Origin of the sequence: Caulobacter sp. BP25 (assembly GCF_002737755.1) — a bacterium.
Taxonomy (GTDB): Bacteria; Pseudomonadota; Alphaproteobacteria; order Caulobacterales; family Caulobacteraceae; genus Caulobacter.
In genome coordinates, this window is sequence record NZ_PEGH01000018.1 from 389706 (window position 1) to 444556 (window position 54851).

Annotated in this window: 54 protein-coding genes and 3 pseudogenes; 33 read left to right on the forward strand and 24 right to left on the reverse strand. The window is 67.5% G+C overall.

The window, feature by feature from the left end:
- Positions 1 to 1170: 1170 nt before the first annotated feature.
- Positions 1171 to 2283: pseudogene (locus CSW59_RS21460) on the reverse strand (phosphatidylinositol-specific phospholipase C1-like protein); the annotation flags it as partial.
- Positions 2284 to 2392: 109 nt separating this feature from the next.
- On the opposite strand from CSW59_RS21460, the pseudogene CSW59_RS15675 reads away from it, so the two are divergent.
- Positions 2393 to 5240: pseudogene (locus tag CSW59_RS15675) on the forward strand (TonB-dependent receptor); the annotation flags it as partial.
- Between the two features lie 249 nt (positions 5241 to 5489).
- Here the strand turns inward: CSW59_RS15675 and ahpF are convergent.
- The 4 genes from ahpF to CSW59_RS15700 form a co-directional block, all read right to left on the reverse strand.
- A complete protein-coding gene (gene ahpF / locus CSW59_RS15685) occupies positions 5490 to 7073 on the reverse strand; it encodes an alkyl hydroperoxide reductase subunit F (RefSeq protein WP_099444918.1) in 1584 nt (527 codons plus the stop codon).
- Positions 7074 to 7265: 192 nt separating this feature from the next.
- Positions 7266 to 7829: an alkyl hydroperoxide reductase subunit C gene (gene ahpC, locus CSW59_RS15690; protein ID WP_099444919.1), complete on the reverse strand. Its 564-nt coding sequence runs from the start codon at positions 7827 to 7829 to the stop codon at positions 7266 to 7268.
- 408 nt (positions 7830 to 8237) lie between these two features.
- Positions 8238 to 8633, reverse strand: coding sequence for a hypothetical protein (locus tag CSW59_RS15695; protein WP_099444920.1), 396 nt, complete (start codon positions 8631 to 8633; stop codon positions 8238 to 8240).
- 2 nt (positions 8634 to 8635) lie between these two features.
- Positions 8636 to 9007: a DUF4870 domain-containing protein gene (locus CSW59_RS15700; RefSeq protein ID WP_099444921.1), complete on the reverse strand. Its 372-nt coding sequence runs from the start codon at positions 9005 to 9007 to the stop codon at positions 8636 to 8638.
- A 436-nt stretch (positions 9008 to 9443) separates the two neighbouring features.
- On the opposite strand from CSW59_RS15700, the gene CSW59_RS15705 reads away from it, so the two are divergent.
- Positions 9444 to 9992: a fasciclin domain-containing protein gene (locus tag CSW59_RS15705; protein ID WP_099444922.1), complete on the forward strand. Its 549-nt coding sequence runs from the start codon at positions 9444 to 9446 to the stop codon at positions 9990 to 9992.
- 74 nt (positions 9993 to 10066) lie between these two features.
- Here the strand turns inward: CSW59_RS15705 and CSW59_RS15710 are convergent, their stop codons facing one another.
- Genes CSW59_RS15710 through CSW59_RS15720 form a run of 3 tightly spaced genes read right to left on the reverse strand, consistent with a single transcriptional unit; the run spans position 10067 to position 11817 of the window.
- A complete protein-coding gene (locus CSW59_RS15710) occupies positions 10067 to 10615 on the reverse strand; it encodes a hypothetical protein (protein ID WP_099444923.1) in 549 nt (182 codons plus the stop codon).
- Positions 10616 to 10620: 5 nt separating this feature from the next.
- A complete protein-coding gene (gene folB / locus CSW59_RS15715; protein WP_201722819.1) occupies positions 10621 to 11031 on the reverse strand; it encodes a dihydroneopterin aldolase in 411 nt (136 codons plus the stop codon).
- Positions 11032 to 11046: 15 nt separating this feature from the next.
- Positions 11047 to 11817: an SDR family oxidoreductase gene (locus CSW59_RS15720; protein WP_099444924.1), complete on the reverse strand. Its 771-nt coding sequence runs from the start codon at positions 11815 to 11817 to the stop codon at positions 11047 to 11049.
- 180 nt (positions 11818 to 11997) lie between these two features.
- Here CSW59_RS15720 and CSW59_RS15725 point away from each other — a divergent pair, with 180 nt between their 5' ends.
- The gene (locus CSW59_RS15725; protein ID WP_099444925.1) at positions 11998 to 12468 is read left to right on the forward strand and encodes an NUDIX domain-containing protein; all 471 of its coding nucleotides are present in this window, start codon (positions 11998 to 12000) and stop codon (positions 12466 to 12468) included.
- A gap of 145 nt (positions 12469 to 12613) precedes the next feature.
- Positions 12614 to 14053, forward strand: a complete 1440-nt coding sequence (locus tag CSW59_RS15730) for an aldehyde dehydrogenase family protein (RefSeq protein ID WP_099444926.1) — start codon at positions 12614 to 12616, stop codon at positions 14051 to 14053.
- Positions 14054 to 14074: 21 nt separating this feature from the next.
- On the opposite strand, the gene CSW59_RS20640 is transcribed toward CSW59_RS15730, so the two are convergent.
- On the reverse strand, positions 14075 to 14674 hold the full coding sequence (locus CSW59_RS20640) for a hypothetical protein (RefSeq protein WP_143755005.1): 600 nt from the start codon (positions 14672 to 14674) through the stop codon (positions 14075 to 14077).
- A 409-nt stretch (positions 14675 to 15083) separates the two neighbouring features.
- Between CSW59_RS20640 and CSW59_RS15740 the strand changes: the two genes are divergently transcribed.
- From CSW59_RS15740 to CSW59_RS15770, 8 genes and pseudogenes are all read left to right on the forward strand, one after another.
- Entirely contained in the window at positions 15084 to 15428 is a 345-nt protein-coding gene (locus tag CSW59_RS15740) for an endonuclease domain-containing protein (protein ID WP_099444928.1), read from the forward strand.
- A 69-nt stretch (positions 15429 to 15497) separates the two neighbouring features.
- On the forward strand, positions 15498 to 15662 hold the full coding sequence (locus CSW59_RS20975) for a hypothetical protein (RefSeq protein WP_099444929.1): 165 nt from the start codon (positions 15498 to 15500) through the stop codon (positions 15660 to 15662).
- A complete protein-coding gene (locus CSW59_RS15750; protein WP_066730332.1) occupies positions 15662 to 15844 on the forward strand; it encodes a DUF3606 domain-containing protein in 183 nt (60 codons plus the stop codon). The genes CSW59_RS20975 and CSW59_RS15750 overlap by 1 nt, the downstream gene beginning before the upstream one ends.
- Positions 15845 to 15906: 62 nt before the next feature.
- Positions 15907 to 16080: a DUF3606 domain-containing protein gene (locus tag CSW59_RS15755; protein ID WP_099444930.1), complete on the forward strand. Its 174-nt coding sequence runs from the start codon at positions 15907 to 15909 to the stop codon at positions 16078 to 16080.
- 455 nt (positions 16081 to 16535) lie between these two features.
- A pseudogene (locus CSW59_RS21915) lies at positions 16536 to 16650 on the forward strand (hypothetical protein); the annotation flags it as partial.
- 85 nt (positions 16651 to 16735) lie between these two features.
- A complete protein-coding gene (locus tag CSW59_RS15760; protein ID WP_099444931.1) occupies positions 16736 to 18271 on the forward strand; it encodes a class I SAM-dependent methyltransferase in 1536 nt (511 codons plus the stop codon).
- A gap of 99 nt (positions 18272 to 18370) precedes the next feature.
- Positions 18371 to 18586 carry a hypothetical protein gene (locus CSW59_RS15765; protein ID WP_099444932.1) on the forward strand — a complete coding sequence of 72 codons (216 nt, stop codon included), beginning with the start codon at positions 18371 to 18373 and terminating at the stop codon, positions 18584 to 18586.
- Positions 18587 to 18684: 98 nt separating this feature from the next.
- Positions 18685 to 20553: an AMP-binding protein gene (locus CSW59_RS15770; protein WP_099444933.1), complete on the forward strand. Its 1869-nt coding sequence runs from the start codon at positions 18685 to 18687 to the stop codon at positions 20551 to 20553.
- 4 nt (positions 20554 to 20557) lie between these two features.
- Here CSW59_RS15770 and CSW59_RS15775 read toward each other — a convergent pair whose 3' ends face one another.
- The gene (locus CSW59_RS15775; protein WP_099444934.1) at positions 20558 to 22975 is read right to left on the reverse strand and encodes a M20/M25/M40 family metallo-hydrolase; all 2418 of its coding nucleotides are present in this window, start codon (positions 22973 to 22975) and stop codon (positions 20558 to 20560) included.
- 185 nt (positions 22976 to 23160) lie between these two features.
- Positions 23161 to 25677 carry a TonB-dependent receptor gene (locus tag CSW59_RS15780; protein ID WP_099444935.1) on the reverse strand — a complete coding sequence of 839 codons (2517 nt, stop codon included), beginning with the start codon at positions 25675 to 25677 and terminating at the stop codon, positions 23161 to 23163.
- A 247-nt stretch (positions 25678 to 25924) separates the two neighbouring features.
- On the opposite strand from CSW59_RS15780, the gene CSW59_RS15785 reads away from it, so the two are divergent.
- Both CSW59_RS15785 and CSW59_RS15790 read left to right on the forward strand, forming a co-directional pair.
- Entirely contained in the window at positions 25925 to 27439 is a 1515-nt protein-coding gene (locus CSW59_RS15785) for a protein adenylyltransferase SelO family protein (RefSeq protein ID WP_369825784.1), read from the forward strand.
- A 23-nt stretch (positions 27440 to 27462) separates the two neighbouring features.
- Positions 27463 to 27588, forward strand: coding sequence for a hypothetical protein (locus CSW59_RS15790; RefSeq protein WP_099444936.1), 126 nt, complete (start codon positions 27463 to 27465; stop codon positions 27586 to 27588).
- An 18-nt stretch (positions 27589 to 27606) separates the two neighbouring features.
- Here the strand turns inward: CSW59_RS15790 and CSW59_RS15795 are convergent, their stop codons facing one another.
- The 6 genes from CSW59_RS15795 to CSW59_RS15815 form a co-directional block, all read right to left on the reverse strand.
- Positions 27607 to 28383 (reverse strand): polysaccharide deacetylase family protein, encoded by a 777-nt coding sequence (locus CSW59_RS15795; protein ID WP_099444937.1) that lies wholly within the window; start codon positions 28381 to 28383, stop codon positions 27607 to 27609.
- Positions 28384 to 28390: 7 nt separating this feature from the next.
- Positions 28391 to 29224: a glycosyltransferase family 2 protein gene (locus CSW59_RS15800; RefSeq protein ID WP_099444938.1), complete on the reverse strand. Its 834-nt coding sequence runs from the start codon at positions 29222 to 29224 to the stop codon at positions 28391 to 28393.
- A 121-nt stretch (positions 29225 to 29345) separates the two neighbouring features.
- Entirely contained in the window at positions 29346 to 30647 is a 1302-nt protein-coding gene (locus CSW59_RS21465) for a TonB-dependent receptor (RefSeq protein WP_236632242.1), read from the reverse strand.
- A gap of 119 nt (positions 30648 to 30766) precedes the next feature.
- A complete protein-coding gene (locus CSW59_RS21470; RefSeq protein WP_236632243.1) occupies positions 30767 to 31600 on the reverse strand; it encodes a TonB-dependent receptor plug domain-containing protein in 834 nt (277 codons plus the stop codon).
- Between the two features lie 165 nt (positions 31601 to 31765).
- Entirely contained in the window at positions 31766 to 32743 is a 978-nt protein-coding gene (locus tag CSW59_RS15810) for a FecR domain-containing protein (protein WP_099444939.1), read from the reverse strand.
- A gap of 85 nt (positions 32744 to 32828) precedes the next feature.
- Positions 32829 to 33329 carry an RNA polymerase sigma factor gene (locus CSW59_RS15815; protein WP_099444940.1) on the reverse strand — a complete coding sequence of 167 codons (501 nt, stop codon included), beginning with the start codon at positions 33327 to 33329 and terminating at the stop codon, positions 32829 to 32831.
- Between the two features lie 393 nt (positions 33330 to 33722).
- Here CSW59_RS15815 and CSW59_RS15820 point away from each other — a divergent pair, with 393 nt between their 5' ends.
- Positions 33723 to 34568: an aldose 1-epimerase gene (locus tag CSW59_RS15820; RefSeq protein WP_099444941.1), complete on the forward strand. Its 846-nt coding sequence runs from the start codon at positions 33723 to 33725 to the stop codon at positions 34566 to 34568.
- On the opposite strand, the gene CSW59_RS15825 is transcribed toward CSW59_RS15820, so the two are convergent.
- On the reverse strand, positions 34558 to 35859 hold the full coding sequence (locus CSW59_RS15825) for a lytic murein transglycosylase (RefSeq protein WP_099444942.1): 1302 nt from the start codon (positions 35857 to 35859) through the stop codon (positions 34558 to 34560). The two genes, CSW59_RS15820 and CSW59_RS15825, sit on opposite strands and share 11 nt — an antisense overlap.
- 202 nt (positions 35860 to 36061) lie before the next feature.
- Between CSW59_RS15825 and ykgO the strand changes: the two genes are divergently transcribed.
- The 6 genes from ykgO (at position 36062) to CSW59_RS15860 (ending at position 39392) form a co-directional block, all read left to right on the forward strand.
- On the forward strand, positions 36062 to 36187 hold the full coding sequence (ykgO, locus tag CSW59_RS15830; RefSeq protein ID WP_004616427.1) for a type B 50S ribosomal protein L36: 126 nt from the start codon (positions 36062 to 36064) through the stop codon (positions 36185 to 36187).
- Positions 36187 to 36807, forward strand: coding sequence for an HAD family phosphatase (locus tag CSW59_RS15835; RefSeq protein ID WP_099444943.1), 621 nt, complete (start codon positions 36187 to 36189; stop codon positions 36805 to 36807). Before ykgO ends, CSW59_RS15835 begins: the two co-directional genes overlap by 1 nt.
- A gap of 70 nt (positions 36808 to 36877) precedes the next feature.
- Complete coding sequence (locus CSW59_RS15840) at positions 36878 to 37753, forward strand: NAD(P)-dependent oxidoreductase (RefSeq protein WP_099444944.1); 876 nt, start codon at positions 36878 to 36880, stop codon at positions 37751 to 37753.
- 88 nt (positions 37754 to 37841) lie between these two features.
- Entirely contained in the window at positions 37842 to 38111 is a 270-nt protein-coding gene (locus CSW59_RS15845) for a DUF2312 domain-containing protein (protein WP_099444945.1), read from the forward strand.
- Between the two features lie 158 nt (positions 38112 to 38269).
- Positions 38270 to 38626 carry a hypothetical protein gene (locus tag CSW59_RS15855; protein WP_099444946.1) on the forward strand — a complete coding sequence of 119 codons (357 nt, stop codon included), beginning with the start codon at positions 38270 to 38272 and terminating at the stop codon, positions 38624 to 38626.
- A 286-nt stretch (positions 38627 to 38912) separates the two neighbouring features.
- Positions 38913 to 39392: a hypothetical protein gene (locus CSW59_RS15860; RefSeq protein WP_099444947.1), complete on the forward strand. Its 480-nt coding sequence runs from the start codon at positions 38913 to 38915 to the stop codon at positions 39390 to 39392.
- 181 nt (positions 39393 to 39573) lie between these two features.
- Here the strand turns inward: CSW59_RS15860 and CSW59_RS21920 are convergent, their stop codons facing one another.
- Complete coding sequence (locus CSW59_RS21920; RefSeq protein ID WP_369825789.1) at positions 39574 to 39660, reverse strand: hypothetical protein; 87 nt, start codon at positions 39658 to 39660, stop codon at positions 39574 to 39576.
- 57 nt (positions 39661 to 39717) lie between these two features.
- Positions 39718 to 41184: a sigma-54 dependent transcriptional regulator gene (locus CSW59_RS15865; RefSeq protein ID WP_099444948.1), complete on the reverse strand. Its 1467-nt coding sequence runs from the start codon at positions 41182 to 41184 to the stop codon at positions 39718 to 39720.
- 220 nt (positions 41185 to 41404) lie between these two features.
- Between CSW59_RS15865 and CSW59_RS15870 the strand changes: the two genes are divergently transcribed.
- Both CSW59_RS15870 and CSW59_RS15875 read left to right on the forward strand, forming a co-directional pair.
- Positions 41405 to 43198, forward strand: a complete 1794-nt coding sequence (locus CSW59_RS15870) for a M3 family oligoendopeptidase (RefSeq protein ID WP_099444949.1) — start codon at positions 41405 to 41407, stop codon at positions 43196 to 43198.
- Positions 43198 to 44553 (forward strand): AarF/ABC1/UbiB kinase family protein, encoded by a 1356-nt coding sequence (locus CSW59_RS15875; RefSeq protein ID WP_099444950.1) that lies wholly within the window; start codon positions 43198 to 43200, stop codon positions 44551 to 44553. The genes CSW59_RS15870 and CSW59_RS15875 overlap by 1 nt, the downstream gene beginning before the upstream one ends.
- A gap of 1 nt (position 44554) precedes the next feature.
- On the opposite strand, the gene CSW59_RS15880 is transcribed toward CSW59_RS15875, so the two are convergent.
- Positions 44555 to 45166 (reverse strand): hypothetical protein, encoded by a 612-nt coding sequence (locus CSW59_RS15880; RefSeq protein WP_099444951.1) that lies wholly within the window; start codon positions 45164 to 45166, stop codon positions 44555 to 44557.
- Positions 45156 to 45671 (reverse strand): RNA polymerase sigma factor, encoded by a 516-nt coding sequence (locus CSW59_RS15885; protein WP_099444952.1) that lies wholly within the window; start codon positions 45669 to 45671, stop codon positions 45156 to 45158. Before CSW59_RS15885 ends, CSW59_RS15880 begins: the two co-directional genes overlap by 11 nt.
- Positions 45672 to 45764: 93 nt before the next feature.
- On the opposite strand from CSW59_RS15885, the gene CSW59_RS15890 reads away from it, so the two are divergent.
- From CSW59_RS15890 to CSW59_RS15925, 8 genes are all read left to right on the forward strand, one after another.
- Positions 45765 to 46238: a PaaI family thioesterase gene (locus tag CSW59_RS15890; protein ID WP_099444953.1), complete on the forward strand. Its 474-nt coding sequence runs from the start codon at positions 45765 to 45767 to the stop codon at positions 46236 to 46238.
- A 3-nt stretch (positions 46239 to 46241) separates the two neighbouring features.
- On the forward strand, positions 46242 to 47165 hold the full coding sequence (locus CSW59_RS15895) for an alpha/beta fold hydrolase (protein ID WP_099444954.1): 924 nt from the start codon (positions 46242 to 46244) through the stop codon (positions 47163 to 47165).
- Positions 47166 to 47170: 5 nt separating this feature from the next.
- On the forward strand, positions 47171 to 48151 hold the full coding sequence (locus tag CSW59_RS15900; protein ID WP_099444955.1) for a glycosyltransferase family 9 protein: 981 nt from the start codon (positions 47171 to 47173) through the stop codon (positions 48149 to 48151).
- Between the two features lie 81 nt (positions 48152 to 48232).
- Entirely contained in the window at positions 48233 to 48463 is a 231-nt protein-coding gene (locus CSW59_RS15905) for an aa3-type cytochrome c oxidase subunit IV (RefSeq protein ID WP_099444956.1), read from the forward strand.
- A 118-nt stretch (positions 48464 to 48581) separates the two neighbouring features.
- Complete coding sequence (locus CSW59_RS15910) at positions 48582 to 49724, forward strand: Re/Si-specific NAD(P)(+) transhydrogenase subunit alpha (RefSeq protein ID WP_201722821.1); 1143 nt, start codon at positions 48582 to 48584, stop codon at positions 49722 to 49724.
- Between the two features lie 25 nt (positions 49725 to 49749).
- Positions 49750 to 50076 (forward strand): proton-translocating transhydrogenase family protein, encoded by a 327-nt coding sequence (locus tag CSW59_RS15915; RefSeq protein WP_099444957.1) that lies wholly within the window; start codon positions 49750 to 49752, stop codon positions 50074 to 50076.
- Positions 50073 to 50369 carry a hypothetical protein gene (locus CSW59_RS15920; RefSeq protein WP_099444958.1) on the forward strand — a complete coding sequence of 99 codons (297 nt, stop codon included), beginning with the start codon at positions 50073 to 50075 and terminating at the stop codon, positions 50367 to 50369. Before CSW59_RS15915 ends, CSW59_RS15920 begins: the two co-directional genes overlap by 4 nt.
- Entirely contained in the window at positions 50366 to 51784 is a 1419-nt protein-coding gene (locus tag CSW59_RS15925; RefSeq protein WP_099444959.1) for an NAD(P)(+) transhydrogenase (Re/Si-specific) subunit beta, read from the forward strand. The genes CSW59_RS15920 and CSW59_RS15925 overlap by 4 nt, the downstream gene beginning before the upstream one ends.
- 124 nt (positions 51785 to 51908) lie before the next feature.
- Here the strand turns inward: CSW59_RS15925 and CSW59_RS15930 are convergent, their stop codons facing one another.
- Complete coding sequence (locus tag CSW59_RS15930; RefSeq protein ID WP_099444960.1) at positions 51909 to 52256, reverse strand: UrcA family protein; 348 nt, start codon at positions 52254 to 52256, stop codon at positions 51909 to 51911.
- Positions 52257 to 52673: 417 nt separating this feature from the next.
- Between CSW59_RS15930 and CSW59_RS15935 the strand changes: the two genes are divergently transcribed.
- Both CSW59_RS15935 and CSW59_RS15940 read left to right on the forward strand, forming a co-directional pair.
- The gene (locus CSW59_RS15935) at positions 52674 to 53429 is read left to right on the forward strand and encodes a M23 family metallopeptidase (RefSeq protein ID WP_236632244.1); all 756 of its coding nucleotides are present in this window, start codon (positions 52674 to 52676) and stop codon (positions 53427 to 53429) included.
- 60 nt (positions 53430 to 53489) lie between these two features.
- Positions 53490 to 54446, forward strand: a complete 957-nt coding sequence (locus tag CSW59_RS15940; protein ID WP_099445274.1) for an alpha/beta fold hydrolase — start codon at positions 53490 to 53492, stop codon at positions 54444 to 54446.
- A 76-nt stretch (positions 54447 to 54522) separates the two neighbouring features.
- Here the strand turns inward: CSW59_RS15940 and rpsU are convergent, their stop codons facing one another.
- Positions 54523 to 54759 (reverse strand): 30S ribosomal protein S21, encoded by a 237-nt coding sequence (gene rpsU, locus CSW59_RS15945; RefSeq protein ID WP_082769410.1) that lies wholly within the window; start codon positions 54757 to 54759, stop codon positions 54523 to 54525.
- Between the last annotated feature and the right edge of the window lie 92 nt (positions 54760 to 54851).

A 54851-nucleotide genomic window follows, 5' to 3' on the forward strand; every position in this document is an offset into this window, starting at 1 on the left:
ATTGCGCGCTGGCGCTCAGCCTCCTGGCGGAATTCAGCTTCACGGTCTGGGCCGGCGTGGGGCGCGGGTGTTAGAGATTTGACCGTGTCCACGCCTTTGCGGAATGCGTCTAGTGGATCGGTGCGTGTTTCGGTCGCTGTCCGGCAAGTCCAGCGACCATATTCCCATCCACATACCGTCTTTGTCTGAGGCGGCGAGGCTGCCTGCCCAGCCGCTAGGCTAATAGCCAGCACAGCAAAAAGACCCACCGCAAGCCCTCCGTATGGGCCCGAATATGCCACGACGATGGGGAAAGGCGAGGGCTAGCCATTCCTCGCCTTTTCCCATTTTCCGTCATTCCCGCCCTTGTGGCGGGAACCCCTTTATCGGCCGCAAGGGCAGAAGGGACGGACTGCTCAGCAGTCCGCTTGCACCTCACGTGTCAGCTGAACCAGAGGTTCCCGCCACAAGGGCGGGAATGACGGGTGTTGAGAGGGTTGCCTATTTGGCTTGAGCCGCCATCACCGCCGCGACCTCAGCCCGGGCCATGGCGATGTCGCGCAGGAAGGTCTCGGAGCGGTGCTGGGCGGCGTAGATCACCTCGCCCGACTGCAGCCCCGCTTCCGTGGCGCTAAGCGTGTGGCTGCCGCAGATCCAGCGGCTGTCGGCGTAGTCGCGGCCGCGCGTGTAGAGCGCGTCGGCGCGCGAAGGGACGACCTCGGCCAGGATCATCGCCACGTGCCCACCGAAGGCCGAGTGGCCGGACGGGTAGTCGGGATTGGCGGTCAGGTCGGGGCGCTTGGGCTCGCAGACCGGGGCTGAGTCCTTGCCGATATAGGGGCGCTTGGTCCCCCAGAAATGCTTGGCGACGCTGACGGGCGAGCGGTCGTCGCCGGCGCGTTCCAGCAGGGCCGACAGGATCGGGGCGTTCTGAGGCGTCAGCTTGACGCCCAGCGCCTTCTCGAAATGGCCGAAGGCCGGACCGCTGACGTCGGCCGTGGCCCGCGCCCAGCGCGCCGGGTCCTTGTCCTTGATCGCCCGGCTCTGGTCGAAGATCGCCGCGTCGGCGATCGCGCGGGGCGAGCCAGGCTGGGGCGGGGCGGCCAGGATCTTGGTCAGGTCCGGGCGGGTCTCGGGGGCGAGGTAGCCGCGCATGGGCGCGCCGGGCAGGGCCTCGATGGCGAGGTAGTCGCAAGCCTTGGGCTGGCGCACCGGATTGCAGACGGCGACGTCGTCGCCGGTCAGGCGCACCGTGTAGCCGCCGGCAAAGCGCGGATCGGGCCACATGTAGTCGGTCGAGACGTACTGCGCGCCGCTGGTGAAGGCGGCGGTGCGGCGCGAGGCGTCGTTACGGCGGGCCTCCCAGGTGTCGGCGTCGGCGCGGGTGCGGACGATGAAGCCGGCCTTTACGGCGGCGGCGATGCGGTCTTTCTGGGCGACCGGATCGTTCAGCGTCAGATAGGCGGCGGCGGGCGAAGCCTCGTCGGTGTTGACGAACATCGCCCGGCCCTCCAGCGAGGCGCGCTTGCCACGATAGATGGCGATCTTGGCCGGGCCTTCGTCGAGGGCGAAGAAGACCTTGCCGCGCGCCTGGCCGATCTTGGGCCAGCCTCCCCCTGCTTTGGCGCCGGCCAGCACGCCTTCTCGCAGGGTCTTGGCCTTGCCCTGAACCTGGTCGGGCGTGATCAGGCGATCGTCGCCAAACACCGAGCGGATCTCGGCGTCCAGCGCGTCGAACAGACCTTCGGTGAAGGGCAGGGGCTTGACGCCGCCTGGCACGGTGGCCTCGCCCTCCTTGGCGTTGAGCATGATCAGGATCGGCGCGTGGTCGCGGTGAGCGTCCGACCAGGCGCGGATCTCCTTCAGGCACGAGACGAACGTCACGCACGAGACGCGGAAGTCGACGTCGGTCATGTGCATGGTCTTGAAGCCCGGCTTGGCCAGGGCGGCGGCCATCTGCGGCGGCAGGGCCGTGCCCTGGCCAAAGACGGTGAGCGGCTTGGCGTAGCGGCCGCCTTCGGGGTCGGCGACGACGTCGAGTTCGATCTGGCGAGCGCCGGCGTTCAACTGTTCCGTCAACGGACGATGGCCGTAGTCGATCGCCAGGACCGCCTGGCCGCGCGCGGCGACCATGGCCGCCATCTCGTCGGCCGGAATGGCCTGCTTGTAGGAGTTGTGGGTGCCCACGGCCATCAGGTCGGTCATCGCCAGGGCGTCCATCCGCTGGCGAACGCACGGCGCGCTCTCGTCGGCGGTGGGGCAAGGGGCGGCGGCGACCGCCAGAGCGGCGAGCAGGTTCAGCATGGGCGGACTCCGAAACAGAGCGTCGCCATAGCGCTAGCCCATGACGGTTTGACGTCGCCGCCTCTTGGAGGCGGGGTGGGAAATCGCGGTCTCGTCATCAAGCTTTTAAAAAACCGAGACGCGGGCGTCATCGAGAGCCCCTAACGCCCGCCCTAACCGTCGGCGCCCAAATTGTGGCGGCTTTCCTCCGGCGGAAGAAGTTTGGGGATCCTGCAATGTCTCGCACCAAGATCGCGCTCCTGGCGGGCGCGGCTCAGCTCGTCATGGCCACGTTCGCGCCAGCCGCCTTCGCCCGGGTCGAAGACCCCGCGCCCGCCGCCGAGCCGGCGGATTCCGTCGACGCCATCGTCGTCACCGGCTTCCGCAAGTCGCTTGGCGCGGCGCGCGAGGCCAAGCGGACCAGCGCCATCGTCACCGACGTGATCGTGGCCGAGGACATGGCCAAGTTCCCTGATCTGAACCTGGCCGAGTCGCTGCAGCGCCTGCCGGGCGTGGCCATCAACCGCGAAGGCGGCGAAGGCCGCCGGGTCAGCCTGCGGGGCCTGGGCCCCGACTTCACCCGCGTCCAGCTGAACGGCATGGAAGTGCTGGGCAATGTCGACTCGCCGATGGACAGCCGTGGCCAGACCTCGCGCGACCGGGCGTTCGACTTCAACATCTTCGCCTCGGACCTGTTCTCGAAGGTCGACGTGCGCAAGTCGTTCTCGGCCGAACAGGACGAAGGCGGCATGGCCGGCACGGTCGGCCTCTACACCGCCAAGCCGTTCGACTATTCGGGGACCAAGGCGGCCCTGTCGATGCAAGGCGGCACCAACAGCGCCACCAAGGACTTCCAGCCGCGCGGCGCGGCGATGATCAGCAAGAACTGGGACGACAAGTTCGGCGCCCTGTTCTCGGTGGCCTACTCCAAGCGCAAGACCGAGGAGCAGGGCTACAACACCTATGGCGCCGGCACTCAGAGGGCCTCGGCCGCCAATGTCGTCAGGCTGAGCGCCGCCGACGCGGCCAAGGCCACCAATGGCGAGCTGATCTTCCAGCGCGGCAACCGTCTTTCGGTCTGGGACTCCGACCAGGAGCGCCTGGGCCTGACCGCCGCCCTGCAATGGCGCCCGGTCGAGAACGTCACCCTGACCCTCGACGCCCTGCACGGCAAGTTCACCAATGACCGCTCGGAACTGCACCTGGCCACGCGCGGCACGGTCGGCTCGACGGTGCTCAGCGCGCCGACGCCGCACTCGGGCAATCTGGTCAGCCCGGCTTCGGTGTTGAATTCGATCCAGTACGACAAGCACAACACGATCATCTACGCCGACGTCGACAACGCCGTCTTCGCCACCGAGACGCGTCGCCAGGAAACCAAAAACACCTTCGACCAGCTGGTGCTGACCGGCGAATGGAAGGTGACCGACAAGCTGACGATCGACGGCCACATCGGCCAGGAGACCTCGGACTACGACATCCCGATCTCGGACAAGTTCTACACCGAGGCGTTCGGCGGCCTGATCACCGACTATCGCGGCGACACCGGCAAGAACACCTACAAATGGGACACCACCGACCCGAACAACTACCGGGCCCACGAGATCGACTTCTCGGCCACCTACCAGACCACCGAACTGAAGAACGCCGAGCTGAACGGCGCCTACGCCTTTAACGACGACCTGACCCTGAAGGGCGGCGTCTCGTATCGCGGCTTCGAGAACTCGGGCTACAGCCAGACCAATGACGACGTGAACAGGACGGCCTGGGAAAAGGGCACGCTGGATGACCGCCTCGACGGCGTCACCAAGGTGTTCAGCCAGCACCACGACCAGTCGTGGATCATTGTCGACTGGGACAAGGCGCTGTCGAAGTGGGGCGTGACCCGCACCCTGGGCGCGCCCAGGAGCATCTATTCGGTCAAGGAAGACACCTCGGCCGGCTATCTGCAGCTAGACTGGAAGACCCAGTTCCTGGGTCTTCCGCTGCGCGGCAACACCGGCCTGCGCGCCTATGAGACCGAGCTGACCTCGTCGGGCGTCATGGCGGTCCGGGGCGTCAACACCCCGACCGAGGCCAAGAAGAAGTACTCGGGCGTGCTGCCGGCCCTGAACGCGGTGCTGGAGGTCTCCGACCAGTTCCAGGTCCGCATGGCCGCCGCCAAGAATATCAACCGTCCGGCCCTGGGCGCCTACGCCATGAACGGCACGATCAGCGTCGACGGCACGCCGCCCACCGTCACGGTGTCGACCGGCAACCCGAACCTCGAGCCCTACACCTCGGACGAGTTCGACCTGGTGGCCGAGTGGTACTTCGGCGGCGTCGGCATGCTGACGGCGGGTGTGTTCCACAAGAACATCGACGGCCTGGTCGCCAGCCAGACGACGACCAGCAGCCTCACCAACAGCATCACCTACGCCAGCACCGGCCTGGCCGAAGGCCTGTATCCGGGTATCACGGGCTCCACGATCGTCGCCTCGTACACCCGCCAGGTGAACCTCAACAACGCCAAGCTGACCGGTCTGGAGCTGTCGGCTCAGAGCGATTTCTTCTTCCTGCCGGGCGTGTTCAAGAACATGGGCGCGGTCGCCAACCTGACCCTGATCGACAGCGAGACGACCAATCTCGTCAACGGCAAGTCGCAGAAGACCGACATCTTCGGCCTGTCGGACGTCAACGCCAACGCCACGCTCTACTATGAGACCGCCAAGTACGGCGCCCGGGTCTCGGCCAACTATCGCTCGGACTATCTGATCGACAGCGGCGGCTTCAACGCCACGACCTATGTCGACGCGGCGGCCTTCTATCAGCTGACCCCGCGCATCCGCCTGTCGCTGGACGCGATCAACCTGACCAACGAGCGCGAAGAGCAATACAACAGCTTCAACAATGGCTTCGGCCAAACCGGCGCCAAGCGCTTGTGGAACTACACCACCAGCGGCCGCACCGTGTTCATCGGCGCCAACATCCAGTTCTAAGCGTCAAGTCTGGAGACGAAGAAGCCGCCCGGGAGCAATCCCGGGCGGCTTTTTTGTTGGTTGGCTCCGTTTGAAGCCAAACAAATCAAACCGTCATTCCCGCCCTTGTGGCGGGAACCCCTCTATCCGCCGCAAGGGCAAGAGGGGCGGGCCGCAGGCGGCCCGCTTGCGTCTCACGTACCAGCTGAACCAGGGGTTCCCGCCACGAGGGCGGGAATGACGGTGGTTAGAGGAGCGCGAGTCAGTTCCCTAAGCCGCGACCTGCGACGCCTCCGCCGGCAGGCGGATCAGGTAGTCGAACGCCGAGAGCGAGGCTTTCGCCCCTTCGCCCATGGCGATGATGATCTGCTTATAGGGCGTCACTGTCGCGTCGCCGGCGGCGAACACGCCGGGCAGCGAGGTCTCGCCGCGATAGTCGACCTCGATCTCGCCGCGCGGGGTCAGGGCCACGCCCGAGTCCTTCAGCCACTCGGTGTTGGGCACCAGGCCGATCTGCACGAACACGCCTTCCAGGTCGACGCGGTGGACGGCGTCGTGGTTGCGGTCCTTGTAGGACAGGCCGTTCACCTTGGCGCCGTCGCCGTGGATCTCGGTGGTCATGGCCGAGGTGACGATCTTGACGTTCGGCAGGCTGGCCAATTTCCGCTGGAGCACGGCGTCGGCGCGCAGCTGGCTGTCGAACTCGATCAGCGTCACGTGGGCGACGATGCCGGCCAGGTCGATGGCCGCCTCAACGCCGCTGTTGCCGCCGCCGATCACCGCCACGCGCTTGCCCTTGAACAGCGGGCCGTCGCAGTGCGGGCAGTAGGCCACGCCCTTGTTCTTGTACTCGGCCTCGCCGGGCACGTTGACGTTCCGCCAGCGCGCGCCGGTCGACAGGATCACGCTCTTGGACTTCAGGCTGGCGCCGTTCTCGAGCTTGATCTCGATCAGGCCGCCGGGGGTCTTGGCCGGAACCAGGCCCACGGCCTTCTGCAGGTTCATCACGTCGACGTCGTAGTCCTTGACGTGCTGCTCCAGGGCCGAAGCGAGCTTCGGGCCTTCGGTGTGCGGCACCGAGATGAAGTTCTCGATGTCCATGGTGTCCAGCACCTGGCCGCCGAAGCGTTCCGCCGCGACGCCGGTGCGGATGCCCTTGCGGGCGGCGTAGATCGCCGCGGCCGCGCCGGCGGGGCCGCCGCCGATGACCAGCACCTCGAAGGCGTCCTTGGTCTTGATCTTCTGCGCCATCCGGTCAGCCGCGCCGGTGTCCAGCTTGGCCAGGATCTGCTCGATGTCCATGCGGCCCTGGCCGAAGGGCTGGCCGTTCAGCAGGATGGTCGGCACGGCCATCACCTGGCGTTCCTCGACCTCGGCCTTGAAGAAGGCGCCGTCGATGGCGACGTGGCGAATGCGCGGGTTCAGCGCGCTCATCGTGTTCAGGGCCTGCACCACGTCGGGGCAGTTCTGGCACGACTGCGAGAAATAGGTTTCGAAGCTGTAGTCGCCATCCAGCGCCTTGATGCGCTCGATCACCTCGGCGTCGAGGCGCGGCGGGTGGCCGCCGACGTGCAGCAAAGCGAGCACCAGCGAGGTGAACTCATGGCCCAGCGGCAGGCCCGCGAAGCGCACGTTGGCGTCGTTGGCGGCGCGCTCGACCGAGAACGAGGGCTTGCGCTCGTCCTGGCCGTCGAAGCGCACGGCGACCTTGTCCGAGGTCGTGGCGATGTCTTGCAGCAGAGCCTTCATCTCGGCCGAGCCGGCCGTGTCGTCCAGCGACGCGACCAGGGCGATCGGCTGGCGCAGGTTCTGCAGATAGGTGGTCAGCTGGGTCTTCAGACCGGCGTCCAGCATGGCAAGCTCCCAAAAAGGCTAGGGGAGTGAAAGGAAGGCGTTCGATGGACTGGGGAGGATCGAACGCGGCGAGCGATCGAGAGGTTGCGCCGCCGCCCGCCCTTGCGACGGGTGGCGACGCGGATAGGTCTCATCCAAGGGTGGGCGTGGCGGCTGGAACCGCAGAGGGTTCAGGCCGCCGCGCGCCGTGTCTTAGATCTTGCCGACGAGGTCGAGCGAGGGGGCCAGGGTCTTCTCGCCCTCTTCCCACTTGGCCGGGCAGACTTCGCCCGGGTGGCTGGCCACGTACTGGGCGGCCTTGATCTTGCGCAGCAGCTCAATGGCGTTGCGGCCGATGCCTTCGGCGGTGACTTCCATGAACTGGATCACGCCTTGCGGGTCGACCAGGAAGGTGCCGCGGTCGGCCAGGCCGACGCCCGGACGCATGATCTCGAAGTTGTTGGTCACCACGCCCGACGGATCGCCGATCATCGTGTACTTGATCTTGCCGATGGCCGGCGAGCTGTCGTGCCAGGCCTTGTGCGAGAAGTGGGTGTCGGTCGACACGGCGTAGATCTCGACGCCCAGGCGCGTGAAGACGTCGTAGTTGTCAGCCAGGTCTTCCAGCTCGGTCGGGCAGACGAAGGTGAAGTCGGCCGGATAGAAGAAGAAGACCGACCACTTGCCCTTGGTGTCCGCATCGCTGACCGTGACGAACTTGCCGTCCTTGTAGGCCTGGGCGGTGAAGGGTTTGATCTCGGTGTTGATCAGCGACATTGGGCGCTCCGTTGAAACGATGGCCGGTGTCTATAGTGCGCTGCACAATCGAGCTAATTGATAAATCTTCTAGATGGGATAGAAAGTTTCTATGGGCCTTGGCGACGGTCCGGGCGGCGGCGAGTGCTCGCCGCCGCCGCGCCAGCGGACAGGCCGTGCACGGACGATCCGTGATGGAAAGAGCGGGTTCATCCCCTTGCGAGCACGCTCGCCGCCGCTCTCTCCGATATCGCGTGGATCACCCCAGATGATCCGACCGTTCGTCGGCTCCGCGCCTCCCCAGACGCGGCGTCCGCCAGCAGAGCAGATGATTGGGGTGGCGCGTCGAAGTCGAGAGGCCAGGCCCCGCCTGGTCGCCGCGCGGGCGCGGGCGACCTTCGGATGGGCGCCGGAGGCGGGCGGGCGCCTCTAAATCAGCCAGCTTTGCGGGCGCGGATAGGCTTCGCCCCGCGCCAGATAGTAGATGCCGGCGATGCAGCGAGCGATGAACCACAGGCCGATAGCTCCCATGATGGCGCCGCCCAGCATCAGCATCGGAATGCCGATCAGAACGAAGCTCAGCGGGATGCCGACCACGAAGATCGCCAAGCCCAGCAGGAAGCCGGCGATCGACAGCCAGAAGCTGCGAATGGCGAAGGTGAAGTGGCTGGCGTTGACCGGGCCGGCGCTGTCGCGGCTGACATAGGCCACGATCAGGCCGACGAAGAAGGTCAGGCCGTTGGTGAAGCCCAGCAGGTACAGGCCATAGACGACGGCCGGCAGCAGCTTCTCTTCCGAGCTCGGGGTGACGATGGTGTCGGTCATGATTAAAGCATCCAGCTCTTGGGCGTGGGATAGGGTTGGTTCTTAAACAGGTTGGACAGGCCGATGATCCCGCGGACGATGATCCACAGTCCGACCGCGACCATCAGCACAACGCCGATCCCAATCACGGTCAGCAGGGCCGAGATCGCGGCGAACAGCGCAGCCAGCCAGAAGGTCCGGATCTGGAACTCGTAATGGCTGGCCAGCCATTCGGGCGCGTCCTTGCGGCTGACATAGGCCAGGATCGCGGCGATGATGCAGGTCAGGCCGCCGGTCGGCGGACCCGCGATCAGCAGGGCGTAGCTGATCCCCGGCAGGGTCTTGTCGTCCTGCAGCTTGGGCGGGACGGCCGGGTCGAGGGTGGGGTCTGACAACGGTTTGAGCCTTGAGATATCGTCGTTGGCTCAACGATCGCGCCGTCGCGGTCCGGATGCAAATGAAGGTGGCGTCATGACGCCGTTTTCACCTTCGGATAGGCGCGATCGTTCTCTGTAGACCGGAAACAACCCGCCTTCCTGGGCCTTGCGCCCAGGACCCATGGTTCCGGCCCATATGCGTTGGATCGGCGTTCTAGGACTTTCCGCCCAGACCAATTCCGAATGCACAGACCTCCCTTGGCATGGGTCCTGGCCACAGGGGCCAGGAAGACGGCTCTCGTCGCTCCATCTGAGCTGCGGCGTAGAACATTACGAAAAAGTCATGTTCGCCGAACGCGTCCGATCCGGACGGCCGCGCGTAATGCCTAGTGACCGCGCGCCGTCGACTTTCTCCCCACCCATCTCCCCCCAATCCGATGGAAGGTTCAAAAAGATGATGCGTTCGATCCTGCGCCGCACTGCGGTGCTGGCCGTCGCCGCGACGGCGCTCGCCACGACCTTGGCCACCCCCGCCCTCGCCGACCACCACGGCGCCAAGCCCAACATCGTCGGCGTCGCCGCCGGCAATGCCGACTTCGCGACCCTGGTCACGGCGGTCAAGGCCGCCGGCCTCGTCGACACCCTGTCGAGCCCGGGCCCGTTCACGGTCTTCGCCCCGACCAACGCCGCCTTCGGCAAGCTGCCGGCCGGCACGGTCGAGACCCTGGTCAAGCCCGAGAACAAGGCCACCCTGACCAAGATCCTCACCTGTCACGTCGTGGCCGGCAAGGTCATGGCCAAGGACCTGGTGGCCGCCATCCAGTCCCACGGCGGCGCCTACACGATCAAGACGGTCGGCGGCTGCCAGTTCAAGGCGGCGATCGAGGGCGGCAAGGTCGTGATCACCGACGAGAAGGGCGGCAAGAGCACCGTCGCCGCCACCGACGTGGGCGCCAGCAACGGCGTGATCCACGTGATCGACACCGTGCTGATGCCCCGCTAACCCCTCCGCCGCTCGAGGTCTCACCCCCAGCCTCGATCGCCAACGCCCCGGCCAGATGGTCGGGGCGTTTTCTTTTACGGCAGCAGGTCCGTCGGCGGATCATGCGGGTCGAAGGCCGGGCCGGCGCCGATCCAGGGCAGGGCGGCCGTCAGCAGCAGCAGGACGAAGACCATCCGCGCGGTCATGTCGACGCCCACGGCGGCCATGCCGGCGCTCAGCGAAAAGGTCAGGGTCGCGGCCGCGCCCAAGGCGGTCAGGGCGATCATGCCGGTCAGGGCCGCCCGCGCCTCGATCCGCGCGACACCGAACCGGGCCTTGGGCGAGAGGTCCGCGCCGACGGCGGCGATCGCCCGCGCCAGGGTCGAGAAGCCGGCCAGCCGGTCCTCGAACCGGCCGGGCGCCAGGTAGCTCTGCGAAACGATCACCATCCGGCGGCGGCCGAAGGTCAAAAGCAGGCTGCGTCGGCGCCCGTCCTGGCCGACGGCCAGGCGATAGCGGGTCAGGCCCGTCAGCGGAAAGCGCCGCTCGCCCTTGCCGCGCGTCTCCACCAGGACCCCGGCCTCCAGCGTCCAGACCGTCTCGGGCTGGAGCGGGGAGAGCCGGGCGCCGTGGCGGATGCTCATCGGTGTCAGGCCCGAACGGCGGTGATCTCGACGCCAGCGGCGGCGGCGTGTGGGGCGAGCGCTAGGGGCTTTTCGACCCGCACCCGGGCGCGGGTCACGCGGGGATCGCTGAAGCAGGCCTGGGCCAGCCGCTCGGCGAACGTCTCGACGAGGTCGATATGGCCCTCGGCGACGATGGCGCGGGCGGCCTCGCCGACCATCTCGTAGTTCACGGTGTCGGGCAGGCGCTCACAGTGGCTGGCGGCCACGTCCAGCTCGACATCGACCACCAGCGGCTGCATGCGGCCGTGCTCGTGGTCATAGACCCCGATCTGGGCGTCGACCTTCAGGCCGCGCACGAAGACCTTGGTGATGATGACGCGCGCCAGGTCTTGAACGGGGGCGGAAGCGGGATCGGGAAGCGGAGCTGCGGCCAAGGGGCGGCCTCTCTATTACGGAGCGACGATGTCGGGCGTTTTCCAGCCCAGGTGCTGGCCGCCGTCTACGGCGATCATCTGGCCCGTGACCGACGTGGCGTCAATGAGATAGCGCAGGGCGGCGGCGACGTCGTCTGGCGTGGCGCGCCGCTGCAACAGCACGCCGGCGGCCTCGGCCTCGAACTCGCCGGGCGCCTGATGCACCGACGGCAGCACCGGTCCGGGGCCGATCGCGTTGACCCGGATGCGCGGCGCCAGGGCTTGGGCGAGGGTCTGGGTCGCCCACCAAAGGCCCGCCTTCGACAGGCTGTAGCTGAAGAACTGCGGATTGGGCCGCCAGACGCGCTGGTCGATGATGTTGACCACCAGGCCCCCAAGGGCTGGTGAGCGCTCGTCCGGCAGGGCGGCGGCGAACGCCTCGGCCAGCACCAGCGGCGCGCGCAGGTTGGTGTCGAGATGCAGGTCCCAGGTCTGGCGGGAGAGGTTTCCCACGCGGTCGTCCTCGAAGGCCGAGGCGCTGTTGACCAGCAGGGTGACGGGCCGTTCGAGAGCTTCGGACGCCTGGGCGATCAGGCCGCGCGTCTCGTTCTCGTCGGAAAGGTCGGCGCGGACCAGGGCCGCGCGAACGCCCAGCGCCCGCACAGCGGCGATCGTCTCCTCGGCGTCTTCGGCCGAGGCGCGATGGTGGACGGCGACGTCATAGCCAGCGCGGGCGGCCTCCAGGGCCAACGCCCGGCCGATCCGACGCCCCGCGCCAGTGACCAGGGCCGCGCCGCGCGCGCTCATCGGCGAGATCAGTCGATGCGGCCGAATTCCGAGACGTTCAGCGTCATGACGATGCCGATGAAGATGGCGATGACGAGGATCGCGAGCATGGCGCGGCTCCGAAAGAGAATGACGATATCCCTTCGGCTTTAGCGGTCGTGGGGACTGACCGCAAGGCCGGCCCGCGCTACTACCTACCCCATGCTCTGGCGCCGCCGCATCGAACCGTTCACCCGTCCCCTGGTCTACGCCTTCTTCCGCTTCAAGCGGGGGCTGACGCTGGGGGTGCGGGCGGTGGTGACGGATCAGGACGGCAAGGTCCTCTTGATCCAGCACACCTACATCAAGGGCTGGTACCTGCCTGGCGGCGGGGTCGAGCGCGGTGAGACGGCCGAGCTCGCCGTGGTCCGCGAGCTGGCCGAGGAGGCGGGCGTGCGCGCCCTGTCGCGCCCGCGCCTGGTCAGCGCCCACAGCAACGAGATCCTGCACCCCGGCGACCACGTCCTGGTCTACCGCATCGACGCCTGGGAGACCTGCGCCAGCAACGCCGCCGGCGAGATCCACGCGGTGGGCTGGTTTGATCCGCACGACCTGCCGGAAGAGACCACGCGGGCCACCCGCCGCCGGATCGCCGAGGCGCTGCATGGGGAAGAGCCGGACGCGATGTGGTGAGGCGCGAAAAACCCCTCTCTCCATGAAAGAGGGATTCAAAATCGCCCCCTTCACACCTGAACGCCGATCACATTAAATGCTTGTTTGAAACCGTCCGCCGTCTCTCCCAACTAGAGCGGGCGATCCCAACGGGCAGGAGAACGTCATGCGCGACTACACCAAGTTCTACATCGACGGCGCCTGGGTCGATCCCGCCCAGCCCAAGACCCTGGACGTCATCAACCCGGCCACCGAAGCGGTCGCGGGCGTCATCTCGATGGGCTCGGCCGCCGACGTCGACAAGGCCGTGCGCGCCGCGCGCAAGGCGTTCGCCACCTTCTCCCAGACCAGCCGCGAGGAGCGCATCGACCTGCTCGAGCGGATCATCGCCGAGTACCAGAAGCGCTTCGAGGATATGGCCAAGGCCATCACCGAGGAGATGGGCGCCCCCGCCTGGCTGGCCCAGCGCGCCCAGGCGGCCATGGGCATCGGCCACGTCCAGACGGCGATGGCGGTGCTGAAGGACTACAGGTTCGAGGAAGACCGCGGCACGACCCGCATCGTCAAGGAGCCGATCGGCGTCTGCGCCTTCATCACGCCGTGGAACTGGCCGGTGAACCAGATCGCCTGCAAGGTCGGCCCGGCGCTCGCCACCGGCTGCACGATGGTGCTGAAGCCCTCGGAAATCGCGCCGTTCAGCGGCTATATCTGGACCGAGATCCTGCACGCCGCCGGCGTTCCGGCCGGGGTGTTCAACCTGGTCAATGGCGATGGCCCCACGGTCGGCGCGGCCCTCAGCAGCCACCCGGAAGTCGACATGGTCTCGTTCACCGGCTCGACCCGAGCGGGCGTCGAGGTGGCCAAGAACGCCGCCCCGACCGTCAAGCGCGTTCACCAGGAGCTGGGCGGCAAGAGCCCCAACATCATCCTCGACGACGCCGACTTCCAGAAGGCCGTCGGCGGCGGCGTGGCCTCGGTGATGCTGAACTCGGGCCAGTCGTGCAACGCCCCGACCCGCATGCTGGTGCCGGCTACGCGCATGGACGAGGTGATCGCCATCGCCAAGGCCGCCGCCGAGGCCCATACGGTCGGCGACCCGAACGGCAACCACAAGATGGGCCCCGTGATCTCCGAGACCCAGTGGAACAAGATCCAGGGCCTGATCCAGAAGGGCATCGACGAGGGCGCCACCCTGGTCACCGGCGGTCCCGGCCGTCCCGAGGGCCTGGACAAGGGCTATTACGTAAAGCCCACCGTCTTCGCCAACGTCACCAACGACATGACCATCGCCAAGGAAGAGATCTTCGGCCCGGTGGTCTCGATCCTGGGCTACGACACGGTTGAGGAAGCCGTCACGGTCGGCAACGACACCGAGTACGGCTTGGCGGCCTATGTCTCGGGCGGCGACCCGGGCGAGGTCCGCAAGGTGGCGGCCAAGCTGCGCGCGGGCCAGGTGAACCTGAACGGCGCCAGCCCCGACCTGATGGCCCCGTTCGGCGGCTACAAGATGAGCGGCAACGGCCGCGAGTGGGGCGACCACGCTTTCGGCGAGTTCCTGGAGACCAAGGCGATCCTGGGCTACTCGGCGAAGGTGGCGGCGGAGTAGGGGGCTGGCTCTGCTGCTGATTTAGACGGAGAGGGCGGGGCCGGGAGGCTCCGCCTTTTTTGGCACTTCCCTTACCGCTGGAGAAATGTTCTCCCCATCAATTTTTGCAGATAGGTCGAGAAAACGCATTGTTAACGATTCAATCGCATTGAAAAGTTCTTTTAATTCCTTTGTTTCAACTCTTTTGTCTTTGAATACGAGAGTTTTTCGGGCCGTAATTTCTGTTCTGTGTGGGGCGTATTTCTTGGGGATTTTAAACCCTAAGCCGCTTCCTCTGAATATTTCTGCGTAACCGTCATCCGCGACGCCTATAGATGACCAGGGATCGTGCAGTGCTCGATTTCTTTGATTGCCTAGTTCAATTACAGTCCCAGATAACGATCTAGCAGATTTTAGGAGCCCTTCAGACGCCCCTCTCAGCTTGAGCAGAGAGAGCAAGGCGTCTATTTTCCTGGAAGGTCCGATAACCTGTGCAGTCAGGCAGAGTCCTGCTTCTGCGTCATCGCTAACCAGCGCGACAGACATAAGGTCGATAATCTGCTCCAGACGTGCCCAGGCGTCTGCGATCCGCCCTAAAGCCGCGTAGTGTTCATCTGATATTCCTGGAGCGAAAATGCTCATTGAATGACCTCCCAGGGTCGGACCCAGCCTTACATCTCTTGGAGGCAGCAGCGTGCCGGACTGACCAGGTCAGTCAAGGCTCGCCTCCGGCGACCGCGTCGCGGCGACGCGAAGCGTCGGCCTTGAGTGACCTGGACAGCCCGGCGATCGTCTCGCCGTGAGATGTAAGCATGGCTCCCTTCCCGGGCGGGGAGGGGCGTCGCGACTCCCTCTCCCATGGGGAGAGGGCCGGGGAGAGGGGGTAAGCCGCCAGCCGGAGCGCCGGCAGGGCGGCGGCCCTCGTAATCCCTCTCCCTCCCACCGCTGCGCGGCGGGCCCCGCCCTCTCCCGCCGGGAGAGGGATCGGAAAGCGGGAAATCCCGATTCCTTCCGTTGAAAGCGCCCAAAGGTCGAGCTCATCCTCCCCGCCATGGACGCCACCGCCAACGCCCGCCGCCTGCGCCAATCCCAGACCCTGGCCGAGAAGACGCTGTGGGGCCTGGTCCGGGCGCACCGGCTGGGCGGGTTCAAGTTCAGGCGGCAGGTCCCGATCGGCGGCTACTTCGCCGACTTTGTCTGCGAACAGAGCAAGCTGATCGTCGAGCTGGACGGCGCCGCGCACGACGGGCGCGAGGATTACGACGCACGCCGCACGCAGGCGCTTGAGTTGTTCGGCTATGCCGTGCTGAGGTTCCGCAACGAGCGGGTCTTGGCCGATCCCGGCGGGACGGCGGATGACATTCTGGCGGCGCTGCGGGGCGCGCGGCCGGGGTGAAACCCCTCTCCCGACCGCTTCGCGGCCACCCTCTCCCTCTGGGAGAGGGATTGGGCTACCCTCCCGCCCATGACCACCGATACCCCACCCGCCGAGACCCCGATCCAGCGCGCTCTGCGTCTGAAGCAAGCCGCGCTCGACGCGCGGCCCAAGCCCCCGCGCGGGGGCAAGTTCCAGCGCCAGCAAGCGGCGCGCGTGGCGACGGGCGCGTCCAAGCCGTGGATGAGCCGCTGATGGCCGGCCTGAAAGATAAGCGCGGCTTCATCGACAAGGACCGCCTGGATCTCTCCGAGCGCCAGGCCGTCGAATACTGGATGAAGCGCTGGGGCGTGACCCGCGACCAGATCACCGCCGCCCACCGCAAGGTCGGCAAGATGACCAAGGACATCGCCGCCGAGCTTGGCAAGAAGCGCTGAGCCGCGCGGGCGGGCGGAACCCTTGGGTCCGCCACGGCTTGGACTCCGTGAAGGAGACCGCCATGCCCGACCACCACCCCCATCCCGCCGCCACCCGGATCGACGTCCGCGAGCCCGAGGCCGTGCGCTACTGGACCGAGATGCTGGGCGTCACCGAGGACGTCCTGAACGAAGCCGTCGATCATGCGGGGTCTGGCGAGGAAGAGGTGCGCAAATATATCGGCAGCAATAGCTGAGGGGGTTCAGTTCCTCCCCCGCATCGCGGGGGAGGAACTTTACGAGCGTTCAAGGCGCTCTATGCTCGGCGTATCCGGAATCGAACCTAACGATTTCAACCACTTCTCACTTTTACACGCCGCTGGATCATCCGCGTTGAAACCCCCTCCATACTCTTCCTCACCCGATGGCTTGGAAGGGACGTCCGGCCGGCGATCGTGACGGCTGTCGGGGGTGGTTGAGCGGGACAGGGTTTGGGCTGAAATCGCCCGAACGGTCCGGGGACCGGGTCGCCAGCCCGGCCCGCCCGCCGGGGGCCTCTTTCGGAAGCGGGTTAAAACCCCGCGCGTCGAAGGCTCACCGGATAACGACTGCGCGGAGCGCCTGGCTTCGTCGAAACGGTACTCACTATCCATACTCCGGACGAATGTCCGGGCGCTCCGCATCCCCTTCCGAACCTTCAGCGAGCGATCGCGTGAGGCTGATTTCACTTGCCCCCACCTGGCCGCTTCGCGGCCGTCCGCCCCCATAGGGGGCAGAAGGCGCCCCTTCTTCCCCCTCCGGGGGAGGAGCGCGCCAGCGCGGAGGGGGCAAGTGACGCAACGCCGCTCTTTCTCCCCCTTGCCCCCGCCCTCCGCCCGGCCCACCGTGGCCCTGACTCGGGGAGAGGCACGGATGAACGAAGACTGGAGCGCCGGCTATGTGGTCGAGATGGGGTACACCTACGGGGTCTATCCCGAGCTGAACCCGGTTCGGTCGGCCTTTCCGCTGGCGCTGAAGGGCCTGCGGGCGCCGAAGATCGAGACGGCCTGCGAGCTGGGCTTTGGCCAGGGCTGCTCGGCGGCGGTGCATGCGGCCACGCAGGCCGACATCGAATGGTGGGGCTGCGACTTCGCCCCGGCCCATGCGCTGTTCGCCCGCGACCTGGTTTCCGCCAGCGGGGCCAAGGCCCACTTCTTCGACGACGCCTTCGACGAGTTCGCCGCGCGGCCGGACCTGCCGGACTTCGACTTCGTGGCCCTGCACGGCGTCTGGAGCTGGGTCAATGACGCGGCGCGGGACAAGATCGTCGCCTTCCTGCGCCGCAGGCTGAAGCCCGGGGGGCTGGCCTACATCTCCTACAACACCCAGCCGGGCTGGGCCGTGGCCGGGCCGCTGCGTCACCTGATGAAGCGCCACGCCGAGACGCTGGGCGCGCCGGGCCTGGGGCCCGCCGTCAACCTCGACGCCGCGCTCTCGACCATGCAGCGCTTCTTCGCCGAGGACCCGCTCTATTCCCGGCTCAATACCAACGTAATCGACCGGCTGGAGGCCCTGCTCAAGCAGGACCGCGCCTACATGGTCCACGAGTACATGAACCGAGACTGGCATCCGATGTGGTTCGCCGACGTCGAGGCGCGGCTGTCGGCCGCCAAGCTGTCGTTCGCGACCTCGGCCTTCATGCCCGAGCAGGTGGAGGCGCTGAACGTGGCGCCGGGCATGGCCGCCTTCCTGAGCACGCTGCCCGACCCGTCGCTGCGCGAGACGTTCCGCGACTTCGCCGTCAACGCCCAGTTCCGGCGCGACTACTGGCTGCGCGGGCTCTCGCCCCTGGCGCCCGCCGACCAGCGCCGGGCCCTGCGCGACCAGCGCGTGGTGCTGGCCAAGCCGGTCGCCTTGCCGCTGGACAAGGCGCGCGGGTCCTTCGCCGAGGTCGCCCTGGAGGGGCCGCTGTACGACGCGATCCTGGAGACGCTGGGCGACGCCCAGCCGCGCCCGATCGGCGAGCTGGAAGCGGTCGCGCCCGAGGGGACGAGCTTCCTGCAGCTGACCACGGCCCTGGCCCTGCTGATCTCCCAGGGCGTCGTGGCCTTGGCGCAGGGCGCGGAGACGGCGGCGCGCGGGGCGGGGACGGCGCGGGCCCTGAACCTGGAGCTGGCCCGGCGGGCGGCCGAGGCGACGGACCTGTCGTTCCTGGCCTCGCCGGTGACCGGCGGCGCCATCCCGGCCCAGCGCTTCCACCAGCTGTTCTGGCTGGCGCGGGAGCGGTCGGGCGGCGGGCCGGCCGACTGGGCGGCCTTCGCGGCTCAGACGCTGGCGGCGCAGGGCCAGGCCCTGGTCGCGGGCGGCGGGGCCTTAGCGCCCGACGCGGCCAAGGCGGCGCTGGAGGCCCAGGCGATCGCCTTCGCCGACACCGTCCTGCCGGTCTGGCGGGGCCTGGGCGTCGCATAAAATTGACAGAACGTCGCAGGGACGGCGGCGTCGAGGCCTGTCATCGTCGAGGCGTCTTTCGAGGGATTCGGAAAGGCGCACGCGGCGGGAGCGACCGGCATGGCGGGTCTGGACGTTGGTGGCGTTGAGCTTGAGTTCCCCTGCCCCCGCTGCGGCGAGGGGGCCCGCGCCACGATCGAGACGGTGCGGTTCCTGCCCGTGATCGACTGCGGCTGCGGCGAGCGGTTCGGGGTGTGCCTCGAGACCTTCGCCCAGCAGGTCTCCTCGGTCGAGGCGGCGGCAAAGGCGTCTCGCAGGCCGCGCCGGCGGGCCTGACGGGCGCTCCAAGGCCTGTTTCCGCGACGTCAGTCTTGCCGCGCGGCCGGTTTGGCTTCACCGTCAACAGAACAACGATAACTTGAGGGAGTGAGACCATGACGCCGCCCGACGGCGGCTCGCCGGTGCGCGAGCCTTCCGCCGCTCCGTTCAAGCCGCTGCCGATGAGGGGGCCCGACGTCAGCGTCGAGCGCCGGGCCGACGGCTCGATCGTCATCACCTCGAACCATCCTCCCGGGGAAGGCCCCCGCTCGATCGCCCACCTGTTCGCCCAGAAGGCGGCCGAGCATCCTGAGCGACCCTACCTCAAGCAACGCGAGCCGGGGCATGGCCCTTGGCGGCAGGTGACCTACGGCGAGGCCCTGCGCCAGGTCGAGGGGATCGGCCAGTGGCTGCTCGACCAAGGCCTGACGGCGGGCGACAGCGTCATGATCCTGTCGAGTAACTCTATCGAGCACGCCCTGATGACGCTGGGGGCCTATGCCGCCGGCGTGCCGGCCGCGCCGGTCAGCCCGGCCTACAGCCTGATCTCGACCGACCACGCCAAGCTCAAGCACTGCTTCGAGCGCGTGGCGCCGCGCGTCGTCTTCGCTCAGAGCGGGGCGATGTTCGCCAAGGCGCTGGAGGTCCTGAAGGGCCTGGACCCGACCCTGCTGATCGTCACCGGCGACGGGACGGGCGAGGGCGCGATCTCTTATGCGACGGTCGCAGCCACGACGCCCACCCCGGCGCTGAAGGCGGCGCTGGAGAGCGTGGGCCCCGCGACCGTGGCCAAGTACCTGTTCACCTCCGGCTCGACCGGCATGCCCAAGGCCGTGCCCCAGAGCCACGGCATGATGGCCGGGGTCATCGCCGGCCAGGAGGGCCTGCGCGCCGATGAGCCCGAGACGGGCGAGGTCTCCCAAAGCCTGGAGTGGATGCCCTGGAGCCACATCTCGGCGGGCAACATCACCTTCAACGCCGTGATCTGGGGCGGCGGCACGCTGCACATCGACGAGGGCAAGCCGCTGCCGGGCATGTTCGAGACGACGATCAAGAACCTCTACGAGGTCTCGCCGATCGTGTTCGGCTCGGCCCCGATCGCGTTCTCGATGCTGGCCGAGGCGATGGAGAAGGACCCGGACCTGCGGCGCTCGTTCTTCAAGAACCTGCGCTATATGGGCTACGGCGGCGCGACCCTGTCCAACGACGTCTATGAGCGGATTCAGGCCCTGGCCGTGGCCGAGACCGGCCACCGCATCCCGCTGACCACCATGTACGGCGCGACCGAGACGCAAGGCGTCACCGTGACCCACTGGATCACCGAGCGGGTTGGCCTGGTCGGGCTTCCCCTGCCGGGGATCCAGCTGAAGCTGGCCCCCAGCGGCGCCAAGTACGAGGTGCGGGTCAAGGGCCCGACCGTGGCGGCCGGCTATCACAAGGACCCGGAAAAGACCGCCGCCGCCTTCGACGAGGAAGGCTTCTACCGGCTGGGCGACGCGGCGCGGTTCGTCGATCCGGACGATCCGGCCAAGGGCCTGGTTTTCGACGGCCGGGTGACCGAGGACTTCAAGCTGGACACCGGCACCTGGGTCAGCGTCGGCGTGCTGCGTCCCGACCTGGTCGCAGCTTGCAGCCCCTACATCCACGACGCGGTGATCACCGGCCAGGACAAGCCGTTCATCGGCGCCATGCTGTGGCCCTCGCCGGCGGGCCTGGCGGCCCTGGTCGCCGATCCGGAACCGGGCACGCCGCTGGAGAAGCTGGTGGCGATCCTGCGCCAGCGGCTGGCCGCCTTCAACGCAGCGGCGGGCGGATCCTCGCGGCGCGTGGCGCGCTTCACGATCCTGACCGAGGCGCCCTCGATCGACGCGGGCGAGATCACCGACAAGGGCTACGTCAACCAGCGGGCGACGCTGGAACGCCGCGCCGATCGCGTCGCGGCCCTCTACGAGAAGGACCCGGGCGAGGGGGTCTTCGCGGTCTGAGGTCTCACCAGCTGGCCTGGCCCCGCACCAGCACCGCCGTCTTGTCCGACATGCCGAAGGCCATCAGGCTGGCGGGCTTGGGCGGCGGGGCCTTGGCCAGGGTCGGCCAGCCATTGTGATACTCCAGCGCCGCGACCTCGACCTGGCCAGGCCCCCGCGTCGTGAAGCTGAGCGTGACGCCGCTGGGGTCGGGGGCATGATAGGTCAGGGTCGTCCACTGGCCGGCCTGGGTCGCGAGGGTGATCGGGCGGCCGTTGAGGCGAGGCTCGCTGAGGGCCGTGCTGGGCTTGAGGCGGAGGCTGACCCACTCGGCGCCTGGAGCGGGGGTCAGTCTGACCAGCAGGCGATCCTCGGCGCGGTCGAACGAAAGCTGCGGGGCTTCGACCGGAACGGCTCGGGTTTCCGACATCCAGACAGGCTTGCGCCAGAACGGCGCCAGGGTCCGCTGGGCCGCCGCAGAGCCGCCGTCGTCGGGCAGGGCGGCCTTGGTCCAGGCGTCGAGGCGCGGCAGCTCGGCGACGCGCCAGGCCTTGTCGGTCGACAGGTCGGCGACGTGCAGGGCGCTGGTGGGGGCGGGGCGTTCGGCGGTTCCTTCCCGCAGGGCCGATGCGGTGATCAGGCTCCCGCCGGCCACGACCAGGACGGCGGCGGCGCGCCAGGCCCAGCGGGTGGCGGCGAACTCGTGGGTCAGGGGCGACAGGGCTGGGGCGGCCAGCATGGCGAACAGGGCCAGCACCGCCGGCGCCTGCAGGCCAAGACCCGCGAAGGTAAAGGCGCCCCAAGCGGTCAGCTGGGCCAGGGAGACGGTGGCGAGCGCGCCGATCACGACTGTCAGGGCCAGGGCTGCGCGCTTGTCCCGCGTCCCGCCCAGACCAACCGCCAGGGCGACGCCAAGGGCGCCGACCAGCAGCGGCCAGGTCAGCATCACGGTCGCGCCGGGGGCCAGAACCTGAGCGGTCGTCGCCAGGACGAGCAGCACCACCAGGCCGCCGATCCAGCCGCCCAGCGCGTCGGTCCGATGTCCCAGGGTCAGAGCGGCCAGGACGCTGGTCGCGACACCGAGGGCGAGACCGACCTGATCAAAGCCGCCGGCCAGGCTGCACGCGGCGCCGAGGGCGAGCGCCGCGACACAGGGGATGATCCGGCGGGCGCCGCGCGCCATGGCTGTGGCGACGGCGAGGCCCGCGGCGATCGCCAGTAGGACGGCGCCCCACAGCATCTGATCAAAGCCGACCAGAAGGCCGTAATAGCGCTGGATGTCGCGGACCATCAGCAGCCGGCCGGCCAGATGCAGGATCAGGGCGGCGGTCGTCGCCAGCAGCAGCAGGCCCGCCGCGCCCCGGGCGATCTCCCAGCCGCTGGCGGCGCCAAGGCTCAGCGTGCGCCAGGCGGCGAACAGGACCAGCAGCGCGGCCACGCCCAGCAACACCCAGCCGACGATCGGCGGATAGCTGATCAGCACCTGGCCCAGAACGTCGGAATAGATCGCGTCGGACGTCTTGGCCGGCAGTTCGGCCGCGTCGGCCAGGGCTCGGATCGTCGGCAGGGTCTGGTCGCCCACATGCTGCAGGCTGCCCTTCTCCAGATGATCCGGACGGGCGAGCGGCGTGTGATAGGCGAGCTGGTTGTCGATGAAGGCCAGGTTCAGGCCGGGCAGGCCCTTGCGCACCGCGTGGGTAAAGTCGGTATCGTTGGGCATTCTCGCATAGACCGTCGAGGCCAGCGAGTTGGCCGAGGGCCCTTTGGCGGCGCCGGCGAAGACGCTGATCAGGGCGCCGTTACTCGGGCCGGTCTGGAACATCGCCGCCCGCCCGGCGTCGCCTCGGGCCTCCAGGTTCACGACCAAGCCTACGCGGCGGGCCAGCGGGTCGCGGGCGAAGAACGCCTCGGCGCCGAGAAGGCCTGGCTCCTCGGCGTCGGTGAACAGGAAGATGACATCGCGTCTGGTCGCGCCGTCGGCCTTCAAGGCGCGGGCGATCTCGAGAGCGGCGGCGACCCCGGCCGCGTCATCCGCCGCGCCGGGCGAGTTATGGACCGAGTCATAGTGGCTCATGACCAGGACGGCGGGCAGGTCTCGCCGGGTTCCGGGCAGCACGCCGACCAGGTTCTGCACCGAGGCGACGGTCAGGGCGCGACGATCCTTGCCATTGGCGTGAAAGCCTTGGTCGGGGCGAACCCAGACCTCCAGACCCAGCTCGCCCATTCGCGTCAGGAGATGATCCCGCACCCGCGCGATCTCGGCCGAGCCCGTGGGATGCGGGGCTTGAGCCATGGCGACGACGTCGGTCATGGCGCGCTGGGCCGAAAAGGCGGCGGGCGGAGCGTTGGCGGGCAGAGGCGCTGGCGTGCGCAGGCTCCACGCGCCCAGCGTCAGGCCGAGCACGAGGCAGATCCAGATTCCCAGGAAGCGGATCGTCTTCATGCTGGCGGTCTCCCGGCGTCAACTCTACCCCCGGACCATGCTGAGGTGATGCGCGGTCGTCCGGAAGCCCGGAAAGCGGAAAAGGTCGAAGGCGGAAAAGAAAAGGGCGACCCGGTTGCCCGGATCGCCCTTCCCTCTTCCGAAAGCCCTCGGAGGCAGGCGCCCCCGAAGGTTCCCCCTCCCGGCTAGAACCGCGAGCGCAGCGTCAGACCATAGGTCCGGGGGGCGCCCAGGAACGCGTCGTAGGTGATGGTGTCCAGCGCCGCATTGTAGGTGCTCTGGGTGGCGCTGAGGCCCGAGGAGCCTTGCAGCGGGCCGTTGAAGGCGACCTGCATGTACTTTTCGTTCAGCAGGTTCTGGGCCCACAGCTCCATGGTCCACCGCTCGTCGGCTGAGCCCAGGCCCACGCGGCCGTTCACGACCGTGTACGCCTTCTGGACCTTCGGCGGGAACAGGTCCGAACCGGTGTTGTAGGACGAAGAGTACTTCGCGCCGATGTTGAAGCGGGCCTTCATGTTGTCGCCGACCGGCGTCTCGTAGGTCAGCGAGCCCGAGGCCGAGTACTTCGGCGCCAGCGACAGTCGGCTGCCGGGCAGCAGCGCCAGGGCGTTGCCCGGATCGTTCGGGATCGGTTGATCGCCGTACTCGGTTACGGCGTAGGTGAAGCCGCTCTGCACCGTCAGGCCGCGAACCGGCGTGAACCACAGGAAGTCGGCGTCGACGCCCGTGGACGTCACCTCGGGGATCGAGCGCACCACGAACGAGGTGCCCAGGAACGTGTTCAGCTGGAAGTCGGTGAACTTCTGATAGAAGCCGCTGACGTTCAGCAGAACCGTGCGGTTGAACAGGGTGTTCTTCAGGCCGATTTCGTAGCTGTCGACGAACTCGGCTGGGAACGAGGTGTCATAGATCGGCACGACGCCCGGGCCGCCCGAAGGCAGGCCGTTCGAGGACTGCGTACGGTCCAGGTTGAAGCCGCCGCCCTTGTAGCCGCGCGCGAAGGACGCGTAGCTGAACACTTCCGGCGAGAAGCGGTACGACGCTTTGATCGTGCCGCTCCACTCCTTGTCCGTCCGCTCCTGCTGCGTGCCGCGACCGTTGAACAGCGCGTTCGCCCAGGGCAGGCAGAGGTTGGCGACCACCGTGCCGGTGGCGGCCGCGCCGACGATGCTGGCGATCCGGGCCTGGCCCGCGGGCGTCAGGGCCGTGCCGCAGCCGACGCCGCCGTCCGAGTTGCTCTGGTAGGTGTCGAGCTTCTTCTTCTCGGACGTGTAGCGCAGGCCCGCGGTGATCTCGAATGAGTCGGTCACGTGCCAGGTGTCGTTGGTGAACAGGGCCACGGTGGTGGCGCGCTGGTCGTAGCGGTCGCGGAAGCCCTGGCCGCCCGCGAAGGACGTGTTGGGCGCGCGGTTCAGCAGCAGGGCGATGAAGTTGGGCACGCCCGCCGGATTGGTGGCGGAGCGCGACAGCAGTCGGCCCAGATACTGTTCGTAGTGGTTGCCGAAATAGAAGTTGGCCCGGTTTTCCAGGCGCTCGTCGGCCAGGAAGGCGCCGATCATCCAGTCGAACTTCTCGTTCCGCCCCGCCAGACGCAGTTCCTGGCTGTAGGTGGTGAACTCGGAATAGTTCGTGCCGTCCTTGTTGCGATAGGTGATGTCGGCCGTGGTGAAGTCGGAGTCCTGCCCGTTGTCGGTGCGCCAGTTGCGGATGGCCGAGATGCTGGTCAGCGAGCCGAAGGGCAGGTCGATGTCGCCCTGCAGCGAAATCCCCTTGTCCTCGATCTTGGCGGGTGCGCCGCGGTTTGAGTAGGCGACGCGGTCGTAGGGATCGGCGGTTGTCGCGAGGGCGCTGGTCTGACCGGAGACCGCCGCCAGGATCGCGGCCGTGGGGCCGGTGCGAATCTGCACCGCGCCGCAGCAGTTCTCGTCGCGGCGGCTGTAGTCCGCGATCACGCGGAAGGTCGAACGGTCGTCCGGAATGAACAGCAGCTGGCCACGAACCGTATAGAAGTTCTGGTCGGCGTCCTGGTCGCGCTTGGACGGGCCGCCGCCGGTGATGACGTCGTTGTAGCCATCGCGCTGACGCGCCGCGACATAGAGGCGGCCAGCCAGCTTGTCTTCGAACAGCGGTCCGGTGACCGAGGCGGACGCGCCCTTGGCCTCGTAGTTGCCAAAGGTCAGCTCGGCGTTGGCGCCGAAGCCGAACTCGGGCTCCTTGGTCATGACGTTGATCACGCCGGCCGAGGTGTTCTTGCCAAAGAGGGTGCCTTGCGGGCCCTTCAGCACCTCGATTCGATCCATCTCGCCGAGATCGCCGAAGCCCACGCCGTTGCGGGGGCGATAGACGCCGTCGATCACCACGCCGACCGAGCTTTCGAGGCCTGGGTTGTCGCCGACCGTGCCGACGCCGCGCACGCGGGCGGTCGTCGAAGCTTCGGAAGAGGTCGAGGTCACCGTCAGGCCGGGGGTCAGGATGGTCAGGTCCTTGATGTCCCTGATGCCGGTGTCCTGCAGCAGCTTGGCGCCGACGGCGGTCACCACGACCGGCACATCCTGCAGATTCTGTTCCCGCTTCTGGGCGGTCACGATAATGCTATCTACGGTTTGAACGTCGCTCTCTTGAGCCTGCGCGGCGCTGGAAGCGCCAAGACCAACGAGGACGACAGCGGACGCAGTGCCGCAAAGCACCTGGGTGAAGCGCATTTCCTACCTCGGTTCATTGGCCCGGAGACGCTTGCCCGTCCCCAGGCTTGTTTTTCGTTGCTCCGCTCGAACGACCGTTCGAATGGATAACCAAGGGTTAGGCGCCGTCCTGGCGTTCGGCAAGCAAAATCCCTTGTGACAAAAAGGCCTAGCCGTCTCTGTTGCTGGGATGTGACAACGTTCGGCGACCGTCATGTACTTTCGAAGAAGGGTTGCGCGCGAGCCGTCTCGGTCTCATCTGGCGACCATGTCCTTGTCGCCCGCCTACCGTCCCGACCCGCGTTTCCAGTCCTTGGGGCGTGATTTCGCCGATCCCGTCGAGGCGGCGGACTTTCCCCAGACGATACTTCGCTACCGCAATGACCGAGCGGCGGCGAGCGTGGGGCTAAGCGCACTGTCAGACGCCGAATGGACCGCTCATTTCGGCCGTTTCGCGCCTCTGCCGGACAACCAGACCGTCCCACTGGCCATGCGCTATCACGGCCATCAGTTCCGAGTTTACAATCCCGACCTCGGCGACGGGCGGGGTTTCTTGTTCGCCCAGCTGCGCGAGGCGGGGAGTGACCGCCTGCTGGATCTGGCCACAAAGGGCTCGGGTCAGACGCCCTGGTCGCGTTCGGGCGATGGCCGGTTGACCTTGAAAGGCGGGGTGCGGGAAGTCCTGGCCGCCAGTCTGCTAGAGGCGCTGGGCGTCCCGACGTCCCGGGCGTTCTCGCTGGTTGAAACGGGGGAGGCGCTGACGCGAGGCGATGAGCCCAGCCCGACCCGCTCGGCCGTGCTGACGAGACTCTCGCACAGCCACATCCGCTTTGGCACGTTCCAGCGCCTGGCCTATTTCGAGCGCCGCGACCTGATCTCGGTCCTGATCGACCACGTCGTCGAGACCTACTTCCCGCATCTGGGCGCCGCGCCGGATCGCTCGGCCGCCCTGCTGGAGGCGGTGGTCGCCGCCAGCGCCCGTCTGCTGGCCCGCTGGATGGCGGCGGGCTTCGTGCATGGCGTGCTCAACACCGACAACATGGTGGTCACCGGCGAGAGCTTCGACTATGGCCCCTGGCGCTTTCTGCCGCGCAACGATCCGAACTTCGTCGCCGCCTATTTCGACCACTCGGGTCTCTACAGCTTTGGTCGCCAGCCCGAGGCGGTGTTCTGGAACCTGCAGCAACTGGCCGCCTGCCTGACGCTAGTCGGCGAGCAGGCCGGACTGCTGGCGGCGCTGAACGGCTTCTCCGAGGCCTATCGGACGGCGCTGCGCGGCGCGATCCTCGACCGGCTGGGCCTCGAGAGTCGCGGTCCCGACCATGATGTCGACCTGGTCAACGCGGCTTTCCGAGCCTTGGCCGAGGGCGGCGACGCGCTGCGCTGGGAGCCGTTCTTCTTCGACTGGTTCGGGGGGAGGCCTCCGAAGCGCGGGCGCTGTCCGGACCGCGGGCGGCGCTGTACGAGGGCGAGGCTTTCCGGGCGTTCCGCGCGCGGCTCGCCGACTACGCCCCCGACCGTCCCGAGCGCCTGGACGATGCGGTGTTCCAGCGTCCCGAGCCGGAGGAGCTTCTCATCGACGAGGTCGAGGTCCTGTGGGCGCAGATCGACCAAGCCGACGACTGGGCGCCGCTCAATGCCAAGTTGGAGCGGATCGAGGCGGCCCGGCGGGCCTATGGGCTGGGCGTCGCGCGTGACGAAAAAGCCGCCCTCTGAATTTTTTCATTCGGGCGCGGAACAACCGTCAAGGTTCCGTCTTACAGTTTCGGCACAGTGCCACTGACGAACGCCGCTTGGAGATTCCCGATGCGCATCTTCCAACCGATCATGCTGGTTTGCGCCGTAGCCATGTCGTTCGTGGGAGCGCTGGGCCTTCCAGGATGCGCCCGCGCCATTGGCGAGTGCCTGCGCGACCGTACAGAACTGGCCTGACGCCAAGCGTTCAGGCGTTCAGGCGCTAAGCGCCGTCAGCGCGCGGGGGGCGGCGCTCATAACGTCCTGTCGCGCCTGGATCGGGAAAGCCGCCAGGAACTGCTCCAGGAACGCCCAGGTCGCCGCGTCGTGATCCAGGTGGTGGGTCAAGAGGCCCATTGGCTCGTCCCACCGACGGGAAAGCCGTCGCTCCGCCATCAGCCGGCGCATCCGCGAGAGGAAGCGCCAGCGTCCCCGGAAGCGGCCGCCACCCTTCCAGCGCAGCACGTCGAGATGCGCGTCCAGGCGCGCGACGCCCTCGCCGTACCCCTGCTCCTGGTCGAAGGCGGACACGGCCGTGATCGCCGAGTCGCCGATCGCCTCGACGACCTGGGGCGCCAGGTTGTTCCAGGGCGGAACGAACAGGGTCGGCTGCGCGCCGGCGCGATGAAACGCCATCACGGTGGCGCGCAGCTGGGCGCGAACCCATTCAAGGCTATCCTCGGGGACCACTTCGCCGAAGCCGCGCCCTTCGGGCTGGCGGTTAATGTGCTTGAAGCCGTGGATCGCGATCTCGACGGACGCTTCCCGCTCGACCCGGCGGACGAGAGCTGGAAGGTGAGGTCCGGCGATCGCCGCCAGGGTCAGCGGGGCGCTGTGGCGACGCGAAAAGTCCAGCAGCTTGTCGAGCGCTTCGCCGGTGGCGCGTGCGTCGTCGTCGCGCCACCACAGGACCGGCGCGTGTCCTGCCTCGGCCCAGAGCCGAAGCTCCCGGCCGAGTAGCAAGCGAAAGGCGAAGGGCGCGGAACGCCGCATGATCCGGCTACTGGCTCACCGCCTCGGCCCGACGCAGCGGCAGGGCGGCCAGCGGCGTAGGAGGGGTCGCGGCGCCCCGGGCGCGGTTCCGGAGGATTTCGCGCGCGCGCAGGTTCGACAGGATCGGGTAGAGACCGGCCATCAGCGAGATCAGGAAGCCCAGGTCGCCCTCCCGATAGCCCTTGCGCGAGACATAGCATTTGAAGAAGCGGCGAACGCCGCGGAACGCGTCGTCAACGATGCTCTTGACCTTGCCGCGATCAGCCAGGTCCAGCGCCCGCAGGGCGGTGTAGCGTGATAGACGGGCGAACATATCGCCGATGTCCTCATCGACCATGTGGCGCAGGGACTGCTTGAGCCGACCGCCATACGCGCCCTCAAGCTTGGCGCCGGGGTGCACCCGTTCGGACTTCCAGGATTTGACCCCTCGGCGGAACAGCCGCGCGGCCGAGGATGTGCCGAACGAACCGCCCCAGCCGTGGCGGACCAATTGGTCGCCGATGTAGTTGTCGATCGGCGTTTGATACCAGTCGGCCGCATCGGAGCGTTCGATGGTTTCGCGAACTTCCTTGGCGAAGGCGAGGCTGACTCCTTCGTCCGCGTCCAGCTCCAGGATCCAGTCGCCGGTGCAGCGCGCCAGGCCGGCATGCTTGCGCGGGCCTTCGATCGGGAAAATGCCGGAAACCACCGTGGCGCCGTACTGACGGGCGATCGCCTCGGTGCCATCGCTGCAACGGTCGGCGACGACGATGATCTCATCGCAGAAGGACAAGGCGGCCAGGCACGAGGGCAGGCGCTGCTCCTCATTGTGGACGCAGAGCAATACGGAAAGCTTGGTCATTACTCGAAATCCCTGATCGAGCGTCCCGCGCCCCGCGGTCGCTCTCACAGAAGATGACGGCGCCGTCAGGGGGCTCCCCCCGGTGTGGCGCTAAGAAATGTTTAAGCTTTGCGACAGCGGCTCAGAAGTGGGCCGAAAGCGCCAGGCTCCAGGTCCGCGGACGCTGAGGCGTGACCTGGCGCACCTGACCGAAGCTGAACGGATTGCCATAGGCGAAGGTGTCGCTGGAGCTGTTCCAGGGATTGCTGACGAACAGCGCGGCCCGCCAGCGATCGGTCATCAGCTGCGCCGACAACTTGCCGGTGTAATAGCCGCCCATGGACGGCGAATAGCGCGGGTCGAAGGTCAGGCGCGAGCGGCCGATGTAGCCGGTTTCGGCCGTGAGCATCAGCGAGGCCTTGGCCGTCAGCGGCCTCTGATAGGTGACGAGGCTTCCGAAGGAGACGTCCGGCACGCCAGGCAGGCTGGCCGTCTCGGCGGCGATGCCAAAGCCTGGCGCGATGCGGGTCAGCTCTGGCTCGTTGAACAGAGCGTTTCCCGACAGGGTCAGACGACGGGTGGCCCGCCAGGCGGCTTCGATCTCGACCCCGCGGTTGCGACCGTCGCCGATATTGGCGGTGTAGGACAGGCCCGAGGTGAAATACTGGTCGGTCTGGATGTCTCGCCAGTCGACGTAGAACAGGGCCGTGCGCAGGTTCAGGCGGCCCTTGAAGGGTGTCAGGGTGGCGCCGAGCTCGTAATTGCGCAGGTGGTCGGGGCGGAAGGCGCGACGAGCCTCGGATGGCGTGACCAGACCGCCCGAGTTGAGGCCGCCGGCGCGGTACCCCTGCGAGGTCAGCACATAGATCATCCCGCCGCCCGACAGGTCGCGCTGCAGCGAGACCTTGGGAGAGAAGCCACTGAACGAGGCGGCGCGATCCAGGTTCCGCGAGACGCCGGGAGACGGCGCCAGTACGTGCGAGCGGGTATGGACCCTGGTCCTGAAGCTTCGGCCGCCCAGCGCGGCCTTCCAGCCGCCGCCAAGATCATAGCTGGCTTCGCCGTAGACCGCGTATTCGCTCAGAAGGTCCTTGCGGTCTTCAGTGTAGACCCTGCGCGTCACGTTCGAGATCCGGGCGCGAAGATCAGCGTCGCTTTCCTCGATGCTGCGCGTGGCGAAAACGCCGACCATCCAGCGCAGCCGACCCCATTCCGGACCAGTATACAGCGCGTCCTCGACAGCCATCCGCACGCGCGAGGATTCGTCGTAGAATCCCAGCTCCAGGCCCTCTTCGGAGAACTGCGTCAGGGCCAGGGTCGCATCGTAGCGGCTGGCGAACTTGTGGGTGACATAACCGGTCACCGACTCGAACTGTCCCCAGTCGCCCGAGCCGCTGATCTTCAGAGAGGTCTGACCCAGCCTGTTGCGGTGTGTCTCCCGCACTTGGTTGGCGCGGCGCGGCCCTCCCGGCGCCAGTGTGACGTACTGGGTGTCCTTGGATGAGACGCTCTGGCCAGCGACGCCCAGGCGGATTTCCCATTCGCCGCGCTCGGTGCGCCAGGCTACGCGTCCCCCCGGCGCGTGGTCTTGTCCACGTTCGACAGGCGCAGGTTCACGTCGTCTAGATAGCCACCGTCGACGTCATGGTAGATCGTCGCCCGCAAGGCCGACTGGGCGCTGGTCGGTACGTTGACGACACCCTCGAAGCGATAGCTGTCGGAGCCGGACTCGGTGTCGGCGAAGGTGGTTCCGGCCGAGGCGGCGTAAACGCCTAGCTCGGGCGCGCGGGTGACGATGCGGTAGATGCCGCTGAGCGAACCGCCGCCGTACAGGGCGCCTTGCGGCCCCCGCAGCACCTCCACCCGCTCCACGTCGATCAGGCGTAGGTCAGGGTCAGGGGCGTTGTAGTTGACCGGCAGATCGTCGAGATACGTCCCCACCGTCGACTGGGTTCGCCCCGTGAAGGTGCCGTCCGAGAGGCCGCGCAGCAGGATTTTGTTACGCCCCGCGCCCAGGTTGGTGGTGATGAAGCCCGTGGTCTGGCGGGCCACAGAGCCGGTCTCGCCCGCGCCGGTGTCCTGCAGCTGGGGCGAGCCGATGACGCTGACCCCGCCGGGCAGGCTGCCCAGACGCGCAGGCCGCTTGCCGGCGGTGACGATCAGCGGGGCCAGCGGGGCCAGCGGCTCGATCACGGTCGGCGTCACGGGACGCAAGGCGATCTGGGGGCGCGGGGCGGGCTTGAGCGGCGAGAAGCGGATCGTATGGGCGTCGATGAAGGCGTAGCCGCAGCCGCTTCCGGCCACGGCGCGGTCCAGAGCTTGGCGGAGCGTGAACAGCCCCACCAGGGGCGCGCCGGGCCCTTTGCAGGCGTCGAGGCCGCCCACGCTGACGCCCATGCGGACGCTCAGTTCGATCAGGGTTTCGGAAGCGGTGGACTTGCGGATGTCCAGGCGCGCGCGTGGCTCGGCGGCGACCGCACCGTGTCCACTAAGGCCAAGTTCCAGAATACTGGCGGCGAAAAGGGAAAGGGCCCGCTTCAGGATCGGGCCCGCTTACGCGCGTCAGTTCGAAGCGGACGGCCTTCCGCGCAGGACAATGGCATCATCGGTCGGCGTCGCCGAAATAGGCATCAGGCTGGTCAGGCGACGGACCATCGCATTCTGGCCATCCACGATCAATACGCCGGAGAACCGAAGTGTCGCGGTGTTTTCCCCTTCGAGGCGAATGGGACGCTCGAAGTAGTGGTTCATGTCGCTGACGATCCGGCCCAGCGGCTGGTCGCGATAGACCAGCCGACCCGAGCGCCAGCCGACCTGGTCTTCCGCCGCCACGGAGCGCACGGTGATGTTCGACGCGCCTTCGACATGCTCCAGCATTTGGCCGGGGCGCAGGCGGATGGGCGTGTCCTTGCCGTCGGTCGAGACCTCGACCAGGCCGCGCAGCACGGTGACGCTAAGCTGACCGTCGCGCCGACGAACGTCGAATCGGGTGCCAAGCACGCGCACCGTCTCGTCGCCGGCGGTGATCAGGAAGGGGCGGGCGCTGTCGTGCGCCACGTCGAACAGGGCTTGACCGTCGTGGACCGTGACGCGGCGTGCGTCCTTTTCCAGGCGAACCGAAATGTGGGAGTCGGTGTTCAGATCGACGCGGCTGCCATCGGCCAGATCAAGCGTACGGTTCTCGCCCTTGGCCGTGGTGTACAGCGTATCGGGCTGGGGCAGCAGCTCGCCCCATGGCGCGATGGTGATCGCGACGGCGGCCGCGGCGGCGGCCGCGCCCAGACCGCCCAGCCATCGCCAGTCGATCGCGAACCCCCGCTTCGCCGCGACACGCCTCGGTTCGGCCAGTTCCCCCCGGATCGCCGAACCTCGCTGGAAGATCTCCTCGTCGACGGCCTGGATGGCGTCATACGCCTCCTGCGCGCCCGGCTCGGAAAGCCAGGCGTCAAACGCCAGCCAGTCGGTCTCATCGACCTCCGGCCGCTGCAGACGGGTCAGCCAATCGGCCGCCTCTTGCAGGTGCTGCGCTGACCGGCTCATCCGGCGTTGCTCCGACGAGGATCCATCATCCCCCTGGGAGAAGACGTCGCCACGATGCTCCGCCCCCTATGGACAATTCCATAAATCACCGAAGTCGCCTCGTCAGGGTTTTTAGGGCCGAGCTGATGTGCTTTTCCACCGTGCTGGTGCTGATGCCCATGCGACGTGCTGTCTCGGCGTGGCTGTGGCCTTCCAGCTTGTGCAGCTGGAAGGCGTGGCGAGTTTTCTCGGGAAGATCGTCGACGGCCTCGGCCAGGGCTCGCAGCCGTTGCCGCGAGTGGACGATTTCGTCGGCCGCCGGCTCGTCCGTCACCTCATGGCCCGCCAGGACGGTGGTGTTGGCTTCGCGCCAGTCATGGTCCCGCGCGCCGGCGCGCTTCTGGCTGCGAAGGCGATCCAGCATCAGGTTCGAGCCAATGCGATGCAGCAGGGCGGACGGGTTATCCACCGCAGCGTCCGCTTCCATCGCCATCAGCCGCAGATAAAGATCCTGCACCAGATCCTCGGCTTCGGCGCGCGAGTTCAGCCGCGCGGCGAAGAAGCGAACCAGATTGGCTCGCTTTTCTGCGTAAAGGCCCAACAGCACGGTCTTGTCCGAGCCTGTTGCGCTCAAAAGATCACCTGCATCGGCAAACCACTGTCCCCCACAGGCGCAGCAATATCCATCAATTGGGCGGAAAGACGATCATTTGTTCCGGCGTCCCGACACCGGTGGCGGAAAACGTTCCCTTGGCCGGGGGCTGGGTCCGCGCCCTGGCTCTCGAAAAGTCTTCCGCTGCCGGATGTTAGCGCGAATGGTTCTCAGAAGCGGCTGGAGTCATTCGAATTTCGGCGTGCGCTCATGTGGCGAAATGTCGCGCAGCTTGAGCTGTGTTCGGAGGAGGGGGCGTCTCTCGCGTGAACATCGCCGCGACCGCCAGGCTTGGCCCGATCGCCGAATGATCCTACCGATGCCGGGTTGTCTTCCGGGAGCCGCCGCATGAGCGCCATCGAACTGGGCCAGGCCCGCCTGACGTTCCTTCCTCAGGTGGGCGGCGCGGTGGCGAGCTTCACGGTGGGGGGGCGCGATGTGCTGCGCGCCGCGGCTAGCGACACCGTCGACGCCTTGGCTGCCGCCAGCTTCCCGCTGGTTCCGTTCTGCAACCGCATTCCTCATGGCCGGTTTGTTTTCGACGGGCGCGAAGTCGTGCTGCCGCCAAACCTCCCGGGCCACCCGCACGCCCTGCACGGTCAAGGCTGGCGCGCGGCTTGGGCTGTTGAACGCGCCGAGGACGGCGAGGCGCTGCTATCCTACGAGCACCCATCTGACGTGTGGCCCTGGGCCTATCGCGCCGAACAGCGCTTTGTCCTGAAGGAACGAGGCTTCCGTGCGGAGCTGACGGTCATCAATACCGGTGAGGCCGCGATGCCGGCTGGGCTGGGCTTCCATCCCTATTTTCCTCGCCGTCCGGGCGAGACGCTGACCGCCGCCAACGACGGGGTCTGGCTGATCGACACCGACGTTCTGCCGACGGTCCATCATCCGGGGCCTTGGGAGGCCGACTGGACCGCCGGCGCGCTGGTGGAGGGGCATGGGCTGATCGACCACTGCTACACGGGTTGGGACCAGCGGGCTGTCCTCCGCGCGCCCGGCCAGCCAGACACGGTGATCACGGCTTCGCCCGAGTGCCGCTGGCTTCACGTCTATGTTCCACCGGGCGCGGATTTCCTTTGCGTCGAGCCCTGCGCCAGCCGACCCAATCCCTTCGGCGATGGCGACACGGGCATGGTCGTTCTGCAGCCCGGCGAGCGCCGCTCGATCTGGATGGAGATCGCTACGGCGTGATGCCCGCCTGGGCTTTCAGGCGAGCGACGATGTCGCTGGAGAGGTAGCCGTCGGCGGGCAGTTGCTGGCTCTGTTGCCAGGCCCGCAGCGCTCTGCGGGTGCCCGCGCCGACCACGCCATCGGCGGGGCCGGGATTGAAGCCGACCCGGGCGAGAGCGATCTGGGCGGCCATGCGATCCGACAGCGACAGCGCCGTCTCCTGCGGCCAAGGCGTGACCAGCGGCTCGCCTCCGGCGAAGCGGTCGGCCAGAAGGCCGATGCCCAGGGCGTAGGAGGTCGAGTTGTTGTAGGTCCGGATGGCGAAGTGGTTCGGCAGGACCAGGAACGCGGGGCCTGTGGCGCCCGCGGGCAGGATCAGCCCTGCCGGCTGGGCCGCATCGGCGGCCGTCCAGGGCAGCCCGTCGGCGCGGCGTACGCCCTTGGCCTCCCACCATGCCGGAATCTCTCGAGGGCCCTCTGTCAGCGAATAGTCGAAGCTGGCCGGAAGGATCACCTCTCTGGCCCAGCCCACGCCAGGCTTCCAGCCGCCCTTCACCAAGAGATTGGCGGCCGAGGCTAGCGCGTCAGCGTCCGAGCCCCAGATGTCGCGCCGGCCGTCACCGTCAAAGTCGACCGCGGTGGCGCGGTAGCTTGACGGGAGGAACTGGGTCTGACCCATGGCCCCGGCCCAAGAGCCCTTCAGCTGCTCGCGGGTGTCCTCGCCTGACTCGATGATCTTCAGGGCGGCGATCAGTTCGCCCTCGGCCCAGGCGCGGCGGCGACCGTCATAGGCCAGGCTGGCCATCGAGCGGACGACGTCGAAATCGCCCTGCAGTTTGCCGAACGCCGATTCCATGGCCCAGACGGCCAGCAAGATGTCGCGCGGCACGCCATAGCGCGCCTCGATCTGAGGCAGGACCGCCAGTTGCTCGCGCTTGGCGCGGCCTATGGCGATGCGGTCGTCGCTGATCACCCCGGCGATATAGGCGCCCACGGGCTTGGAGAACTCCGGCTGCCGGCTGTCCAGGCTGATGACCCTGGGATTGGGGGTAACGCCAGAGAGTTCGCGGTCGAACACTTGCGGCGAGACACCGGCGGCGATGGCGCGGGGCCTGAAGTCCGACAGCCAACCGTCAAAGGCCAGGGTCTCGGCGTCAACGGGCGTCGGCTGAGCGACGACGGGCGGGGTCTGCGGCGTCTGGGATTGAGGCGCGGGCTTGGGCGCCGGCGCGGGCGTCATGGGCGGGTGCTTTGCGGTCTCCGCGCAACCGGCTAGGAGCAGAACAAGAAGAACGCGACGATCAAGAGCCATGCGGGGAAGCTACCGGCGTTCGGACGGTGGGTTCAATCACAAGCGCGCGGGGCGGGGTAAGTTCCCTCAAACGCGCGTCAGAGCCTTGGAGCGCATTGACTCAAGAGCCCGCCGCACTTATACGCACCGCCTCCGAAACACCCGGATGTTCCGGCCGCTCTCTTGGCGCGCCCGAACCTCTCCGCTGAGTACAGAGACGGTCATGAAGGTTCGCAGCTCGCTGAAGTCGCTGAAGGGTCGCCACCGCGACTGCAAGATGGTCCGCCGCAAGGGCGTCATCTACATCATCAACAAGACCGACCCGCGCTTCAAGGCCAAGCAGGGCTGATGACGGCTGCCGTGTCTCCCAGAGCCGTTCTCTGGGATGTGGGCAATGTCATCGTGCGCTGGGATCCCCGCGCACTCTACGCGAAGATTTTCAAGGAACCGGCCGATATCGACCGGTTCCTTTCGCATGTCTGCACTATTGACTGGCACGTCGCCCATGACCGGGGTGTCGGCTTCCCCGAGAACGCCGCCCCGCTGATCGCGCGCTTCCCTGAGCACGAAGCCGAGATCCGCGCCTGGGACGCGCGCTTCGACGAGATGCTCTCGGGGCCTATCTCTGAGACCGTCGCGGTGATCGAGGCCTTGGCCGTCCGCGACGTGCCGCAGTTCGCCCTGACCAACATGCCCCAAAGCAAATGGCCAGGCGTGCAGGCCATCTCGCCCGCCCACTTTGGCCTGTTCCGCGACGCGATCGTTTCGGGCGACGAAGGCGTTATCAAGCCCGACCGTCGAATCTACGAGATCGTGCTGGCGCGAACGGGGCTTGCCGCCAGCGACCTGCTGTTCATCGACGATAGCGCCGCCAACATCGCCGCCGCGGACGCCCTGGGCTTCCACACCCACCACTTCACCGACCCCTCGCGGCTGCGCGGTGCGGTCGAGGCGCACGGCCTGATCTGAAGAAGGCGTGGCGTGACGGCGTCAGGGCGCCTATCTGCGGGGCCTGTTGTCCCGATGCGGAGCCCTATCCATGAACGTCTCGATGATCGGCCTTGGCGCCATGGGCGCGGCGATGGCCCGCAACCTGTTGGCCAAGGGCGTGGCGGTGACGGTCTGGAACCGCTCGCGCGCGGTTGTCGACGAGCTGGCCGCCGAGGGCGCGATCCCCGCCGCCGACCTCGACGAAGCCTTCAAGGCCGACATCGTGCTGTCGATGCTGGCGCACGACCAGGCGATGAAGGACGTGTTGCTGGACAGCGGCGTTCTGACCCGCGCGGGCAAGGGCGTGGTCCACGTCAATCTCGCCACGATCTCGACCGTCTTGGCTGGCGAGCTGGCCGCGCTGCACGCTGAGCTGGGCATCGGCTATGTGGCCGCGCCGGTGTTCGGCCGCCCGCCCGTCGCCCAGGCTGGCGGGCTCAACGTTCTGGCCGCCGGGGCGTCGGACGCTGTCGCGGCCGCCATGCCCGTCCTGGAGCAACTGGCCGCCAAGGTCTGGCCCCTGGGCGAGGATCCGGTCCGCGCCAACGCCCTGAAGCTGGCCGGCAACTTCATGATCGTCTCGGCCATCGAGGCGATGGGCGAGGCCGTGGCGCTGGGCGAGGCCTATGGCGTTCCCGCGCCCGAGCTGCTGGACATGCTGAGCAGCACCCTGTTCGCCGCGCCGATCTACAAGATCTATGGCGGCATGATCGCCGAGCGCCGCTATAGCCCGCCCGGTTTCGCCGCCGAGCTGGGCCTCAAGGACGTGCGCCTCGTGCTGGACGCCGCCGAGGCCAAGGGGCTGTCGATGCCGCAGGCCGATCTCGCCGAGGCCAGCCTCGAGATGCTGCTGGACGGCGAGGGCAAGGGGCTTGACCTGGCGGCCCTGGCCGAGGTCGCGCGGGCCAGGTTGGAAGGAAGGTAGTGGACGGTCGCTGAATCGCGCTTCCCAGCGGCGCGGCTTCGAACTAGGTTCCGCGCCTCCGATTTCCAGCCTTTCCGCGAGACGCCCCATGGCCGACGACGCCATTCCCCACGCCGACGTCCTGAACTCCACCGCCCAGAACCAGCTGAAGTCGATCATCGAGCGCGTCGAGCGCCTCGAGGTCGAGAAGGCCGAGATCATGGAGCAGATCAAGGAGGTCTATAACGAGGCCAAGGGCAACGGCTTCGACGTCAAGGTGCTGAAGAAGGTGGTGCGCATCCGCAAGCAGGACCGCGCCAAGCGCCAGGAAGAGGACGCGATCCTCGACCTCTATCTGTCGGCCATCGGCGAGATCTAAAGCGACTTCATCCTCCCCCTAGCGGGGGAGGTGTCGACTCGAAGAGACGACGGAGGGGGAAGTGGCGAGTTCAGCAGGACTTCCCCCACCGGCCTTCGGCCACCTCCCCCGCTAGGGGGAGGATTTGCGCTCCGCGACGCGCGCGCTAGGCTGTTCGAATGCGCGCCAAGCCGCCCAATCCCAAGGAACAAGCCAAGCGGGCCGCGTTGAACGCGCTCAAGCGCGCCCGCCGAGCGGCCGAGAAGTCGGGCGTAGAGCTCTCCGAATGGGAGGGCGAGTTCCTGACCAGTGTCGCCCAGCGCGTCGAGACCTACGGCCGCGCCTTCGCCGATCCCGAAAAGGGCGCGCGCGGCCAGGCCCTGTCGGGCAATCAAGCCATCAAGCTCAAGGAAATCGCGGCCAAGGCCAAGGGCGATCAGGACCAAGACGCCAGGGGGCCTCGCAAGCCCATGCGCCGGGGCGGCGGCTTCGGGCGCGCCGTGAAACGTCAGGTCGCCCATCGCGACGACGATTGAAGGACGCGTTCGCCAAGCTTGAGCATGACCCGGATGGCGAGTGTCGGGTTTCCGGTCTCCACCTTGAATAATGTCTGGAAGGCTTGCCAAAAACCGCCGTTCGCCCCGTGGCGTTAAGGCCTTGGTAATCATACGCCTCGAAAATACAAACGATTGTAATGGTTTAAAGTCTTAATGGACGTAGGGTTCCGGGTCGTGTGCTCACGACGACCTGCCCTCGATGCGCACGGGTCCATGGACCCTGCTCGGCGCCGAGCGAACCCTGCCATTCGCTGGATTAGGGACGATGGCGACCACTTATCAGATGCTGATGCGCCGCAAGTCGGAGCTCGAAAACCGCATGGTCGAGGCGCAGCGACGCGCCCAGGCGCCGTTCGAAAGCGAGCTGCGCGCCATCGTGCTGGCCCTCGACGCCCTAAAGCAGGCCGGCATGGCCGAGCGCCTTGCGTCTGCGGAACCGGCCGCCTTCGCCGCGCCCCCGCCCAGCCGTCGTGGTCGTCGCGGCCGCACCACGCGCGACATGATCCTGATGGCCCTGGGCCAGTCGCCGGGGCTCAACGAGGCCGAGATCGCTCGCCAGCTGGACCATCGCTGGAGCCGCCCGGTCACGCCGACGGCCGTCGGGCGTGAACTGGAAGCCATGGCGGCGGAAGGTCTGACGCGCCGCTCGGGCCCCGGCTGGATCCGCCTGGACCTGACCCACGCTGACACCGCCCGCGCCGAGGCGGACGACGAAGAGCGCATCAGCGTGGCGGCGGGGCTGTAGGGCCTTTCTGCGTCCTGAATAAACCTCACGTCATTCCCGCCCTTGTGGCGGGAACCTCTCTGTCCGTCGCAGGGGCGGGAGGGGCGGACTGCTGAGCAGTCCGCTTGCGTCTCACTGTCAGCTGAACCAGGGGTTCCCGCCACAAGGCCGGGAATGACGGTGGTGGGTGAGCGCCAGAGCCCTACCGCGGCGGCAGTTTCCCCGCCGGACGGGCCGGCTTCAGCAAGCTCTTCAGCCGCTGTTCCCGCGAAACGGGGCGGAACATCATCAGCGGCGCGGGCGCGCGGCCTTGCGGCGTGTGTTCGGTGTCGGTGGGACGCATGGCTCAGCCGGCTTCCTTCAGGTCGACGTCGATGCCCTGCTCGCGGACCTTGCGATAAAGGGTCGAGCGGCCGATGCCCAGGCGGCGGGCCACCTCGCTCATATGGCCGGCATAGACGTCGATGGCGTGCTGGATCAGGTCGCGCTCGATCTCTTCGAGGGTCCGCAGGTGGCCGCGATCATCGAGGATACGCACCGGCGCCTCGGCCGCCGGGGCGGCCATGGCGGCGTGAGCGGCCTGCAGCATGGCGGCGGCGGTCGGCGGCGGGGTCGGGGCGGCGGCCTCGAGCGGCGCGGCCTGGCCCGAGATGGCCGGGAAATCATAGGGCTGCAGATAGGGCGCGTCGGCCAGGACGATGGCCCGATAGACCGCGTTCTCCAGCTGCCGAACGTTGCCGGGCCAATCGAAGGCGGTCAGCAGTTGTAGCGTCTCGGGCGCGGCGCCGATGACGCGCTTGCCTTCCTCGACGTTGAAGCGGCGGATGAAGGCCTCGACCAGGGCCGGGATGTCCTCGCGGCGTTCGCGCAGGGACGGGGCCTCGATCGGGAAGACGTTCAGGCGGTAGTAGAGGTCTTCGCGGAAGCGGCCGGCCGAGACGGCCTGTGCCAGGTCACGGTTGGTGGCCGAGACGATGCGGACGTCGACCTTGAGCGAGCGCTTGGAGCCGATCGGGTCGATCTCGCCTTCCTGCAGAGCGCGCAGCAGCTTGACCTGCACGTCCAGCGGCAGCTCGCCGACCTCGTCCAGGAACAGCGTGCCGCCGTCGGCTTCCTTGAACTTGCCCAGGTGCTTGTCGGTGGCGCCGGTGAAGCTGCCCTTTTCGTGGCCGAACAGGATCGACTCGACGAGGTTTTCGGGGATGGCGCCGCAGTTGACGGCCACGAACGGCTTACCGGCGCGATCGGACGAGCCGTGCACCGCGCGGGCGATCAGCTCCTTGCCGACGCCGCTTTCGCCGGTGATCAGGACGGGGATGGCGCTCTTGGCCGCGCGCTCGCCCATGCGCTTGACCAGGCTCATGGCCGGCGAGGCGCCGATCAGGTCCGAAAAGGTGGTCTTGCCGACCGCGCGCTTGGTCAGGCGCTCGACCTCGCCCTTCAGGTCGCCCATCGACAGGACGTTGCGGATCGAGACGGTGATGCGTTCCGGGCTGGCCGGCTTGATGAAGAAGTCGCTGGCCCCGGCCTGCATGGCCTTGACCACGGTGTCGACGCCGCCGCTGGCGGTCAGGACGATGACGGGTTGAGAAAAGCCGCGAGCGCGCATCTCGGCCAGGGCGTCCTGGCCCGATAGGCCGGGCATGACGAGATCCAGCAGCACGACGTCGGCCGGCGCGCCCGAGGTCAGGTGCGCGATCGCCGCGTCGCCGCTGTCGGCGTGCGAGACCGCGAAGCCGTCGCGCTCGAGCACCGCCTGGATCAATCGACGTTGGGTCGGGTCGTCATCGACGACCAGCACCGTCTTGGTCATTGGGCACATCCACCAGAACCGGCCACGCCCACATGGAGCGAGGCTCTTGTTGGTTCAGAGTGATACACTCACGGGGTAAACACCGGCTTTCGCAGAGGTGTCGCGAACCTTAAGGTTTAGGCTTAACAGGGTCTTACGCGGGGAGCGGGTGGAGGCCGACGGCGCCATGTCCGACGTGACGCATTGCGTCAGCGGGGGGCGGAGGCCTATCTGCTGAGCCATGAACGCCCCCTTCAAGCCCGCCGCCCCGCCCGAATGGAACCTGGCCGACCTCTATGTCGGTCGCGACGACCCCCGGATCGAGACCGACCTGGCCGCCGCCAAAGCCGCCAATGACGAACTGGCCTCGCTAGAGGGGATGTTCCTGGAGGCCCGCAAGGAGCCCCAGCGCCTGGGCGTGCTGTTGGATCGCGGGATCACGCTCTATGAGCAGGCGACCAACGGCCTGTGGGGCGTTGGCGCCTATGCCGCCCTCGCGGCGTCCGTCGCGCGGGACGATCCGGCCTGGGCCAAGTTCGAGGCGGATCTGCGGGCCCGCTCTTCTCAGATCGCCGCCGAGAGCCTGTTCTTCACGCTGGAGCTGAACCAGCTGGAGGACGGCGAGATCGCCAAGGCGCTCGAAGCGCATCCGGAGGCCGCCCGCTGGGCGCCGTGGCTGCGCCGCGTGCGCCTGTCGCGGCCGCACGAGCTGTCGCCAGAGCTGGAGCGCTTCATCGTCGACAAGGCTCCGGCCGTCGCCAACTGGGTCCGCCTGTGGGACGAGACCCTGGCTAAACTCACGGCGAATGTCGGCGACGAAAGCCTGACCTTGGCCGAGGCGCTGAACCGCCTGTCCGACCCCGACGTCGCGCGCCGCAAGGCCGCCGCCGACGGTTTGGCCAAGGCCCTGGAAGAGCGCGCCTCGACCCAGGCCCTGGCGCTGAACACCCTAGCCTTCGAAAAGCAGGTCGAGGACCGCTGGCGGCGCTACGAGACGCCCGCCCAGTCGCGCCACCTGGCCAACGAGGTCGATGGCGACGCGGTCGACGCCCTGGAGCAGGCGGTGGTCGAGGCCTATCCGCGACTGTCGCACCGCTACTACGCGCTGAAGGCCAAGGTCATGGGCGTCAAGACGCTGGACTACTGGGACCGCAACGCGCCGCTCACCGCCGCCGCCCCGCGCGCCTACGCCTGGGACGAGGCCAAGGGCATGGTGCTGGAAAGCTTCCAGGACCTGGCGCCCAAGTTTGCCGACGCCGCCCAGGTGTTCTTCGACAAGCCGTGGATCGACGCCCTGCCGCGTCCCGGCAAGCAGTCGGGCGCCTATGCTCATCCGGTGACGGCCGACCGCCATCCGTTCGTGTTCATGAACTATATGGGCGAGCGGCGGGACGTGCTGACCCTGGCCCACGAACTGGGCCACGCCGTCCACCAGACCCTATGCCAGCCGCTGGGCACCCTGCTGGCCGACACGCCACTGACCCTGGCCGAGACGGCCTCGATCTTCGGCGAGGGCCTGGTCTTTGACCGCCTGCTGGCCGAGGCCTCGCCCGAAGACCGCAAGGGTCTCTTGGCCGGCAAGATCGAGGATGGCCTCAACACCGTGGTCCGCCAGATCGCCTTCCACCGCTTCGAGCGCCGCTTCCACGAGGCGCGGGCCGACGGCGAGCTGTCGCCCGACCAGATCGGCGCCCTGTGGCTGGACGTGATGGGCGAGAGCCTCGGACCCGCTGTGACGCTGAACGAGGGCTATGAGCACTACTGGGCCTATGTCAGCCACTTCTGCCACGCGCCGTTCTATGTCTACGCCTACGCGTTCGGGGATTTGCTGGTGCGCGGCCTGATGGAGAAGCGCCGCGAGGACCCGGCCGCCTTCGCGCCGCTCTATGAGGAGCTGCTCGCCGCGGGGGGCACGCGTACCTATGTAGAGGCCCTGAAGCCGTTCGGCCTGAACCCTCGCGACAAGGCGTTCTGGGCCGCTGGCTGCGCCCAGCTGGAACGGCTGGTCGATGAATTCGAGGCTTTGGTGACCTGATGGCCGATGACATCCGCGACCCCGAACGCGATCGGCTCTCCGGCCGTCTCTCGCGCTTCGCCAAGGTGGGCGCGGGGTTGTCGGGCGCGGCCGTCTCGTACGGCGCCAATCGGATGTTCGGCGGCGACGAGGCCGACGCCCGCAACGCCAAGGCGCTGAAGGCGGCGCTGGGCGGCCTGAAGGGCCCGCTGATGAAGGCGGCGCAGATGTTCGCCACCGTGCCGGACCTCTTGCCGCCCGAGTTCGCCAAGGAGCTGGCCGAGCTGCAGACCAACGCGCCGGCCATGGGCTGGCCGTTCGTGCGCCGGCGGATGGCGGCCGAGCTTGGCGCCGACTGGCAGACGAAGTTCGCCAGCTTCGAGCACGAGGCCGCCGCGGCCGCCTCGCTGGGGCAGGTGCACCGCGCCACGAACCACGACGGTCGGTCCCTGGCCGTGAAGCTGCAATATCCGGACATGCAGAGCGCGGTCGAAAGCGACCTTGGCCAGCTGCGCGCCCTGATCAACCTCTTCAAGCGCATGGACGGTTCGATCGACCCGTCCGAGATGATCGTCGAGATCGGCGACCGCCTGCGCGAGGAGCTCGACTACGGCCGCGAGGCCAAGCTGATGGCCCTCTACGGGAACTTCTTCGCCGGCCGCGAGGCGATCCGCACGCCAACGCCCGTTCCGGAGTTATCCACAGGGCGCCTGCTGTCGATGACCTGGCTGGACGGGCAGGGGCTCATGGCGTTCAAGACCGCGCCGCAAGAGGTCCGCGACCATATCGCGGCCCTGCTGTTCGAGGCCTGGTGGAGCCCGATGACGCAACTGGGCGTCATCCACGGCGATCCGCACCTGGGGAACTACACCTTCGCCGGCGAAGGGGCGTCGCACCTGAACCTGCTGGACTTCGGCTGCATCCGCATCTTCCCGCCGAAGTTCGTGGCCGGGGTGGTGCGGCTCTATCGGGCGCTGTCCAACGACGACCGCGCCGAGCAGGTCGAGGCCTATCGCACCTGGGGCTTTACGGGGCTGACCGACGAGCTCGTGGACACCCTGAACGTCTGGGCCCGCTTCATCTATGGCCCGCTGCTGGACGACCGCGTCCGCACCGTCGCCGACGACGTCCCGCCCGGCGAGTACGGCCGCCGCGAGGCCTTCAAGGTGCGTCAGGCCCTGAAGGCGGTCGGCGGCATCACTATCCCTCGCGAGTTCGTGTTCATGGACCGCGCCGCCATCGGCCTGGGCGCGGCCTTCCTGCACCTGGGCGCCAGCCACAACTGGCGGCGGATGTTCGAGGCCTCGCTGGAAGGCTTCTCCGAAGAGGCCGTGGCCGAACGGCAGGCCACGGCGCTGGCGTCGGCAGGGCTTTGACTCAGGCTTCGTACTCCCGCAACAGCCCTTCCAGCCGACGCTGTTCGGGCCTGGTGACCCAGAAATAGCGACCCAGGTTCCAGATCACGCTGGAGGTCAGGGCCAGCCCGAAAACCATCAGCATCTGCCAGGCGTCGCGATCGGAGACCTTGCCGACCTCGTGCAGCTGGCCGACGCTGAACAGCATCGGAACCAGGAAGACCGGCAGCAACAACAGGAAGGACCTCATGTTGCTCCGCGTCCGTTCATTGGCCGCGAGCATGGCTTTGAGCGTGTCGCGCATCGGCGAGTCCTGGGGCCAATCCTGGGGCGAGCGCCGATGGCGCCGGACAACTCCGTTGATCAGAACCGCCGCCAGCATCAGCCAGCAGACGCCTAGCATCACCAGCGCCGCCCATTCCCGACCGGGGTCCATGCGACCCTCGAGGATGGTTCGCGCGGCGATCCCAGAGAAGATCGTCATCGCGGTCGCGGGGACGATGAACATCAGGATCTCGCCCCGGCGGCGGGCCTTCAGCGTCTTCATGAATTCCTCCATCAGATAGGTCTGGGCATGGGCTTCCGGCGTGTTGACCGGGGCGCGCCAAGCGGCTTCTAGGCGTTCAAACTCCATGATCGGCCTCCTCCACGAGGCTGGAGACGCGCTGTCGGATGCGTGTCAGGCGGGCTCCGACATTGGTCTCGGAAAGGCCGTGCAGCCGGGCGATCTGGGCGTAGCTCAGGCCGTCCAGGGACAGCAGGATCAGCGAGCGCTCGACGGGCGGCAGTTGGCGGATCGCCGTGTAGAGTCGCTCCAGAAGGCTGGCTTCGGGTTCGGCCCGATCCCGCTCCGCGCGCCACATCATCTCGGCCTCGACGGCCTCTCGCCGGTGGCGGCGGCGCGTCTCGCCGCGCTTCCAGGTGAGGGCGGTATTGTGGGCCACGCGATAGACGAAGGTGGTTTCCGCGCTCCGCGCCTGAAAGCGTGGGCGGGCGCTCCAGACGGCCAGCATCAGCTCCTGCATCAGGTCGTACTGATCTTCCGGGGACGCGAACGCGCGGGCGATCCGGCGCAGCGTCGCCAGGTGCGGCGCCAGCCAGTCCGCGAACGCCCTGTCTCGATCCTGTCCCGCGTCCATGGTCCGCCCCGTGTTCGAGAAGGTTAGATGCCGGCCGGAGGCTCGTCCTTACGGAAGGCTTCCCTTTTTTCAAACGCTTGTTAGCCTGCCCCTATGTCCGATGATCTGACAGACGCCCAGACTGCGGCGATCCCCGAGGGCTTTTCCCAGCTGAACTGGTCTCGCGGTTTTGGCCGGCAGATCGGGCCGTTGTTCGAGCAACGCGAAGGGCCAGGCGAGGCGCGGTTGGCCTTCCGGGTCGAGGAGCATCACACCAACGGCTTGGGCAACTGCCATGGCGGCATGCTGATGAGCTTCGCCGACATGGCCTGGGGCCGGATCATCTCGCTGCAGAAGTCCTACAGCTGGGTCACGGTGCGGCTCATGTGCGACTTCCTGTCGGGCGCCAAGCTGGGTGACTGGGTGGAGGGCGAGGGCGAGCTGATCGCCGAGGAGGACCTGGTCTTCACCGTACGCGGCCGCATCTGGTGCGGCGATCGGACCTTGATCACCGGCACGGGGATCTTCAAGGCGCTGAGCCCGCGCAAGCCGCGTCCGGGCGAGCTGGCCTACAAGGAAGAGGCGTAAGCGATGGCCGACGATCAGGCCGCGCCCGCCTCGCTGCTCGCGCCGTTCCATGGAAAGACCCCGCCCGCGCCGGCCTGGTTCGACGCGGCCATCGCTCAGGCTCCGGAACGATCGACGATTTCGGTCGAGGGCGCCGATATCGAGCTGCTGACGTGGGGCGAGGTCGGCAAACCGGGCTTGCTGTTCCTGCACGGCAACGGCGCCCATGCCGACTGGTGGAGCTTCATCGCGCCGTTTTTCGCGAAAGACTGGCGGGTGGCGGCGATCTCTTGGTCGGGCATGGGCGGCAGCGGCTGGCGCGAGGCCTACAGCGCCGAGCTGTTCGCGTCCGAGATCTTCGCGGCGATCGAAGCGGCCGGCCTGGAGGCGGGCGGGGTCAAGCCGATCGTGGTCGGCCACTCGTTCGGCGGCTTCCCGACCCTCTACTGCGCCGCGCATCATCCGGAACGCCTGCGCGGGGCGATCATGGTCGACAGCAGCATCCAGCCGCCGCACAAGCGCTGGAAGGGGCCTCCGCCGCGCTCGGGGCAGGGCATGCGCGCCTATCCGACCCTGGAGGAGGCGCTGACGCGGTTCCGCCTGGCGCCGCCTCAGCCCTGCGAGACCCTCTACATCGCCGACTTCATCGCCCGCCGCTCGCTGAAACAGGTCGAGGACGGCTGGACCTGGAAGTTCGATCCCGACCTCTGGCACAATTTCCGCATGCCCGATCTTGGGGCGCTGTTGCCGCAGATCGCCTGTCCGGCCGCCTTGATGTGGGGCGAGCGCTCGAACCTGATGCATGCCGAGACCTTGGACTATATGCTCGCGCAAATGCCCAAGGACGTGCTGCTCTTGCCCATTCCCGACGCCGACCACCATGTGATGATCGACCAGCCCCTGGCCTTCGTGGCCGGGCTTCGCGGACTGCTGGCGGCCTGGGCCTGACGGCCATGACCGGTCCTGTTCTCGTGTACGCGCCCGATCGTGGGATCGGCGATCTGATGTGGCACCTGCCGACCATCCGCGCGATCGCGGCGACGACGCCGGAGGGGCGGGTGGTGTTGGTCGCCCGGCCCTCCAGCCGCGCGGCCGAGGTTCTGAAAGTCGAGCCGTCAGTCGCGCGCGTGCTGTACGCGCCGCACTACAAGGACAAGTTCAAGGGCGTCCGCGAAACGCTCGACTTCTTCCGTCTGTGCAAGGCCGAGGCGCCGCGCGCGGTCTGGGTCCTGGAAAAGATCGACCGCCCCGCCATCGCCGCCTTCCTGGCCGGCGTGCCCGAGCGGCGCGGCTTTGGCCTGGGGCACGGCCAGGAGCGGTTCCTGAACAGAGGGCCTTTCCTGCCCAAGGCCATGCGGCCCGCGCATCGGATTGACAAGCTGGCGGCCTTCGAGAAGGTCCACGGCCTAGTCGTGGAAAGCCGCGAGCCCGCGCTGAGGCTTGATCCCGAGGCTGTGGCGGCGGTGAAGGCGCGCTACGCTGATCGCCCCGGCCCGTGGCTATGCTTGGGGATCGGCGCCAGCGAGCCGGCGCGCACCTGGCCTGCCGAGCGTTTCGCGCAGACCGCAGCGCGCCTGTCGGACCTGTTCGGAACCGTGTTCTGGGTCGGCGGTCCGCACGAGGCGGAGATCGCCAAGGCGGCGATTAGAGACCTGCCGAACAACATCGTCGCCTGCGACCTGCCGCTCGACCAGTCGGCGGCCCTGATCGCGCTTTCGGCCGGGTTCCTGGGTAACGATTCAGGGGCGCTGAACGTCGCGGCCGCCGTTGGGACGCCGTGCGTGGGCCTGATGGGCACAGCGCCCGTGCCGGCCTATTCGCGCTGGCTCTCGCGCCTCGACGGCGGGGGAGGACGAATCGGCGACATCACCGTCGATCAGGCTGCCGAAGCCGTTCGCGCGCGCTTCCTTGCCGAAGGCTGGGCTGAGGGCTGAGGCAATTCGAACGCTTGAGCCCTGGTCGCCCGCGTTGTATCGGGCGAAGGCGCAATTTCTTTCTTCCACTGAGGACGACACATGGCCGGCGACTATCACCGTGGTGAAATGGACATCTCTGAGCAAGCAGCCACCTACGACGCCTTCGGTAAGATGACGAAGTGGGGCTCGCTGGCTGTCGCGGTCCTGCTGCTGTTCATCACCCTACTGTTCTGTACGTCGGCGGGTTTCGTTGGTAGCGCTATCGCCTCGGTCCTGCTGCTGGCGCTGGGTATTGTTCTGCTTCGCGAAAAGCCCGCTCCGGCCCACTGACACCGGTAGACATCGGCATATTTTTTCCCTGACGCGCACGTCATGCCTCGACAAGAGGCAAGACTATCCCCTACAGAGCGCCTCATCCTGATGGGGAAAACAGCGCTCTGGGAGGGGTATGCCGATGGCCGTCATCGCCGTCACAAAAGAAACCCGCGCGAACGAGACGCGGGTCGCGGCCACGCCTGAAACCGTCAAGAAGCTCGGCGCGGCCGGCTTCTCGGTGGTCGTCCAGGCGGGCGCCGGGACGGCCGCGTCCTATCCGGACGCCGACTACGAGGCGGCGGGCGCCAAGATCGCCAAGACCGCCAAGGACGCGATCAAGGACGCCGACGTCCTGTTCAAGGTCCGCGCGCCGGAAGCCGCCGAGATCGCGGCCCTCAAGAGCGGCGCGATCGTCGCCGCCGCGCTCAATCCCTACCAGGACAAGGAGACGCTGGACGCCCTGGCCAAGGCCGGCGCGACCGCGATCGCCATGGAGTTCATCCCGCGCATCACCCGCGCCCAGGTGATGGACATGCTCTCTTCGCAGGCCAACCTCGCCGGCTATCGCGCCGTGATCGAGGGCGCGGAAGCCTATGGCAAGGCCCTGCCGATGATGATGACCGCCGCCGGCACCGTCGCCGCGGCCAAGGTGTTCATCATGGGCGTGGGCGTCGCTGGCCTGCAGGCCATCGCCACGGCTCGTCGCCTGGGCGCGGTCGTGACCGCCACCGACGTGCGTCCCGCCACCAAGGAGCAGGTCGAGTCGCTGGGCGCCAAGTTCCTGGCCGTCGAGGATGAAGAGTTCAAGAACGCCCAGACCGCCGGCGGCTACGCCAAGGAGATGTCCAAGGAATACCAGGCCAAGCAGGCCGAGCTGGTTTCCAGCCACATCGCCAAGCAGGACATCGTCATCACCACGGCCCTGATCCCCGGTCGTCCGGCCCCCAAGCTGGTCAGCGCCGCCCAGGTCGCCTCGATGCGCGCCGGCTCGATCCTGGTCGACCTGGCTATCGAGCAGGGCGGCAATGTCGAGGGCGCCAAGCTGAACGAGACCGTCGTCACCGCCAACGGCGCCAAGATCCTCGGCCATGCCAACCTGCCGGGCCGCATCGCCACCGACGCCAGCGCGCTCTACGCTCGCAACCTGGTGGCCCTCTCGACCCTGTTCACGACGAAGGAGGGCGCCTTCGCCCCCAACTTCGAGGATGAAATCCTGCAGGCCGCCGTCGTCACCCGTGGCGGCGCCATCGTCCATCCGAACCTGAAGACCGCCTAACCTCAGAATCGAAAGGGAGGCTCCCATGGAAGCCGTCGACCCCACCGTGTTCCGTCTGGCGATCTTCGTGCTCGCCATCTTCGTTGGCTACTACGTCGTCTGGAGCGTGACGCCCGCGCTGCACACGCCGCTGATGGCCGTGACCAACGCTATCTCGTCGGTGATCATCGTCGGCGCGCTGCTCGCGGCCGCCGCCCACGGCGGCGCGGGCGAGGCCGCCACCGGCTCGGTCTGGATCTCCAAGGGGGCCGGCGCCGTCGCCGCGGCCTTCGCGGCGGTCAACATCTTCGGCGGCTTCCTGGTCACCAACCGGATGCTCGCCATGTACAAGAAGAAGGAAAAGGCCAAGTGAGCGGGCCTGCCATCCTGACCCTGGCGGCCCTGATCCTTCTGATCCTGGCCGTCGGCGTCTCGATCGTGCTGCCCAAGAAGAAGCCCGCCGGCAACGGCGCGGCTCTCGCGCCAGCCTTCGTCCTGATCGCCTTGGGGTCCAGCGCCAACGCCGTGGGCCTTCAGGCCGGGACCAGCGGCGCGGCCGATATCCTTCGCTGGCTCTCGCCCTTCGCCGTTGGCATGGGCGTGACTTTGCTGCTCGCCAATCTGCGCGCCGATAAGGCGCCGCCGTCCGGGGGGACTTCCGAATGAACGCCAATCTCGCCGCCATTCTCTACATCGTCTCGGGGGTGCTTTTCATCCTCGCGCTGCGGGGCCTTTCCAGCCCTGTGACCAGCCAGACGGGCAACCGTAATGGTATGATCGGCATGGCCATCGCCGTCGGCACCACCCTGGCCACCCTGTGGAGCCAAGGGGCGCTGGACGTCGTGACCCTGGGCCTGATCCTGGGCGGCGTCGCCGTCGGGGGCGCGGTCGGGGCTATCATCGCCCGTAAGGTCGCCATGACCTCGATGCCGCAGCTGGTTGCCGCCTTCCACAGCCTGGTCGGCATGGCCGCCTGCCTGGTGGCCGTGGCCGCCATCTACACGCCCGCCGCCTACGGCATCGTGGGCGAGGACGGCGCCATCCACGGGGGCAGCCTGATCGAGCTGTCGCTGGGTCTGGCCATCGGCGCCATCACCTTCACCGGTTCGGTCATCGCTTTCGCCAAGCTGAACGGCAACATGGGCGGCGCGCCGATCCTGCTGCCGGCCCGCCATCTGCTGAACATCGTGATCGCTGCGGCCATCGTCGGTTTGATCGTGGTGCTGGTGGTTAGCGGCGGTTCGGCCATCTGGGCCTTCTGGGGCATCTTCGCGCTCAGCCTTCTGATCGGCGTCACCCTGATCATCCCGATCGGCGGCGCGGACATGCCCGTCGTGGTGTCGATGCTGAACAGCTATTCCGGCTGGGCGGCTGCGGCGCTGGGCTTCACGCTCGAAAACACCACCCTGATCATCACCGGCGCTCTGGTCGGCTCGTCGGGCGCGATCCTGTCCTACATCATGTGCAAGGGCATGAACCGCTCGTTCGTCTCGGTGATCCTGGGCGGCTTCGGCGCCGACGCGGCGGCGGCTGGTCCGGGCGGTAAGGTCGAGACCCGTCCCGTCAAGCAGGGCTCGGCCGACGATGCGGCCTTCATCATGAAGAACGCCTCCAAGGTGATCATCGTCCCGGGCTACGGCATGGCCGTGTCCCAGGCCCAGCACGCCCTGCGTGAAATGGCCGACAAGCTGAAGGAGGAAGGCGTCGAGGTGAAGTACGCCATCCACCCCGTCGCCGGCCGCATGCCGGGCCACATGAACGTGCTGCTGGCCGAGGCCAACGTCCCCTATGACGAGGTTTTCGAGTTGGAGGACATCAACAGCGAGTTCTCGACGGCCGACGTGGCCTTCGTGATCGGCGCCAACGACGTCACCAACCCGGCGGCCAAGACCGACCCGACCAGCGCCATCTTCGGCATGCCAATCCTGGACGTCGAAAAGGCCCGCACCGTTCTCTTCGTCAAGCGCGGCATGTCCTCGGGCTATGCCGGCGTGGAGAACGAGCTGTTCTTCAAGGACAACACGATGATGCTGTTTGCCGACGCCAAGAAGATGGTCGAAGGCATCGTGAAGGGCCTCTAAGGGTCTCGTCTGTCCATCAAACGCGAAAGGCCCCGGCGTCGCCGCCGGGGCCTTTTTCGTATCCCGATCACGCGAGGGGCGCGGCCTCAGGGCCTGCCCTCGCGTTTGAGCGGTTGGATTACGATCACTTCGTGGCGACCTCGACGGTCTTGGCTTGGCTGGCGCGGGCCAGGGCTTGGCGCTGGGCTTGGGGCAGCTGGCTTTGGGCTTCACGGTGCGCGTTGGCGACGCAGGCGCGGACGGGCAGGCTCAATTGGCCCTGGCGCATCATCGAGCGGCACAGGTCCTGACCGGCGGTTTCGACGCGAGCCTTGAAAATCTTGGCGTGCGCCGGATTGGCCAGGTTCAGGTCGCCATAGGCGATGCGAGCGGTCGGCTCGGCGGCGTTGGCGGCCTGCGTCAGGCCCAGGATCGGAACGGCCGCCAGGCTCAGGCTGGCGACGGTGGTCAGGCTCATGATGAACTTGCGCATTTTAAGTATCCCTCTGAATGGCGCTGTTTGTCGCGCCGATGAATACTTTCTATGTTCGCGAAATCGCGAAGTCCCGTTACGTCTGTTTCATGACGTGTAATTAAGCGAGTGAATGAAAATTAATACATGACTTGAATGTAATGTGCGCTCGATGGCTTAGATGCTTCATGGGTGTTTTGAGCGCTCGGAGTGTGGTTATAGGTCTCGTTGGGCGCCGCCAAGTGAAGTGGAGAGGATTTTCGGAGGTCGTGGGCTCGGATACAATTTTATGGAAAATGAATCGTTATGATTCTCTATTCTATCGCTCAACCGAAAAGCCATACCTCTCCCCATTCATGATCCTTAAAGGTCGACTATGAGATCAGGACTGTCTTGGCGCGGTCCTCTCGATTGACCGGAATACCGAGAGTTGGTGGTTTGATTTCAAGAAGCCTGGCCGCGCCGTCGATACAACTGCGTGCGGCCCTCTTCGCGGTGCTGGGCGTGGCGGCCACGGTCGGCGCCTTGAGCGGCGTTTCTGCCCTTGGCGCCTGGATCGCCGAGCCGCCCGCCGTCGCGACGGTCGCTGAGGACGCCTCGCCGCCCGCGACCGAGCTTGAGCCGCCGACGCCCGCCTACGTTTTCGACGCACCGCTGCCGGGGCGGGTGATCGACTCGCCGTTCGGCCTGCGTCAGATGCCCTGGGAAGAGAACGGACGCCTGCATCAGGGCGTCGATATCGCCGCGCCCGCTGGCGCGCCGGTCAGGGTCTCGGCCGACGGGGTGGTCAAGCGGACGGGCGTCAGCCCGACCTATGGTCGCTTTGTCGAGGTGATGCACAAGGGCGGCATGACCACGCTCTACGCCCACCTCAGGGCGCCGGCGCGGGGCGTCAAGGCGGGCGCCTATGTGCGTCGCGGCGCGACGGTGGCCTATGTCGGCAGTTCGGGGCGCTCGACTGGCTCGCACCTGCATTTCGAGATTCGCAAGGGCGACAAGCCCCTCAATCCAGCCTTCTTCCTGGGGCGCAGCTTCGCCGAGGCCGAGGACCTGCCGATCCGCGCCGCGGGCCGTGTGTCCAGGAAGGTCCGGCTGGCGGTGGTGTCGAAGTGGCCCGAGGGGGTGAAGGGCGCGCCCGCCGCCCGGACCAAGAGCGGTCGCGTTCGCGCGCGCATGCCCGTCTCGGAGGGATAATTCTCCGAGCCCGGCGCATCGCGTCTCGACGCGTCGCAAACCGCCACTACATTGAACGCCATGATCCAGTTTCTCGGCCGTGGCGTCGCGGGCTTCGTGCTCCTGCTTGTCTCCTATATCGCGGTCGGCGGCGTGGTGAGCGCCGCCGGGGCGCCAAAGCCCCGGGGTCAGATGGTCGAGATCGAGCCGGGGCGGACGCTGCGTCTGGTCTGCGAGGGCGAGAGGAGCGATCGGCCGATCGTCTGGCTGGAATCGGGCGCCTTCGGGCTCGCCGCTGACTGGGGCGCCGTGCAGGAAGCCCTGACCGCCGCCGGCTGGCGCTCGTGCGCCTATGACCGCGCCGGCATGGGCTATTCGCCGCCCGGCCCCAAGCCGCGAGATGGCCTGGCCATCGTCGAGGACTTCGAGAAGCTGGTCGCCGCCTCGGGCGAGCCTGGGCCCTACGTCCTGGTCGGCCACTCGATGGCGGGCCTTCGCCTACGCGAGTTTGCCGGGCGTAATCCTGACAAGGTGGCGGGCCTGGTCCTGGTCGACGCCGCCGGGCCCGAGGCCGCTCAGGACCCCCGGATGCAGGGCTTCATCAAGGCTTTCGCCAACATCTCGAAATGGGCGGCGCGCGGGGCTTCGCTGGGCCTCTACAAGCCGCTCGTTCACACGCGTCTGGGGGACAAGATCGACCTGCCGCCGGCCGCCAAGGCCGAGAAGGGGTGGGCCTTCGCTAACGGCCGGCACAACCGCACCGCGGCCGAGGAAATCAGCTTGTGGGCGGAGGCCTCGGCCCAGGCGTCCCAGCAGCCGCCGTTCGACCCGAAATGGCCGGTGGCCGTCGTCACGGCCGGGCCGGTCGCCGGCCGCGAGCTTCGCAAGGCGATGCAGGAGGCGCCCGCCCGACGCTCCGAGCATGGCCTGGTCGATCACGTCGAGGGCGCCACCCACACCTTGCTGATCGGCCGCCGCTTCGCCGACCACATCGTGCGCGCGGTGACCTTCGTGGCGGACGCGCGGGCGAAGGGCTGATACTGGAAACGAGAAAAAGCCGCGCGGATCACCGCGCGGCTTTTTCAAATCTTCGGCGAGGCGGAGGGAAGGGGTCTTAGCGACCGCCAGCCTTCTTCGGCATCGGCAGCAGGCCTTCGCGCTGAGCGCGCTTGCGGGCCAGCTTGCGGGCGCGACGGACGGCTTCGGCCTTTTGGCGAGCGCGCTTTTCCGACGGCTTTTCATAATGCACGTGCCGCTTCATTTCGCGGAACGAGCCTTCGCGTTGCATCTTCTTCTTCAGAGCCTTCAGGGCCTGATCGACGTTGTTGTCGCGGACGAAAATCTGGACCAGGGGTATCTCTCCATTCGACAGCCCGACCAATATTCCCAAGTCCCTCTTGAGGGGCCGGGCGGGCGAACAAAACCGGGTAACCTGGAAGGGGT

Coding starts and splice junctions, on each gene's coding strand:
- CSW59_RS15835 (WP_099444943.1), top strand. CDS start 36,187: ATGACGGCTGCCGTGTCTCCCAGAGCCGTTCTCTGGGATGTGGGCAAT.
- CSW59_RS21920 (WP_369825789.1), bottom strand. CDS start 39,660: ATGATGTTCCGCCCCGTTTCGCGGGAACAGCGGCTGAAGAGCTTGCTG.
- CSW59_RS15900 (WP_099444955.1), top strand. CDS start 47,171: ATGACCGGTCCTGTTCTCGTGTACGCGCCCGATCGTGGGATCGGCGAT.
- ahpC (WP_099444919.1), bottom strand. CDS start 7,829: ATGTCGCTGATCAACACCGAGATCAAACCCTTCACCGCCCAGGCCTAC.
- CSW59_RS15775 (WP_099444934.1), bottom strand. CDS start 22,975: ATGAAGACGATCCGCTTCCTGGGAATCTGGATCTGCCTCGTGCTCGGC.
- CSW59_RS21470 (WP_236632243.1), bottom strand. CDS start 31,600: ATGGGCGTCAGCGTGGGCGGCCTCGACGCCTGCAAAGGGCCCGGCGCG.
- CSW59_RS15740 (WP_099444928.1), top strand. CDS start 15,084: ATGGACGCCACCGCCAACGCCCGCCGCCTGCGCCAATCCCAGACCCTG.
- CSW59_RS15725 (WP_099444925.1), top strand. CDS start 11,998: ATGCTCTGGCGCCGCCGCATCGAACCGTTCACCCGTCCCCTGGTCTAC.
- CSW59_RS15705 (WP_099444922.1), top strand. CDS start 9,444: ATGATGCGTTCGATCCTGCGCCGCACTGCGGTGCTGGCCGTCGCCGCG.
- CSW59_RS15780 (WP_099444935.1), bottom strand. CDS start 25,677: ATGCGCTTCACCCAGGTGCTTTGCGGCACTGCGTCCGCTGTCGTCCTC.
- CSW59_RS15865 (WP_099444948.1), bottom strand. CDS start 41,184: ATGACCAAGACGGTGCTGGTCGTCGATGACGACCCGACCCAACGTCGA.
- CSW59_RS15820 (WP_099444941.1), top strand. CDS start 33,723: ATGAGCGCCATCGAACTGGGCCAGGCCCGCCTGACGTTCCTTCCTCAG.
- CSW59_RS15870 (WP_099444949.1), top strand. CDS start 41,405: ATGAACGCCCCCTTCAAGCCCGCCGCCCCGCCCGAATGGAACCTGGCC.
- CSW59_RS15825 (WP_099444942.1), bottom strand. CDS start 35,859: ATGGCTCTTGATCGTCGCGTTCTTCTTGTTCTGCTCCTAGCCGGTTGC.
- CSW59_RS15730 (WP_099444926.1), top strand. CDS start 12,614: ATGCGCGACTACACCAAGTTCTACATCGACGGCGCCTGGGTCGATCCC.
- CSW59_RS15750 (WP_066730332.1), top strand. CDS start 15,662: ATGGCCGGCCTGAAAGATAAGCGCGGCTTCATCGACAAGGACCGCCTG.
- CSW59_RS20975 (WP_099444929.1), top strand. CDS start 15,498: ATGACCACCGATACCCCACCCGCCGAGACCCCGATCCAGCGCGCTCTG.
- CSW59_RS15720 (WP_099444924.1), bottom strand. CDS start 11,817: ATGAGCGCGCGCGGCGCGGCCCTGGTCACTGGCGCGGGGCGTCGGATC.
- CSW59_RS15765 (WP_099444932.1), top strand. CDS start 18,371: ATGGCGGGTCTGGACGTTGGTGGCGTTGAGCTTGAGTTCCCCTGCCCC.
- CSW59_RS15940 (WP_099445274.1), top strand. CDS start 53,490: ATGATCCAGTTTCTCGGCCGTGGCGTCGCGGGCTTCGTGCTCCTGCTT.
- CSW59_RS20640 (WP_143755005.1), bottom strand. CDS start 14,674: ATGAGCATTTTCGCTCCAGGAATATCAGATGAACACTACGCGGCTTTA.
- CSW59_RS15770 (WP_099444933.1), top strand. CDS start 18,685: ATGACGCCGCCCGACGGCGGCTCGCCGGTGCGCGAGCCTTCCGCCGCT.
- CSW59_RS15795 (WP_099444937.1), bottom strand. CDS start 28,383: ATGCGGCGTTCCGCGCCCTTCGCCTTTCGCTTGCTACTCGGCCGGGAG.
- CSW59_RS15800 (WP_099444938.1), bottom strand. CDS start 29,224: ATGACCAAGCTTTCCGTATTGCTCTGCGTCCACAATGAGGAGCAGCGC.
- CSW59_RS15930 (WP_099444960.1), bottom strand. CDS start 52,256: ATGCGCAAGTTCATCATGAGCCTGACCACCGTCGCCAGCCTGAGCCTG.
- CSW59_RS15790 (WP_099444936.1), top strand. CDS start 27,463: ATGCGCATCTTCCAACCGATCATGCTGGTTTGCGCCGTAGCCATGTCG.
- CSW59_RS15890 (WP_099444953.1), top strand. CDS start 45,765: ATGTCCGATGATCTGACAGACGCCCAGACTGCGGCGATCCCCGAGGGC.
- ahpF (WP_099444918.1), bottom strand. CDS start 7,073: ATGCTGGACGCCGGTCTGAAGACCCAGCTGACCACCTATCTGCAGAAC.
- CSW59_RS15845 (WP_099444945.1), top strand. CDS start 37,842: ATGGCCGACGACGCCATTCCCCACGCCGACGTCCTGAACTCCACCGCC.
- CSW59_RS15915 (WP_099444957.1), top strand. CDS start 49,750: ATGGAAGCCGTCGACCCCACCGTGTTCCGTCTGGCGATCTTCGTGCTC.
- CSW59_RS15855 (WP_099444946.1), top strand. CDS start 38,270: ATGCGCGCCAAGCCGCCCAATCCCAAGGAACAAGCCAAGCGGGCCGCG.
- CSW59_RS15695 (WP_099444920.1), bottom strand. CDS start 8,633: ATGACCGACACCATCGTCACCCCGAGCTCGGAAGAGAAGCTGCTGCCG.
- CSW59_RS15885 (WP_099444952.1), bottom strand. CDS start 45,671: ATGGACGCGGGACAGGATCGAGACAGGGCGTTCGCGGACTGGCTGGCG.
- CSW59_RS15880 (WP_099444951.1), bottom strand. CDS start 45,166: ATGGAGTTTGAACGCCTAGAAGCCGCTTGGCGCGCCCCGGTCAACACG.
- CSW59_RS15710 (WP_099444923.1), bottom strand. CDS start 10,615: ATGAGCATCCGCCACGGCGCCCGGCTCTCCCCGCTCCAGCCCGAGACG.
- ykgO (WP_004616427.1), top strand. CDS start 36,062: ATGAAGGTTCGCAGCTCGCTGAAGTCGCTGAAGGGTCGCCACCGCGAC.
- CSW59_RS15760 (WP_099444931.1), top strand. CDS start 16,736: ATGAACGAAGACTGGAGCGCCGGCTATGTGGTCGAGATGGGGTACACC.
- CSW59_RS15785 (WP_369825784.1), top strand. CDS start 25,925: ATGTCCTTGTCGCCCGCCTACCGTCCCGACCCGCGTTTCCAGTCCTTG.
- CSW59_RS15860 (WP_099444947.1), top strand. CDS start 38,913: ATGGCGACCACTTATCAGATGCTGATGCGCCGCAAGTCGGAGCTCGAA.
- CSW59_RS15875 (WP_099444950.1), top strand. CDS start 43,198: ATGGCCGATGACATCCGCGACCCCGAACGCGATCGGCTCTCCGGCCGT.
- CSW59_RS15910 (WP_201722821.1), top strand. CDS start 48,582: ATGCCGATGGCCGTCATCGCCGTCACAAAAGAAACCCGCGCGAACGAG.
- CSW59_RS15840 (WP_099444944.1), top strand. CDS start 36,878: ATGAACGTCTCGATGATCGGCCTTGGCGCCATGGGCGCGGCGATGGCC.
- CSW59_RS15755 (WP_099444930.1), top strand. CDS start 15,907: ATGCCCGACCACCACCCCCATCCCGCCGCCACCCGGATCGACGTCCGC.
- CSW59_RS15905 (WP_099444956.1), top strand. CDS start 48,233: ATGGCCGGCGACTATCACCGTGGTGAAATGGACATCTCTGAGCAAGCA.
- CSW59_RS15925 (WP_099444959.1), top strand. CDS start 50,366: ATGAACGCCAATCTCGCCGCCATTCTCTACATCGTCTCGGGGGTGCTT.
- CSW59_RS15810 (WP_099444939.1), bottom strand. CDS start 32,743: ATGAGCCGGTCAGCGCAGCACCTGCAAGAGGCGGCCGATTGGCTGACC.
- CSW59_RS15895 (WP_099444954.1), top strand. CDS start 46,242: ATGGCCGACGATCAGGCCGCGCCCGCCTCGCTGCTCGCGCCGTTCCAT.